We start from the raw sequence: 57,164 nt of genomic DNA on the forward strand, positions 1-57,164 counted from the left end.
GGCCGGAACCAGTCGGTTCCGGCCACCCCGGCGGCATGTGCGGATCTCCTTCTGCACTCCGGTGCGGGCAGCTTCGCAGGGACGCGGGGCGGAGTCGGCATGCGGCTTTGCCGCGTGGGCGCGAGCACCCACGGACCAGCCGCACGTCACCCGAATGCCGCAGCCCCCACGGCGCAGGCACCCCGAGAAAGGCTAAGCCCGCCGCAGCGAGGGCTTCAGCTCCTTCAACCGGCCCAGCAGTCCATTGACGAACGACGGCGACTCGTCCGTCGAGAACTCCTTCGCCAGCTGCACCGCCTCGTCGAGCACGACCGCGTCCGGCGTCTCGTCGACCCAGATCAGCTCGTACGCCCCGAGGCGCAGGATGTTGCGGTCGACGACCGGCATGCGGTCGAGCGTCCAGCCCACCGCGTACTGGGCGATCAGCTCGTCGATCCGCGTCGCGTGCTCCGCGTACCCCTCGACCAGCGTCATCGTGTACTCGCTCACCGGCGGCTGCCGGGTGTCGGACCGGGAGAGCCGTACCCAGTCCGCGAGGACGGTCAGGACGTCGGCGCCGCGCTGGTCGCCCTCGAAGAGGATCTGGAAGGCGCGCTTGCGGGCCGTGTTGCGGGCAGCCACGGTTAGCTGTTCACCCGGCCGAGGTAGTCGCTGGAGCGGGTGTCGACCTTGATCTTCTCACCGGTGGTGATGAAGAGCGGGACCTGGATCTGGTAGTCCGTCTCCAGGATGGCCGGCTTGGTGCCGCCGGTGGAGCGGTCGCCCTGGACGCCCGGCTCGGTCTCCTTGACGACCAGCTCGACGGCGGCGGGCAGCTCGACGAAGAGCACCTCGCCCTCGTGCTGGGCGACGGTGGCGGTGAAGCCCTCGATCAGGAAGTTGGCGGCGTCGCCGACGGCCTTGCGGTCGACGTGCAGCTGGTCGTAGGTCTCCATGTCCATGAAGACGAAGTACTCGCCGTCCATGTACGAGAACTGCATGTCGCGCTTGTCGACAGTGGCCGTCTCGACCTTGACACCGGCGTTGAAGGTCTTGTCGACGACCTTGCCGGAGAGCACGTTCTTGAGCTTGGTGCGCACGAAGGCGGGGCCCTTGCCGGGCTTGACGTGCTGGAACTCGACGACGGACCAGAGCTGGCCGCCTTCGAGCTTGAGCACCAGGCCGTTCTTGAGGTCGTTCGTGGAAGCCACGGTTGCGGAATCTCCTGGACTGGACTGTGACGTGGACGACCCCGGCGCCTGCGCCCCAGCGTGCAGCTAGAGCGCGAGCAGCTCCTTGGTCGTGATGGTGAGTAGCTCGGGTCCGCCGTCCGCCTCGGGGCGTACGACGAGCGTGTCATCGATCCGGACACCGCCCCGGCCCGGGAGGTGGACCCCCGGTTCGACGGTGACCGGCACACAAGCGTCCAGTTTACCCATGGCCGCCGGGGTCAATTGAGGGTCCTCGTCGATTTCGAGTCCGACGCCGTGCCCGCTGCGCGCGGTGAGGTTCTCGGCGTACCCGGCACAGTCCAGCACCTGGCGGGCGGCGCGGTCCACGTCGCGGTGCGCGGCGCCGGGCACCAGGGCCTCCCGGCCGGCCCGTTGCGCGGCGAAGACCAGGTCGTAGAGCTCGATCTGCCAGTCGGCCGGCGAGGTGCCGATCACGAAGGTACGGCCGATCTCGCAGCGGTAACCGCGGTAGGTGGCGCCGAGGCAGACGGAGAGGAAGTCGCCCTCCTCCACCCGGCGGTCGGTGGGCCGGTGCCCGGGACGGCCGGAGTTCGGGCCGGTGCCGACCGAGGTGGGGAAGGCGGGGCCGTCGGCGCCGTGGTCGACCAGGCGGCGTTCCAGCTCCAGGGCGAGATGGCGCTCGGTGCGGCCGACCAGGATGGATTCGAGCAGTTCGCCCAGGGCCTGGTCGGCGATCTCCGCGCCGATCCGCAGGCAGGAGATCTCCTCCTCGTCCTTGACCACCCGCAGCTGTTCGACGGCCTGGCCCAGGTCGGCCAGCCGGAGCCCGGGTGCGACGGAGCCCATCGCCCGGTGCCGGGCCACGGTGAGGTGGTGTTCCTCGACGGCGAGGGAGTCGGCGCCCTGGGTGACGGCGAGGCCACCGGCCGCGACGGCGGGGTCGGAGCCGGGACCGGGCAGGATCCGCAGGCGGAGGCTTTCGTCGGGCCGCCCGTCGGTGGGGCGGTCGCCCGGGGGCTCGCCGCACAGCAGCAGGTCCTCGGTGGCGCCCAGCAGCAGGACGGCGCCGGGCGGGGCGGCACCGGCGAGATAGCGCACGTTGGCGGGCCGGGAGACCAGCGCCGCCGCGCTGCCGCCCGCATTGCAGCGTTCACGTAGGCGCGTCCGGCGGGCCGCGTACACCTCTGACATGAGCCGAGCGTATGAGCTTCGCTGCTTTGACGCCGCTTGGGAGAGGCCGAGTGGGCGGTGCGGCGGGCGGCGGGCGGCGGCCGTGGGGTGGGCGGTTGCCTGTCGGCTGCGGGCCGGTGAGGGCTGGGGGCGCAGTTCCCCGCGCCCCTGTAGCCGGGACAGTGCCCCGCGTCACCGGATCCGGGCGTCCCTCGCGCCACTCCAGTCCCCCGCGTCACCAGTTCGGCGGGCTCGCCATTGATCTGGCCAGTACGTCGTCCAGGATGCGGGCCGTCTCGGGGACATCGATCTGGGAGTTGTCGATGATCGGCAGGCCGGAGCCGTACCAGCCGGCCATCCGGCCGTGGATGCGGGCCACCTCCTCGTCGGTGAGACGGCGGTTGCCCGCCCGCTCGGCGTTGCGCTCCAGGACGACGTCCAGTCCGGGCAGCAGGACGACGGGGAGCAGGCCGGGCCCCACGTGCCGTTTCCAGCCGCCGAGGCCGACCACCGGGCGGTCCGGGAAGACGGCGTCGTCGAGGATGCAGGAGATGCCGTTGGCGAGGAAGTTGCGCGCGGCGAAGCCGCAGGTGCGGCGGGCCAGGCGGTACTGCGCCTCGGAGTGGTCGTTCCACCCGGACTGCGGGTCGGCGAAGCCCGAGCGGACCCACTCGCGCACGTCGTCGAGGCTGATGTGGGCGGTGGGGACGCGGCGGTGGTCCGCCCAGTACTTGGCGACGCTGGTCTTGCCGGCCCCGGCCGGGCCGATCAGCAGCACGGCGAGGACGGTGCCGGCCGGGTCGGCCGTACCGGCCGGGGCGGGCGGCACGCTGGGCGCGGCGACGGACCGGCCGGGCGGCAGCGGGACGTGCCCGGTGGTGTCCGGCGCGGGCGGCGGGGCGTGCTGCGGCGGCGGGGCGTGCGACGGCACCGGCGGGGCCGCCGGGGGTGGGCCCGGGTAGCCGGGGGCCGGCGGCGGAGGTACGGGAGCGGACCGCGCCCCCGGGGGCGGGTCCGGGTGATGTGCGGCCGGGGACCAGCCGGTGGCCGGTCCGTGCCCCGGCTGGTGGGGCGGCGGCAGCGGAGAACCCACTGCGTGCTGCATCCGGTGCCACTCCGTCTCGTTCTTCGGGCTCGGTCCGCCGCCGGGCGCTGCCGCCGGGGCCCAGGGTCGGCACCGGCGCGCACCGTCGGCTCACTCACCGCAGGCGATGGGCGCTGACAGCGGGGCCGGCCCCGCCTCTGTCGCAGAACGGTACCGCCCCCGGCCGTCGTTTGGTGAACGGCCGGGGGCGGTGCCAAGTGCCCGATGGGCAGGGCGAATCGGGCGGATGGTGCTTCGCGGGACCTACTGCCCCACTTCGCCGTAGGCGGCGAGGAGGACCGCCGGGTCGGGGCCCTCCAGGACGGTGGGCTTGGCCAGGCCGTCCAGGACGATGAAGCGCAGCAGGTCGCCGCGGGACTTCTTGTCGACCTTCATGTTCTCCACCAGCTTGGGCCACTGGTCGTGCCGGTAGTGCAGCGGCAGCCCGACCGCTTCCAGGATGCTGCGGTGGCGGTCGGCGGTGGCGTCGTCCAGGCGGCCGGCCAGGCGGCCCAGTTCGGCGGCGAAGTGCATGCCGACCGCGACGGCGGCGCCGTGCCGCCACTTGTAGCGCTCGTTCTTCTCGATGGCGTGGCCGAGGGTGTGGCCGTAGTTGAGGATCTCGCGCAGACCGGCTTCCTTGAGGTCCGCGGAGACGACCTCGGCCTTGACCCGGATGGCCCGCTCGATCAGCTCGGCGGTGTGCGGTCCGGCCGGGGTGCGGGCGGCCTCGGGGTCGGACTCGATCAGCTCCAGGATCGCCGGGTCGGCGATGAAGCCGGCCTTGATCACCTCGGCGAGACCGGAGACGTAGTCGTGGACCGGGAGGGAGTCCAGCGCGGCGAGGTCGCAGAGCACACCGGCCGGCGGGTGGAAGGCGCCGACGAGGTTCTTGCCCTCGGCGGTGTTGATGCCGGTCTTGCCGCCGACGGCCGCGTCGACCATGGCCAGCACAGTGGTGGGGACGGCGATCCAGCGCACCCCGCGCAGCCAGGTCGCGGCGACGAACCCGGCGACGTCCGTGGTGGCGCCGCCGCCGACGCCCACGATGACGTCGGTGCGGGTGAACCCGGACTGGCCGAGCGCCTTCCAGCAGTAGGCGGCGACCTCGGCGGTCTTGGCCTCCTCGGCGTTGGGCACCTGGATGGCGACCGCGTCGTAGCCCTGCCCGGCGAGGTCGGCGCGGAGCGCGTCGCCGGTCTCGGCGAGCGCCTCGGGGTGGATGACGGCGACCCGCTTGGCCTTGGGCCCGACGAGTCCGGGCAGTTCGCCGAGGAGCTGCCGGCCGACCAGCACCTCGTAGGCCTCGCTGCCCGCGGTGGCGCCGACCTGGATGCGGGTGACTGCCTCGCTGCTCATGCTTCCTTCAACTCCAGTGCGTCCAGGGCGGCTTGGGTGACCTCTTCCGGGGTGCGGCCGTCGGTCGGCACGACGGCCGCGGCGACCCCCTCGTACAGGTGCCGTCTGGCCTCCATCAGCTCGCGCCACTGCTTGCGCGGGTTGACCGCGAGCAGTGGCCGGGCCGCGTTGAGCCCGGTGCGCCGGGCCGCCTCCTCGACGTCCATCGAGAGGTAGACGACGCGGTGCGCGGTGAGCAGGGCGCGGGTGTCCTCGTCCAGGATCGCGCCGCCGCCCAGGGAGAGCACGCCGTCGTGCTCGGTGAGCGCCCGGTGCACGGCCTGCTTCTCCAGGGCGCGGAAGGCGGCCTCGCCGTCCTCGACGAAGATCTCGGCGATGGTGCGGCCCTGTTCGGCGACGATGTCCTCGTCGGTGTCCCGGTACCCGGCGCCGAGCCGCTCGGCGAGCAGCGCGCCGACCGTGGACTTGCCGACCCCCATCGGGCCGACCAGGACGAGCAGCGGACGGCTCATCGGATGGCCAGCGCGTCGAGGTAGGAGGTGACGTTGCGCCGGGTCTCGGGCACGCTGTCGCCGCCGAACTTCTCGGCCACCGCGTCCGCCAGGACCAGCGCGACCATCGCCTCGGCGACGATGCCGGCCGCCGGGACGGCGCACACGTCGGAGCGCTGGTGGTGGGCGGCGGCCTCCTCGCCGGTGACGACGTCGACCGTCTTCAGGGCGCGCGGCACGGTCGCGATCGGCTTCATCGCCGCCCGCACCCGCAGCAGCTCACCGGTGGTCAGCCCGCCCTCGGTGCCGCCGGAGCGGCCGGAGGCACGCTTGATGCCCTCGGGTGTGGCCAGGATCTCGTCGTGCGCCTGCGAACCGGGCACCCGGGCCAGGTCGAAGCCGTCCCCGACCTCGACGCCCTTGATCGCCTGGATGCCCATGAGGGCGGCGGCCAGCCGGGCGTCCAGCCGCCGGTCCCAGTGCACGTGCGAGCCGAGGCCGACCGGGACGCCGTACGCCAGTACCTCGACCACACCGCCGAGGGTGTCGCCGTCCTTGTGCGCCTGGTCGATCTCCTCGACCATCGCCTTGGAGGCGTCCGCGTCCAGGCAGCGCACCGGGTCGGCGTCCAGCTGCTCGACGTCGGCCGGGGTCGGCAGCACCCCGTAGGGCGCCTTGGCGGCGGCCAGCTCGACGACATGGCTGACGACCTCGATACCGGCCGTCTCCTTCAGGTACGACCGCGCCACCGCGCCGAGCGCCACCCGGGCCGCGGTCTCCCGCGCGGAGGCGCGCTCCAGGATCGGCCGGGCCTCGTCGAAGCCGTACTTCTGCATGCCCGCGAGGTCGGCGTGGCCGGGCCGGGGCCGGGTCAGCGGGGCGTTGCGGGCGAGCCCGGCGAGGATCTCCGGGTCGACCGGGTCACCGGCCATGACCTGCTCCCACTTGGGCCACTCGGTGTTGCCCACCATGATCGCGACCGGTGAGCCGAGGGTCAGGCCGTGCCGGACACCGCCGAGGAAGGTGACCTCGTCCCGCTCGAATTTCATCCGAGCGCCGCGCCCGTAGCCGAGCCGCCGCCGCGCCAGATGGTCCGCCACCATCTCGGTGGTGATCGGCACGCCGGCCGGAAGGCCCTCCAGCGTCGCGACGAGTGCGGGGCCGTGCGACTCCCCCGCGGTCAGCCAGCGCAACCTGCTCAACGGTGCTCCTCGGTGTTCGCGCCCTGTCCGTCACGGCGCGACCGGGTGCGCGGCCCTGATCCGCCGGTCCCAATCCTCCCATGTCCCCCGGTGCGGTCCGGGCGCCGGTCCACCAACCGGACAGCGGACCGCCCTAGGCGCCGGCCAGCGCCCGCTCGCCGGCCGCCCGCATGGCGGCCAGCGGGGCCGGGCCGCGCCCGGTCATCTGCTCCACCTGGAGCACCGCCTGATGAAGCAGCAGGTCGAGGCCGCCGACCACGGCTCCGCCGTGCGCCGACCAGCGGGCGGCCAGGGCGGTGGGCCAGGGCTCGTAGAGCACGTCGAAGAGGGTCGCGGGCAGCTCCGGCACGGCGGCGGTGAGGGCGTCGGTGGTACCGGCCGGGGTGGTGGCCACGACCAGCGGGGCGCGCAGCGCCTCCGCGGCCCGCGCCCAGTCCACGATCCGGACGTCGACGCCCAGCCGCTCGGCCCAGCCCCGCATCTCCTCGCCCCGGGCCTCGCTGCGCACGTACACGGCGACCTCGCCGGCGCAGATCCGGGCCAGCGCGGCCAGCGCGGAGGAGGCGGTGGCGCCGGCGCCGAGGATCGCGGCGCGCTCCACCTTCTCGACGCCGTGCTCGCGCAGGGCGGCGACCATGCCCGGGATGTCGGTGTTGTCGCCGGTGCGGCGGCCGTCCTCGGTGAAGACCACCGTGTTGACCGCGTCCACCGAGGCGGCCGTGTCGCTGATCTCGTCCAGCAGCGGGATGACGGCCCGCTTGAGCGGCATCGTCAGCGACAGCCCGGCCCACTCGGGGCCGAGATTGCCGACGAAGCCCTCCAGCGCCGCCTCGTCCACGTCGAAGAGGTCGTACGTCCAGCCGGTCAGGCCCAGCTCGGCGTAGGCGGCGCGGTGCAGCACCGGGGAGAGGGAGTGGGCGATCGGGGAGCCGAGGACGGCGGCGCGCCGACCGTCAGTCGCCGGTACTGGCATTGAACTTGTCCTTCAGCTTCTCGAACTCGGCGTTGGTCTTGGCGAACTCGGTGTTGCTCACACCGTCGGTGGCCACGAAGTAGATCCAGCCGTCGTCCGTGGGTTTCAGCGCGGCCGCCAGGGCCTCGGCACCGGGGTTGCCGATGGGACCGGGGGGCAGGCCCTTGTGGTAGTACGTGTTGTACGGGTCCGAGTTGCTGTTGATCTCGGACTCGCTGATGTGGATCTCGCTCTGACCCATCAGATAGTTGAAGGTCGAGTCGAACTGCAGCTTCTGGTTGGTCTCGTAGTTGTCGGGCTTGAGGCGGTTGTAGATCACCTCGGCCATCTTGCGGAAGTCCTCGTGGGTCTTGCCCTCGGCCTGCACCAGGCTGGCGACCGTCACCAGCTGCCAGGGTCCGTCGAGCCCCAGTTCCTTGGACTTCTTCTCGAAGCCCAGCTCCTCGTACTGGTCGGCGGCCCGCGCCACCATCTCCTTGAGGATCTCCTTCGGCTTCTGTCCCTTGGCCGCGGAGTAGCTGGACGGGTAGAGGAAGCCCTCCAGCGGGTCCTTGACGTCCTCGTGGTTCATCGCCCAGTCGGGCAGGCCGAGGTCCTTCCAGTCGCTCTCGGCGACCTTGGCGGTGGTGCCGGCCGCGACGTCCAGACGTTTGTCGATGAGCTTGTAGACGGCGGCGGCGCGCGTGCCCTCGGGGATGACCAGGGTGTTGCGACTCTTGGGACTGAGCATCAGCTTCACGGCGCTCTCGGCGGACATCTCCTTCTCGAGCGTGTAGACGCCGTCCTGGATGCCCTTGGCGTTCGGGTTGCCCTGCAGCGCGGCGATGAAGGCGTCGACGCTCTTGACCACGCCCTTGCGTTTCAGTTCCTGTCCGATGACTGAGCCGCCCGCGCCCTTGGGCACGGTGACGCTCACCTGCGTCCCGTTGCCCTCCCCCGCGAAGTCCGGGGCCGCGCCGAAACGATCCTGGTAGAACTGGTAGCCGAAATAGCCGAATCCGGCCACGCCGCCGCCCAGTACCAGGCAGACCACGAGGCACGCACAACCGTTCCGCCGCTTCTTCGGCTTGCCGCCACGACCGCGCCGGTCGCCGCGTCCGGGGCTGTCGTCATCGCCTTCGTCGGCGCCGTCGTCGCCCGCGAAGAAGGCGTGTTCTCCCTGGTCGGGGCCCGGGTCCCAGTCGGTGCGCTCGGGCTCCGGCTCGGCGCGCCGACGGCTCGGCGGCTCCGGGGGCGGGTACGCGTCCGGGGTGCCGTAGTAGTCGGGCTGCTCGGTGCCGTAGGAGGCGGCGGTCCCCGGTCCGTACGGGTCCGAGGGATCGGCGGGGTACGGAGGCTGCTGACCGTAGCCGGCCCGGCCGCCGGTGTCGTACTGCTGCGGGTCCTGCGGCTGGCCCTGCTGCTGCGCCGCGTACTGCTGCTGGCCGTACGCCGGGTCGTACTGCTGCTGGCCGTACTGTCCGTCGTACTGCTGAGCGTCGTACTGCTGTCCGCCGTACTGTTGTCCGTCGTACGACTGACCGTCGTGCGGGTACTGCTGCTGGGCCTGGCCGCCGTATGCGGCCTGGCCTGCGTCGCCCCAGTCACCGTGCTGCTGCGGATGGTGCTGCGGCTGGCCGCCGTCGGAGGGCTGCTGTCCCGCGGGGGCCTGCTGCCCTCCCCACCCACCGTCCCCGTACAACGGGTCCTGAGGGTGCCACGGTTCGGAGCCCTGGCCCCGGCCATACTCAGTCATGGATCCCCTAGAGCCGCGAGGCGGCGGTCACGCGGCTTTCACGGACCGCTTACCGTTCCGCCTCTCTCCGTGCGGTGGCTGTTCGAACACCGCCGCATCGCGCGGAACGTTACCGTACAGCGATCAGATGACCACTTCGACGCCCTCGCCAGGAGGATTACCTGACACCCGTTCGGATTCAAGTGCCTGCTGAAGGATGATCACAGCGGCGGCCTGATCGATGACCTTGCGGCCCTTCTTGGAATTCACCCCGGAGGCGCGCAGGCCCTGGCTCGCCGTGACGGTCGTCATCCGCTCGTCGACGAGCCGGACGGAGACCGGGGCGATGCCCTTGGCCAGCTCCTGCGCGAACCGGCGGACCTTGGCCGCGGCCGGGCCCTCGCCCCCCTTGAGGGAGCGCGGCAGCCCGACGACGACCTCGATCGGCTCGTACTCCTCGACGATCGCGCGCAGCCGCCGGTGGGCGGCCGGGATGTCCCGGCCCGGCACCGTCTCCACGGGGGTGGCGAGGATGCCGTCGGGGTCGCACGAGGCGACCCCGATCCGGGCGTCCCCGACGTCGATGGAGAGCCGACGTCCTCGGCGCATTACTTCGCCGTCTCCGCGACCAGCCGCTCGACGGCGGCCACGGCGTCGCCGATGGCGGCCGGGTGCTGGCCGCCGCCCTGGGCCACGTCCGGCTTGCCGCCACCGCCGCCGCCGAGCGTCTTGGCGGCGGTGCGGACCAGGTCACCGGCCTTGAGGCCGCGGTCGCGGGCGGCGTCGTTGGTGGCGATGACGGTGAGCGGCTTGCCGTTCACCGTGGTGAACAGGGCCACGACCGCGGCCCGGCCGCCCTGGATGCGGCCGCGCACGTCGAGGACCAGCTTGCGCAGGTCGTCGGCGGTGGTGCCGTCCGGGACCTGGCCGGTGACCAGGGCCACACCCTGCACGTCCTTGGCCGACTCGGCGAGCCCGCCGGCCGCCTGGAGGACCTTCTCGGCGCGGAACTTCTCGATCTCCTTCTCGGCGTCCTTCAGCTTGCCGAGCATGGCCGAGACCTTCTCCGGCAGCTCCTCCGGACGGCCCTTGATCAGCTCCTGCAGCTGGGCGACGACCGTGTGCTCGCGGGCCAGGAAGTTGTAGGCGTCCACGCCGACCAGGGCCTCGATGCGCCGCACGCCGGAGCCGATGGACGACTCGCCGAGCAGCTTGACCAGGCCGAGCTGGGCGGTGTTGTGCACGTGGGTGCCGCCGCACAGCTCCTTGGAGAAGTCGCCGATGGTGACGACCCGGACCCGCTCGCCGTACTTCTCTCCGAACTCGGCGATGGCGCCCTGCTTCTTGGCCTCGTCGATGCCCATGACGTCGGCACGCACGTCGAGGTCGCGAGCGAGCACCTCGTTGATCTTCTGCTCGACGTCGGTCATCACGGCGGTGGGCACGGCGGCGGGCGAACCGAAGTCGAAGCGGAACCGGCCGGGCTGGTTCTCGGAACCGGCCTGGGCGGCCGTCGGGCCCAGGGCGTCGCGCAGCGCCTGGTGGGTGAGGTGGGTGGCGGAGTGGGCGCGGGCGATGGCCGTGCGGCGCCGGCCGTCGATGGCGGCGTGCGCCTTGGCGCCCACGGTGACCTCGCCGACCTGGACGACGCCCTTGTGGACGTAGACGCCCGGGACCGGCTTCTGGCAGTCACGGATCTCGATGACGGCACCGGAGTCGGCCCTGATCCGGCCGGTGTCGCCGATCTGGCCGCCGCCCTCGGCGTAGAACGGCGTGCGGTCCAGGACGATCTCGACCTCGTCGCCCTCGGTTGCGGCCGGCGAGGAGACGCCGTCGACCAGGATGCCGACGATCGTCGACTCGCCCTCGGTGTCGGTGTAGCCGATGAAGTCGGTGGCTCCGGCGCGGTCGGCGATCTCGCGGTAGGCGCCGAGGTCGGCGTGGCCGGTCTTCTTGGCCTGGGCGTCGGCCTTGGCCCGCTCGCGCTGCTCCTTCATCAGCCGCCGGAAGCCGTCCTCGTCCACGGACAGGCCCTGCTCGGCGGCCATCTCCAGGGTGAGGTCGATCGGGAAGCCCCAGGTGTCGTGGAGCAGGAACGCCTTGTCGCCGGCGAGGACCGAGCCGCCGGCGGCCTTGGTGTCGGAGACGGCGGTGTCCAGGATGTTGGTGCCGGCCTTGAGCGTCTTGAGGAAGGCGTTCTCCTCGGCGACGGCGACCTTCTCGATCCGCTCGCGGTCGGTGATCAGCTCGGGGTACTGCTGCCCCATCATCCCGATCACGACGTCGATCAGGTCCTTGACGACCGGACCGGTGGCGCCGAGCAGCCGCATGTTGCGGATGGCGCGGCGCATGATGCGGCGCAGTACGTAACCGCGGCCCTCGTTGCCGGGGGTGACGCCGTCGCCGATGAGCATCACGGCGGTGCGGATGTGGTCGGTGACCACGCGCAGGGAGACGTCCGACTCATGGGCGTCGCCGTAGGCCACGCCGGTCAGCTCGGTGGCCTTGTCGATGACGGCCATGGAGGTGTCGATCTCGTACATGTTCTGCACGCCCTGCAGAATCATGGCGAGCCGCTCCAGGCCGAGCCCGGTGTCGATGTTCTTGCTCGGCAGGTCCCCGAGGATCTCGAAGTCCTCCTTGCCGATGCCCTGGCCGCGCTCGTACTGCATGAAGACCAGGTTCCAGATCTCCACGTACCGCTCGTCGTTGACGGCCGGGCCGCCCTCGACGCCGAACTCGGGGCCGCGGTCGTAGTTGATCTCGGAGCAGGGGCCGCAGGGGCCGGGCACGCCCATGGACCAGAAGTTGTCCTTCTTGCCCAGCCGCTGAATGCGCTCGGCGGGGACACCGACGACCTCGCGCCAGAGCTGCTCGGCCTCGTCGTCGTCCTGGTAGACGGTGATCCACAGGCGCTCGGGGTCGAGGCCGTAACCGCCCTTGTCCTGGGGGCTGGTGAGCAGCTCCCAGGCGAGCTTGACGGCGCCTTCCTTGAAGTAGTCGCCGAAGGAGAAGTTTCCGCACATCTGGAAGAACGTGCCGTGCCGGGTGGTCTTGCCGACCTCTTCGATGTCCGGGGTACGCACACACTTCTGCACGCTGGTGGCGCGGTCGAAGGACGGCTTGACCTCACCGAGGAAGTACGGCTTGAACGGCACCATCCCGGCGTTGACCAGCAGCAGAGTCGGGTCGTCCGCGATGAGCGACGCCGACGGGACGACGGTGTGCCCGCGCTCCTCGAAGAAGCTCAGCCAGCGGCGGCGGATCTCGGCCGACTCCATCAGTGGTCCTCATTCCGGTTGTACGAGTACGTCGTCCTGTCGATGTACTTCGAAGTGGTCGGGTCGTTGCGGTTCTCGATGGCGGCGTACCGCCGGGGCGCGGGGAGTTCCTGGTCGACGGGGGCGTCCAGACCGAGCGCGTCGCCCAGTTCGGCCTCCCGCTGGGCCATGTTGTCGCGGACGTCGAGCGCGAAGTCCACCGCGCGGTCCCTCAGCCGGCCGCCCGCCTCGATCGCCTTGTTCGCCGCGGCGACGGCGAGGTTCTCGGGGGTGAGCTGCCTCAGCTTCCGGTTGACCTTGGTGGTGGCCCACACACCGGCGGCGACGCCGGTGCCGAACCAGAACGTACGGCGGAACATTGCTGGGTCAGTCCTTCTTCCGCTTCGCCCGCCGGGTCGCCGGGACGGTACGGCCCACCACGACGGTGCGCCTGGGGGTCTTGGCCGGCGCGTCGTCCTTGCGGCCGCCCATCGCCCGGCGCACGCCGTAGCCGAAGGCCGCGACCTTGACCAGGGGGCCGCCGAAGGTGGAGGCGACGGTGGTGGACAGCGCCGAGGCGTTGGAGGTGACCTCCTGGACGTCGGAGGCGATCGCGTCGACCCGTTCGATCTGGGTCTGCGCGGAGCGCACCGCCGTGGACGCGTCGGCCAGCAGCGGGACGGCCTGGTCGGTCACGTCCGCCACCAGCTTGGTGGTCGCCTTGAGCGTCTGGGCCAGCCTCACCAGTGCGACGGCGAGGAAGGAGACCAGGATCGCCCAGAAGACGGCCACCAGGATCCCGGCCACCTCGCCACCGGACACTGTGTGCACCCGCTCCCTGAAACGTGCCTGAACATCAAGAACATCGGAAAACTCGTGCACCGAGCCTATCGCGCCGGGGCTGGGGGTCCGTACCGGATTACCGCCCGGACGCACAAGAGTGAACCGGAGTCGCACGAAGCGATTGTACGCAGCGCTTACGCTTCAGTACGCTGCGTCGCCTATGCGTGATCCTCAACCTGCCGGACCGGTCCGACCGGCCGGGAATCTGCCGCTGGAGCTGGACGCCTTCGTGGGGCGCACGGCGGAACTGGCCGCACTGGACGGCGCGCTGCGCGGCGCGCGGCTGGTGACGGTCACCGGGACCGGCGGGGCCGGCAAGTCGCGGCTGGCGGAGCGGGTCGCCGCGCGGTCGGCGCCGCGGGACGGGGTGTGGCGGGTGGAGCTGGCGCCGGTGCGCGACGCGGAGTTCGTGGACTACGCGGTGGTGGAGGCGCTCGGCCTGACCGACCACACCACCCGGACGCCCCGCGAGGCCCTGCTCGCCCATCTCGCCGAGCGGGAGGTCCTGCTGCTGCTCGACGGAATCGAACATCTTGTGGACGCGTGTGCCGAGCTGGTGACGGAGCTGCTGGGCCGGTCCCCCGGGCTGCGCGTGCTGGCGGTGGGTCGCCGCCCGCTGGCCGTCCCCGGCGAGCGGCGGTTCCCGCTGGCGCCGCTGGCCGAGGAGGAGGCGGTGGCCCTGCTCACGGTCCGCGCGGCCCAGCAGGGCGTGGCGGTCGGCGATGGGGACGGCGCCGAGGTGCGGGAGCTGTGCCGACGGCTGGACGGCATCCCGCTGGCGATCGAACTGGCGGCGGGCCGGCTGGGCGCGCTGACGCCGCGGCAGGTGCTGGACCGGCTGGACGACCGGTTCCGGCTGCTGGCCGGCGAGCACCGGACGGTGCTCCCCCGGCACCGGGCGCTGCGCACCACGATCGGCTGGAGCCACGAACTGTGCACGCCCGGGGAGCGGCTGCTGTGGGCGCGTCTCTCGGTGTTCGCGGGCCGGTTCGACCTGGAGGCGGCGGAGTACGTGTGCAGCGGCGGCGGGCTGCCCGCCGAGGAGGTGCTGGACGTGCTCTCCGCGCTGCTCGCCCAGTCGGTGCTGACCCGCGAGGAGACCCCGGCCGGGGCCCGCTACCGGATGCTGGGCACGGTGCGGGCGTACGGCGCCGAGTGGCTGGAGGCGACGGGCGACGCGGCCCGGCTGCGGCGCCGGCACCGGGACTGGTACGTGGGCCTGGCGACCTGGTGCGAGCTGGACTGGTTCTCGCCGCGCCAGCCGGAGGTCGCCGCGCGGATCGAGGCCGAGCTGCCGAATCTGCGGCTCGCCCTGGACCACTGCCTCTCCGATCCGGACGGGGCGCATCTGGGCCAGTACCTGGCGGGCTCCCTCTGGTTCCACTGGGTGGGCTGCGGGCGGCTGGCGGAGGGGCGGCACTGGCTGGACCAGGCGGTCCGCCTGGACGCGGAGCGCACCGCGCGGGAGCAGTCCCGGCTGAAGGCGCTGTGGGTACTGGCCTATGTGGCGATCCTCCAGGGCGACACGGTGCCCGCGCTGGCGGCGCTCCAGGAGTGCCGCCAGGAGGCGGAGCGGGCCCGCAACCCCACGGCGGTGGCGTACGCCGTGCACCGCACCGGCTGTCTGGCGCTGGTCACCGACGACGTGGCGGGCGCCGAGACGCTGCTGCGCGCGGCGCTGGAGCGGTACCGGGAGATCGGCGAGCTGAACAGCAATGTGCTGATGGGCCAGGTGGAGCTGGCGATGGCGCGGGCCTTCCAGGGCGATCTGGCGGACGCGGTGCGGCTGTGCGAGGACGTCCGCCAGGTGTGCGACGACCACGGCGAGCGCTGGGCCCGTACCTACGCGCTGTACGTGCTGGCGTACGCGGCCTGGAGCGACGGCGATCCGGGCGGCGCCCGGCGGCTGCTGACTGTCTGTCTGGTCGACGCGCACGGCTTCCGTGACCTGCTGGGTTCGGTGCTGGCACTGGAACTGCTGGCGCTGGTCACGGTGACGGAGGGGGACGCGGCGGAGGCGGCGGTGCTCCAGGGGGCGGCCGGCCGGATGTGGCCCGCGGTGGGGCTGCCGCTGTTCGGTTCGGCGCACTACAACGCGCCGCACGAGCTGTGCGCGGCGGCGGCCCGGGAGCGGCTGGGCGACGAGGGGTACGAGGAGTGCCTGCGGCGGGGGCCCGGCTGGGCCGGGAGGAGGCGGTGGCCCGGGCGCTGCGGCGGGCCGACGAGGCACCGGCGGGCGTGCTCACGCACCCGCACCCTGCGCCGGGGGCATGAAGAAGCCCGCTGGGCATGAAGAAACCCGCTGTCCCCGCCCGGCGAGGGCGGACAGACAGCGGGCCCGGGTACCGCGGCCGGCTGGGATCAGCGGGCGTAGTACTCGACGACGAGCTGCTCGTCGCAGATCACCGGGATCTCCTTGCGGTTCGGCTCACGGTCCAGGCGGAACGCCAGGGCCTTGAGGTTCACCTGGAGGTAACGCGGGGTCTCGCCGTCGGGGGCGAAGCCACCCTCACGCGCGACCTGGAACAGCGTCTTCTCCTTGGAGCGGTCGCGGACCTGCACGACGTCGTCGGGACGGACGCGGAAGGACGGCTTGTCGACCTTCTGGCCGTTGACCGCGATGTGGCCGTGGACGACCATCTGGCGGGCCTGGTAGATCGTGCGGGCGATGCCCGAGCGCAGGACCAGCGCGTCGAGGCGGCGCTCCAGCTCGATGATCAGGGCCTCACCGGTCTTGCCCTGGACCTTGGAGGCACGGTCGTAGGCGCGGACGAGCTGACGCTCGGAGACATCGTACTGGGCACGCAGACGCTGCTTCTCCAGCAGACGGACCTTGTAGTCCGAGTTCTGCTTGCGGCCGCGGCCGTGCTCACCCGGCGGGTAGGGGCGGGCCTCGAAGTACTTGACGGCCTTCGGCGTCAGCGCGATGCCGAGGGCACGCGACTTCTTGACCTTGGGGCGGGACTGGTTCGCCACTGTCTCTCATTCCGTAGTGTCGGCTTGTCAGGGTTGAGGGAGGTCGCATCCGCAGCCGGGGAAACCCTCCTGGTCCGCGAACGGACTTCGGTGGGCAGCCGCTCCCCTGTACTGGGCACATACGTGCAGCACACGAGTGGCCCACCGACCGGTCCCGTCGTACGCGTGTACGTGGGTGGTGGTGGGCTGCCCGCGACACCGATGGACGGTGCGCGACGCTCCTGGAGCCCCCGAGGGGGTTCCGGCCGGGTGTCCCGCTCTGACGGCACGGGACTCGGCACTCCGGCTGAGTTTACAGGGTGTTCAGGGCCACTTTCGACCGAGGTGCTTCCTGGTCCATTCCACCGCGTCCGCGTACCGCGCCTCGGCTCCGTGCCGGGTCGGGGTGTAGTACTCGCGGTCCTTCAGGGCGTCCGGGGCGTACTGCTGGGGCGCGATGCCCTCGGGCAGGTCGTGCGGGTAGACGTACCCCTGTCCGTGGCCGAGCTTGCCCGCGCCCTGGTAGTGGCTGTCGCGCAGATGGGCGGGGACGGTCCCGGCGTGCCCCTTGCGTACGTCGTCCAGGGCGGCGCCGATCGCGGTGGTCGCGGCGTTGGACTTGGGGGCCAGGGCGAGGGCGATGGTGGCGTGGCTGAGGGTGAGCGCGGCCTCGGGGAAGCCGATCATGGCGACCGCCTGGGCGGCGGCGACCGCGATCGGCAGGGCGCCGGGATCGGCCAGGCCGATGTCCTCGCTGGCGGAGATCATCAGGCGGCGGGCGATGAACCGGGGGTCCTCGCCGGCGTCGATCATCCGGGCCAGGTAGTGCAGCGCGGCGTCCACGTCGGAGCCGCGGATCGACTTGATCAGGGCGCTGGCGACGTCGTAGTGCTGGTCGCCGTCGCGGTCGTATGTGACCGCCGCCCGGTCGACCGTCTCCTCCAGCGTGGCCAGCGCGATCTCGCTCTCGCCCTGGTCGAGGGCGGCGCCGGCGGCGGCCTCCAGGGCGGTCAGCGCGCGGCGGGCGTCGCCGCCGGCGATCCGCAGCAGGTGGTCCTCGGTGTCCGCGGGGAGGGCGACGGCGCTCTTCAGGCCCCGGTCGGCGGCGACCGCGCGGCGCAGCAGGCCGCGGACGTCGTCGTCGGTGAGCGGTTCGAGGGTGAGCAGCAGGGAGCGGGACAGGAGCGGGGAGATCACCGAGAAGTACGGGTTCTCGGTGGTCGCGGCGATCAGGGTCACCCAGCGGTTCTCGACCGCCGGGAGCAGGGAGTCCTGCTGGGCCTTGCTGAAGCGGTGGATCTCGTCGAGGAAGAGCACGGTCTCCTTGCCGTACCCGCCGACCGCGCGGCGGGCGCCGTCGATGACCGCGCGGACCTCCTTGACGCCAGCGGTGATCGCCGACAGTTCCACGAACCGCTTGTTGGTGGCCTTGGAGACGACGTACGCCAGGGTCGTCTTGCCGGTGCCGGGCGGGCCCCAGAGGATCACCGAGGAGGGGCCGGCCGGTCCGGCCGCGGCCTCGCCGACCAGGCGGCGCAGCGGGGAGCCCGGCTTCAGCAGGTGCTGTTGGCCCACCACCTCGTCGAGGGTGCGCGGGCGCATCCGGACGGCCAGGGGGCTGCCGGAGGGGTCCTTCTCCTGGCGTTCTTCGGCGGCGGCGGTGAACAGATCGGGCTCCACCCTGGAAACCCTAAATCACCGCACTGACAACGCGGCGGGCGCCGTCAGCTGGTCCAGAAGTCCCACCAGCGGGTCAGGATCAGCATGCCGATGATGCCGATGTGCAGCACCGGCAGCACCCAGGTGAACTCGCCGAAGAAGCCGCGCAGCCAGTTCGGCGCGGGCAGGAAGCCCTTGCGCACGGTGAAGCTGGTCACGTACCAGAACATGACGATCGTGGCGACCCAGGCCAGCGAGCACCACAGGCACAGGGCGTTGATCCGGTACAGGGACTGGAACTGGAGCCAGGTGCAGAAGCCCACGCCGAACAGGGTGCCCGCGTTGAAGGTGAGCCAGTACCAGCGCGGGAAGCGGGCCCGCGCCAGCAGGCTCATGCCGACGCAGATCACGATGCCGTAGCAGACCAGGCCGAGCATCGGGTTCGGGAAGCCGAAGGCGGCCGCCTGGTCGCTCTCCATGACGCTGCCGCAGGAGACGACGGGGTTCAGGCTGCACCCGGGGGTGTAGGTGGTGCCGGCGACCTTGGCCTCGAGCAGCTTGAACTTGTCGATCGTGATGACCCACGCGGCGAGCAGTCCGGCGGCGCCGGTGATCACCAGCAGCACGGCGAAGGCGCGGCTGCCGCCCTCGCGGTGCGGGGAGCCGACGGGTTCCGCCGAGGGCTCGGGCTCCGTGGAGACGTCCTTCACTGTCGTCCTACTCATCACGCGATTCCGTCACTGGAGGCTGGACCTGCTTCGGGCAGGGCCATTGTGCCGTATACGCGCGTGTGTCCACCGTTCGCTGGGGATAAGGACGTGCCCACGGACGTCTTTCGGGGCGGGTTCCGGCCGATGTCCGTTCCCCTGCGGCACAGGTGAACGAACGCCGGCCGGGGCGCGGCCTCAGCCGAGCCGGGACTCCAGTTCCGCCACGATCTCGTTGACGCCGATCGCGCTCTGCTCGCCGGACTCCATGTCCTTGAGCTGGACGACGCCCTCGGCCAGGTCGCGTTCGCCGGCCACGATGGTGTAGCGGGCGCCGCTGCGGTTGGCGTTCTTCATGGCGCCCTTGAGGCCCTTGCCGCCGTAGGCGAAGTCGGCGGCGACGCCGTTCTTGCGCAGTTCGGTGACCTTGGCGAACAGGACGCGGCGGGCCTCCTCGCCGAGCGGTACGGCGAAGACGGAGGTGGCGGCCGGCAGGTCGAGTTCGACGCCCTCGGCCTCCAGGGCGAGGACCGTGCGGTCGACGCCGAGGGCCCAGCCGACGGACGGCAGCGCGGGGCCGCCGATCATCTCGGAGAGGCCGTCGTAGCGGCCGCCGCCGCCCACCGCGGACTGCGAGCCCAGCCCGTCGTGGACGAACTCGAAGGTGGTGCGCGTGTAGTAGTCCAGGCCGCGCACCAGCTTCGGGTCGTCCTCGAAGAGCACGCCCGCCGCGGTGACCAGTTCGCGGACCTCCTCGTGGTACGCCTTGCAGCCGTCGCACAGGTAGTCGCGCAGCAGGGGGGCGTCGGTGAGCTGCTTCTGCACCTCGGGGCGCTTGTCGTCCAGGACCCGCAGCGGGTTGATGTCGGCCCGGCGCAGGGTGTCCGCGTCCAGGTCGAGGCCGCGCAGGAACTCCTGGAGGGCGGCCCGGTAGACCGGGCGGCACTCCTTGTCGCCCAGGGAGTTGAGCAGGATGCGGAAGTCGCGCAGGCCCAGCGAGCGGTACGCCTGGTCGGCCAGGATGATCAGCTCGGCGTCGAGCGCCGGGTCCTCCGCGCCGATCGCCTCGGCGCCGACCTGCGAGAAGTGGCGGTAACGGCCCTTCTGCGGGCGCTCGTAGCGGTAGTAGGAGCCCGAGTACCAGAGCTTGACCGGGAGGTTGCCCGCCTTGTGCAGGTTGGCCTCCAGGGCGGCGCGCAGTACGGAGGCGGTGCCCTCGGGGCGCAGGGCGAGCTTGTCGCCGCCCTTGGTCTCGAAGGCGTACATCTCCTTGGTGACGATGTCGGTGGACTCGCCGACGCCGCGGGCGAACAGCTCGACGTTCTCGAAGCCGGGGGTCTCGATGTAGCCGTAGCCGGAGTCGCGCAGCGGGGCCGCGATCGCCTCGCGGACCGCCAGGTACGTGGCGGAGTCCGGCGGGGTCAGGTCGTAGGTGCCCTTGGGGGCCTTGAAGGTGCTCACGGGAGGTCTCTCGTCACATTCCTCGTCGGGGAGCCGACTGCCGCGCTCCCTGGCCGGGAGCCGCCTGCCGCAGATACGGGTTGGCGGCGCGCTCCTGGCCGATGGTCGTCTGGGGGCCGTGTCCGGACAGCACCACGGTCGCGTCGTCGAGCGGCAGGACCACGCGGGTCAGGGACTCGAGCAGGTCGGTCATGGAGCCACCGGGCAGGTCGGTGCGTCCGATGGAGCCGGCGAACAGCAGGTCGCCCGAGAACAGCACGGGCGGGATGTCCGCCGCCTCGGGCAGGCCGAAGGTCACCGACCCCTTGGTATGGCCCGGCGCGTGCGCGACGGTCAGCTCCAGGCCCGCCAGCTCCAGCCGCGCGCCGTCGGCCAGTTCCCGGACGTCGTCCGGCTCCCCCACGCTCAGCTCGCCCATCAGCGGCATCCCGATGGACCGGCCGAGCCCCTTCTCGGGGTCGCTCATCATGTAGCGGTCGGCCGGATGGATCCAGGCGGGCACGCCGCTCGCGCCGCACACCGGGACGACCGAGGCCACGTGGTCGATGTGGCCGTGGGTGAGGACGACGGCGACCGGCTTGAGCCGGTGCTTCTTCAGCGCTTCCTCGACGCCCTGGGCGGCCTGGTGGCCGGGGTCGATGATCACGCACTCCTCCCCGGCGGCCGGGGCGACGAGGTAGCAGTTCGTCCCCCAGGCTCCGGCGGGGAACCCGGCAATGAGCACGATCGTCCTTCGTTGTGTCGATACGGGTGGCTTGTGAGCGCGCTGCGCCCGTGGTCAGAGCCTACCGGCGGTGCCGATTCCTCAGCGAACCCATATACGGTACGGGGCTAACGCAGGCGGTCGGCCCACGAGCACGCACGCGTACCGGTCGGCACACGAAGACGCATAGGAGACAACCCGGTGGTCAGCCAGGAACAGCGGCGGCGTCAGCTCGCCCGGGAGAAGTTCTTGCGGCAGCAGCAGCGGCGTACGTCCGCGCGACGCAAGGCGCGGGTGCGGAACTCGGTGATCGCGTCGGTGCTCGGAGTGGTGCTGGTGGGCAGCCTCGCGCTGTACACGACCGGCACGCTCAAGGGCGACGACGACAAGGAGAACGCGAGCGCGGAGGCGTCGCCCAGCGCGTCGGCGTCCAAGGCCGCCGATCCGTGCGACAAGGCCGCGGCGGGCAAGGTCGCGACCAAGACGTGGAAGAAGGAGCCGGCGATGTCCATCGACAAGTCGGCGGACTACACCATGACGCTGGACACGACGTGCGGCGCGATAGACATCGCCCTGAAGACGTCGGCGGCGCCGCACACGGTGAACTCGTTCAACTTCCTGGCGGCCAAGGGCTTCTTCGACCACTCCACCTGCCACCGGCTCACCACCAGCGGCATCTACGTGCTCCAGTGCGGCGACCCGACCGGACAGGGCACCGGCGGTCCCGGCTACACGATCCCGGACGAGAACCTGAAGGACAAAAGCCTGAAGGACAACATCTACCCGGCGGGCACCGTCGCGATGGCCAACACCGGTCAGGCCGACACCGGCGGCAGCCAGTTCTTCCTGGTGTACCAGGACAGTGAGCTGCCGCCCAGCTACACCCCGTTCGGCACCATCTCGGACGCCGGCATGAAGGTGCTCAAGAAGATCGCCGCCGCAGGTGAGAGCACCGGAGCCGGGGACGGGGCGCCGAACGCGACGGTCGTGATCGACAAGGCCACCGTCGCGAAATCCTGACCGCCGGCCGCCGAATTTCGGTCGTGCGGGATGCGGACAGGTCACCTGCCGTTCGCCTATGTTGGCGGTGACGAAACTGTGGACGATGCCCGGGGGTGGGAAAGCCCTCCGCAGGCATCATGTGGAGGAGGCGCTGTGAGCAGCGACCCGTGGGGCCGCGTCGACGAGACGGGGACCGTGTACGTGCGTACGGCCGACGGCGAGCAGGTCGTCGGTTCCTGGCAGGCCGGCTCCCCCGAGGAGGCGCTGGCCTACTTCGAGCGCAAGTACGAGGGTCTGGTGGTCGAGATCGGCCTCCTCGAGAAGCGGGTGCGGACCACCGACCTGTCGGCGAAGGACGCCCAGGCCGCGATCCAGCATCTGCGCGAGCAGGTCGACGCGCACCACGCGGTCGGCGACCTGAACGCGCTCAGGGAGCGGCTGGACAAGCTCGTGGAGCTGGTGGAGACCCGCCGCGAGGAGCGCAAGGCGCAGCGGGCCAAGCAGTCCGACGAGGCCCGCCACGCCAAGGAGGCCCTGGTCATCGAGGCCGAGGAGCTGGCCGCGTCCGACCAGTGGCGGGCGGCCGGCGAGCGGCTGCGGGCGCTGGTGGACACCTGGAAGGGGCTGCCGCGCCTTGACCGCAAGTCCGACGACGAGCTGTGGCACCGCTTCTCGCACGCGCGCTCGGCGTTCTCCAAGCGGCGCAAGCAGCACTTCGCGCAGCTCGACGCGCAGCGCGAGGAGGCCCGCCGCACCAAGGAGCGGCTGGTCGGCGAGGCCGAGGCGCTGTCCGGTTCGACGGACTGGGGTCCGACGGCCGCGCGGTACCGCGACCTGATGACCGAGTGGAAGGCGGCGGGCCGCGCCCAGCGCGAGCACGAGGACGATCTGTGGAACCGCTTCCGCGGAGCCCAGGACGTCTTCTTCGCCGCGCGCAGCTCGGTCTTCGCCGAGCGGGACGCCGAGCAGACCGAGAACCTCAAGCTCAAGGAGGAGCTGGCCGAGGAGGCCGAGAAGCTCCTGCCGATCACGGACCTGAAGGCGGCCCGCGCCGCGTTCCGTGCGGTCAACGAGCGCTGGGAGGCCATCGGGCACGTGCCCCGGGACGCCCGGCCGAAGGTCGAGGGCCGGATGCACGCGGTCGAGCGGGCGCTCCAGGACGCCGAGGAGGCCGAGTGGCGCCGGACCAACCCGGAGGCACGCGCGCGTGCCGAGGGTCTGACCGGTCAGCTCCAGGCCGCCGTGGACAAGCTGCGCGGCCAGATCGAGACGGCCCGCGCGCAGGGCAACAACGCCCGCGCGGACAAGCTCCAGCGCGAGCTGGACGGCCGCCAGGCGCTCCTTGACCAGGCGCTGAAGGGGCTCCAGGAGTTCGGCGGCTGACGCCACACATGACGAGAAGGGGCCCCGCTCAGGGGCCCCTTCTTCATGTGCGCCCGTCGGTACTACGAGGGCCTGCGCGCCGACGTCACCCGGTACACGTCGTAGACGCCCTCGACGCCGCGTACGGCCTTCAGAACATGGCCGAGATGTTTCGGGTCGCCCATCTCGAAGGTGAAGCGGGAGGTGGCGACCCGGTCGCGGGAGGTCTGGACGGCCGCGGAGAGGATGTTGACGTGCTGGTCGGACAGCACCCGCGTGACGTCCGACAGCAGCCGGGAGCGGTCCAGGGCCTCGACCTGGATGGCGACCAGGAAGACCGAGGACTGGGTGGGCGCCCACTCGACCTCCAGGATGCGCTCGGGCTCGCGGGAGAGCGAGTCCACGTTGACGCAGTCGCTGCGGTGCACGGATACGCCGCTGCCCCGGGTGACGAAGCCGATGATCGGGTCGCCGGGGACGGGCGTGCAACATCGGGCGAGCTTGACCCAGACGTCGTCGACGCCCTTGACCACCACGCCCGGATCGGCGTTGCTGCGCCGCTTGCGGCCGCGGCCCCGGGACGGCGGTACCGCCTCGTCGATCTCCTCGGTGGCCGCCTCCTCGCCGCCGAGCGCCTGGACCAGCTTCTGCACGATGTTCTGCGCGGAGACATGGCCCTCGCCGATCGCCGCGTACAGCGCGGAGATGTCGGAGTAGCGCATCTCGTGGGCGAGGGTGACCAGGGAGTCGCCGGTCAGGATGCGCTGGATGGGGAGGTTCTGCTTGCGCATGGCGCGGACGATGGCGTCCTTGCCCTGCTCGATGGCCTCGTCGCGGCGCTCCTTGGAGAACCAGGCGCGGATCTTGTTGCGGGCGCGCGGTGACTTGACGAAGCCGAGCCAGTCGCGGGACGGGCCGGCGCCGGGGGCCTTGGAGGTGAAGACCTCCACCAGGTCGCCGTTGTCCAGGGTGGACTCCAGCGGCACCAGGCGGCCGTTGACCCGGGCTCCTATGGTGCGGTGGCCGACCTCGGTGTGGACCGCGTAGGAGAAGTCGACGGGGGTGGCGCCCGCCGGGAGCGCTATGACGTCGCCCTTGGGGGTGAAGACGAAGACCTCGTTGCGGGACAGGTCGAACCGCAGCGACTCCAGGAACTCGCCGGGGTCCTCGGTCTCCTTCTGCCAGTCAAGGAGCTGGCGCAGCCACGCCATGTCGTTGAGGTGGTCGTCCTTGCCGGTGGTGCGGGGCGCGTCGGAGCGCACCTTGGAGGCTCCGGCCACGGCCTCCTGCTTGTACTTCCAGTGCGCGGCGATGCCGTACTCGGCGCGGCGGTGCATGTCGAAGGTGCGGATCTGGAGCTCGACCGGCTTGCCGCTGGGCCCGATGACCGTGGTGTGCAGCGACTGGTACATGTTGAACTTGGGCATCGCGATGTAGTCCTTGAACCGCCCCGGAACCGGGTTCCAGCGGGCGTGCACCGTGCCGAGCGCCGCGTAGCAGTCGCGGACGGTGTCCACCAGGACGCGGATGCCCACCAGGTCGTAGATCTCCGCGAAGTCCCGGCCGCGGACGATCATCTTCTGGTAGACGCTGTAGTAGTGCTTGGGGCGGCCGGTGACGGTCGCCTTGATGCGGGCGGCGCGCAGGTCCTGCTGGACCTCGTCGGTGACGACCGCCAGGTACTCGTCGCGCTTGGGGGCGCGCTCGGCGACCAGGCGGACGATCTCGTCGTACATCTTGGGGTAGAGGATCGCGAAGGCGAGGTCCTCCAGCTCCCATTTGATGGTGTTCATGCCCAGGCGGTGGGCGAGCGGCGCGTAGATCTCCAGGGTCTCGCGCGCCTTCTTCTCCTGCTTCTCGCGCTTGAGGTAGCGCATGGTGCGCATGTTGTGCAGCCGGTCGGCGAGCTTGATGACCAGGACGCGGGGGTCCTTGGCCATGGCAACGACCATCTTGCGCACCGTCTCGGCCTGCGCGGCCTCGCCGAACTTGACCTTGTCCAGCTTGGTGACGCCGTCCACGAGCAGCGCGACCACGTCGCCGAAGTCGCGGCGCAGGTCGTCCAGGCCGTACTCGGTGTCCTCGACGGTGTCGTGCAGCAGCCCGGCCATCAGGGTGGCCGGGTCCATGCCCAGCTCGGCGAGGATGGTGGTGACGGCGAGCGGGTGGGTGATGTACGGGTCGCCGCTCTTGCGCTTCTGACCGCGGTGCCAGCGCTCGGCGACCTGGTAGGCGCGCTCGATCTGGCGCAAAGTCGCCGTTTCGATCTTGGGGTCGTTGCCGCGGACTATGCGCAGCAGCGGCTCCAGCACCGGGTTGTAGGGGTTGGCGCGCTGGACGCCGAGGCGGGCGAGGCGGGCCCGGACCCGGTTGGAGGAGCCGGTGCGGGCGGACTGGCCGGCGGGCGCGCGGACCACCGGCGCGTTCCGCGTGTGCTCCGGGGGCGCGGGCTTGGGGTGCGCCTGCTGCTCGGCCGGCTTGTCGACGGGCGCGGACTGGGTGTGCTGGAGCGTCCCGCGGGTGTCGTTGGTCGCGTGCGGCGCGGTGGGCGCGGGCTTGGCCGCGGGCGCCGAGGCGGACTCGGGCTTGGCGGCGGTCAGTGGCTGGGCCTCGTCTGGCAAGAGGACTCCTCGTGCGCGATCCGGGTCCCCCGGTCAGGCTCCGGAAACCCCATGGTAGCCATCCTGGGTCGCAGGATCGCCTTCAGGCCGTTGTGAGACCCGTCTACGGGAGAAACGCCTGGGGCGGGCGCCGGATTCCTCCGAGCCCGCCCCTTGTGTGTCGTGCCGGTGTCCGGCCGGCCGCGCCGTGGTTATCCGACGGTGAGCAGCGCGTGCAGCGGGGCGCCGTCCAGGGCCGGTGCCAGGCGGGCGCGTCCGTTCAGGAAGGCCAGCTCCATCAGGACCGCGACGCCCGCGGTGCGCGCCCCGGCCCGGCGGATCAGCTGGAGCGACGCCTCGGCCGTGCCGCCGGTGGCCAGCACGTCGTCGACGACCAGGACCCGGTCGTCGGGGTCGAGGTCCTCGGCGTGGATCTCGATCTCGGCCGAGCCGTACTCCAGGTCGTACGTCTGGCCGAGAGTGGCTCCGGGCAGCTTGCCCGCCTTGCGTACGGGGATGAAGCCGAGGCCGGCCCGGACGGCGACCGGGGCGCCCAGGATGAAGCCCCGGGCCTCCAGGCCGACGACCTTGGTGGCGCCGGTGTCCTTGGCGATGCCGGCCAGGGCGTCGGTCAGGGCGCCGAACGCCTCCGGGTCGGCGAGCAGCGGGGTGATGTCCTTGAACATCACGCCCGGCTCCGGGTAGTCCGCCACGTCCCGGATGCGGCTGAGCAGCAGCTCGGTCAGGGTGGTCATCGGCGCTTCCCCGAGGGTCGGCCGCGGCCGCGGCCCCGGGACGCGGGCTGGTTGCGGGGCCCGACGACCGCGGGCGCGGCGTCCTCGGGCCCGTCGCCGTCCTCGTCGGCGTACCGCTCGTCACCGACCTCGTGCTCCGGCGGCTCGCCCTTGGAGGCGGCCTGGGCCCGCTTGGCCAGGACGCGTTTCCTGAGCGCCTTCATCTTCGGCTCGCGCTCCTTGAGGTCGGCGACGAGCGGCGTGGCGATGAAGATCGAGGAGTACGCGCCGGCCGCGAGACCGACGAACAGCGACAGCGAGATGTCGTTGAGCATGCCGGCGCCGAGCACGCCGCCACCGATGAAGAGCAGGCCCGCCACCGGCAGCAGCGCGACCACCGTGGTGTTGATGGAGCGGACCAGGGTGCTGTTGATCGACCGGTTGGCGATCTCGGCGTAGGTCCAGCGGGTCTGCTTGGTGATGTCCTTGGTCTGTTCCTTGAGGCTGTCGAAGACGACCACCGTGTCGTACAGCGAGTAGCCGAGGATGGTCAGCAGACCGATCACCGTGCCCGGGGTGACCTCGAAGCCGACCAGGGCGTAGATGCCGACCGTGATGGTGATGTCGTGGATCAGCGCGACGAAGGCGGCCAGTGCCATCCGCCACTCGAAGGCGATCGCCAGGTAGATCACCACCAGGACCAGGAAGATGCCCAGGCCCTGCCACGCCTTGTTGGCGATCTGGTCGCCCCAGCTGGGGCCGACCAGCTCGGCGTTGATCTGCTCGGCGTCGACCTTCAGGTCCTTGGCCAGCTCTTTCTTGATCTGGTCCGACTTGTCGGTGTCGATGCCGGCGATCTGGATGCGCATGCTGCCGTCACCGAGCTGCTGCACGATCGCGTCGTGGCCGGAGGCCGTCTCCGCGTGCTCCTCGGCCTGCGAGACCGAGGCGCTGACGTTCTTCGGGGTGGTGAAGACGGCACCGCCCTGGAACTCGATGCCCATGTGCAGGCCGCGCACCGACAGGCCGACGATGGCCGTGATGGTGATCAGGATCGAGATGCCGTACCAGATCTTGCGGTTCTTGACGAAGTCGTAGCCGACCTCGCCGTGGTGCAGTCGGGCGCCGAGCTCGCCGAGTTTCGACATCTCTCACGCCTCCTTCGGGTCGACAGGGCCGGCGGGACGGGCGGGGCGGCGCGTGCTGCGCAGCGGCGGCTTGGCCCCGAGGCTCTTCGGGTCGAGCCCGGACCACTTGTGGCCGCTCGCGAAGAACTTGCGGCGGGCCATCAGCGTCAGCAGCGGCTTGGTGAAGAGGAACACGACCACCACGTCGAGCAGGGTGGTCAGGCCGAGCGTGAACGCGAAGCCCTGGACCTTGCCGACGGAGACGATGAAGAGCACCGCGGCGGCGAGGAACGACACGAAGTCGGAGACCAGGATGGTGCGCCGGGCGCGCGGCCAGCCCCGCTCGACGGCCGGGCGCAGTGAGCGGCCCTCGCGGATCTCGTCCCGGACCCGTTCGAAGTAGACGATGAACGAGTCCGCCGTGATGCCGATGGCGACGATGGCCCCGCAGACGGCCGGCAGGTTCAGCGCGAAGCCGATGGTCGGGCCGAGCAGCGCCATGATCACGTAGGTGAGGATGCCGGAGATCAGCAGCGAGGCGAGCGCGATGAACGACAGGCCCCGGTAGTAGAACAGCAGGTAGAGCACGACCAGCACGAGTCCGATGCCACCGGCGATCAGACCGGCCTCCAGCTGGTCACCGCCGAGCGCGGCGGTGACGGTGGTGACGCTGTCCTCCTTGAAGCTCAGAGGGAGGGCGCCGTAGGAGAGCATGTTGGCGAGGCTCTGGGCCTCCTCCTGCGTGAAGCTGCCGGAGATCTCCGCGCTGCCGCCGGTCAGCGCCTGGCTGACGTACGGGTCGGAGACGACCTCGTTGTCCAGGACGATCGCGAACTGGTTCTGCGGGGACTGGTTCTGCGCCAGCTTGCCGGTGATGTCGGCGAACTTCTTGGTGCCGGCCTTGGTGAAGTCCATCGTGACGGTCCAGCCGGCGGCGGTCTGCGTGTTGAAGACCGCGGAGGCGTCGTCGACGTCGGTGCCGTCGACCTCGGCGGGGCCGAGCACGTACTTCTGCCACTGGCCCTGCGAGTTCTGGCCGCAGGCGACCATGGAGTCGTCGTCCTTGGCGCCGTCACCAGCCTTGGCGCGCTGCGCCGCGTCGGTGCAGTCGAGCTTGGTGTACGCCGTCTGGAGGGCGGTGTCCTCGGCGGAGGCGGAGGCGGAGGCCGATGCGCTGGCACTGGCGCTCGGGGACGCGGAGTCGGAGGCGGTCGCCGAGGGGGTGTCGTCGGCCTTCAGGGCGTCGGTGACCGCGCGGCCCTGCGAGGTGGCGGACGCCGAGGCGCTGTCGGAGGGCGAGGCGCTCTCGTCCCCGTCGGTGGCCTTCTCGGAGGCGCTGTCGGACGGGCTGGCCGACGCGGAGGCGCTGTCGGAGGCGCTCGCCGAAGGGCTGGCCGTGGCGGCTGCGCCGGAGACCTCGGTGGCGAGCACCGGACGGAAGTAGAGCTTGGCGGTGGTGCCGACCTGCTCCCGGGCTTCCTCCGAGTTCGTCCCCTTGGGGATGTTGACGATGATGTTCCGGTCGCCCTGGGTCTGTACCTCGGCCTCGGAGACACCCAGACCATTGACACGGCGTTCCATGATCTCGACCGCGGTGTCCATGTTGGTCTTGTTGATCGCGGATTCCTGGCCGGGCTCCGATTCGGCCCGGAGCGTGATGCTCGTGCCGCCGGCCAGGTCGATACCGAGACGCGGAGTGGTGTGCCCGGAGGCGAACATCCCTCCGGTGAGCGCCACGATGGCGATCAGGATCAGGGCCAGCGAGCGCCCCGGCTTGCTCTGGGCGCTCGCGTTCCGGCCCTTTTTAGGTGCTGCCACCTTCTCGTACTCCCTCTCGGGCCGCCTCGCGCACCGGTGCGCCGACGGCCATGACATGGTGTCGGGATCCCGTGGGAACCGCGCATGTCCGAGGGCGCGCGGGCCCGGCCCACGCGCCCCGGGGCACGGTTACTTCGCCTCGGAGTCGTCCTCGGACTTCTTCGGCTGCTCGGCCGGCTTCGCCTCGGCGGGCGTGGTGTCCTTCGCGGGCGCGGCGTCCTCGGCGGGCGCGTCGGCCGCGTCCTTCTTGCCGAGCTCGATCTTGCTGTCGGAGGCGTCGGGGGCGACGGCCGCGGCGGAGTCGTCGGACTCCGTGAGGGAGGAGGCGTCGTCCGGGACGAGGTCCTCGTCGGACTTCAGGTCGTGCTCGATGCCGTGGACGATGCGGTTGTACTCGTCGTCGGTCAGGACGGCACCGATCGAGTTCTTGGCGAAGAGCAGCTCGACGCCCGGACCGGCGTCGATGAGGACCGTGTCGTCGGTGACCTCCTTGACCGTGCCGTACATGCCCCCGATGGTGCGGACACCGGAACCGGGCTGCATCTCGTTGCGCATGTTGGCGGCCTGCTGCTGCTTCTTCTTCGCCGACCGGGTCATCAGGAACATGGCCCCGATGAGCACGATGAACGGGAGGAGGGTCACGAGACTCACGGGCGGGTACTTCCTTCACACGACCGCGCTGTGAGCGGCCTGATGGTTGGGGGTGTGACACGCCGCCGACAAGGGCGGCATCGGCGGAGTCTAAGCGAGTCCGCGCGCAGGGAACAACGCACAGGATGGCACCCAGGTTCCCTGTCCGGCCAATGCCCTGGCCGTCACGGATGGGTCACGCCCCGAACAAGTCGCCTTGTCCGTTTCCCGAGGTGGCCTGGCGGGGCGGGGTGAGACCGAGGTGCGCCCAGGCGGCCGGGGTGCCGATCCGGCCGCGCGGGGTGCGGGCCAGCAGGCCCTCCCTGACCAGGAACGGCTCGGCGACCTCCTCGACGGTCTCGCGCTCCTCCCCCACCGCGACGGCCAGCGTCGACAGCCCGACCGGGCCGCCGCCGAACAGCTTCAGCAGGGCCTGAAGGACGGCCCGGTCCAGGCGGTCCAGGCCGCGGGCGTCGACCTCGTAGACGGCCAGGGCGGCCGCGGCGATGTCGCGGGTGATCACGCCGTCGGCCTTGACCTGGGCGTAGTCGCGGACCCGGCGCAGCAGGCGGTTGGCGATGCGGGGGGTGCCGCGGGAGCGGCCGGCGATCTCGGCGGCGCCGTCGGGGTCGATCTCGACGTCGAGCAGGCCGGCCGAGCGGTGGATCACGCGCTGGAGCTCGGCCGGCTCGTAGAACTCCATGTGAGCGGTGAAGCCGAAGCGGTCGCGCAGCGGGGGCGGCAGCAGGCCGGCCCGGGTGGTGGCGCCGACCAGGGTGAACGGGGGCAGCTCCAGCGGGATGGCGGTGGCGCCGGGGCCCTTGCCGACGATGACGTCGACGCGGAAGTCCTCCATCGCCATGTAGAGCATCTCCTCGGCGGGCCGGGACATGCGGTGGATCTCGTCGAGGAAGAGCACCTCGCCCTCCTGGAGGGAGGAGAGGACCGCGGCGAGGTCGCCGGCGTGCTGGATGGCGGGGCCCGAGGTGATCCGGATCGGGGCCTCCATCTCGGCCGCGATGATCATCGACAGGGTGGTCTTGCCGAGCCCGGGGGCGCCGGAGAGCAGCACGTGGTCGGCGGTGGCGCCGCGGGCGCGGGCGGCCCGCAGCACGAGGTCGAGCTGCTCGCGGACCTTCTCCTGGCCGATGAACTCGTCCAGGTCCTTGGGGCGCAGGGCGGCTTCGACGGCCTGGTCCTCGCCGTCGGCGGACGCGGCGACGAGCCGTTCGGCGGCGGTGTCGTCGGTCGTCTCGTCCCAGTTCATGTGGTGTGCCTCGGGGTTCGGTGGGGGCGGTTCAGCGGGCGCGGTTCAGGGTCTGGAGAGCCGCCTTGAGGAGCTGTCCGACCTGGGGGGTGCCGGCCGCGGCCGCCGCCTGCGGGGCGACGGCGGTCACCGCCTCGTCGGCCTCGCGGGTGGCGTAGCCGAGGCCGATCAGGGCGGCGTGCAGCTGGTCGCGCCAGCCGGTGGAGACCGGGGCGCCGACGGCGGGGGCGCCGATCGGCTCGCCGAGCCGGTCCTTCAGCTCGAGGAGCAGCTTCTGGGCGCCCTTCTTGCCGATGCCGGGCACCGCGGTCAGCGCCTTCTCGTCGCCGGTGGAGACCGCCCTGCGCAGGGCGTCCGGGCTGTGCACGGCCAGCATGGCCTGGGCGAGGCGGGGGCCGACGCCGCTGGCGGTCTGGAGCAGTTGGAACACCTGGCGCTCGTCGTCGGCGGCGAAGCCGTACAGGGTGAGCGAGTCCTCGCGGACCACCAGGGAGGTGGCGAGCTTGGCGGGCTTGCCGAGGCGGAGCGTGGACAGGGTGTTCGGCGTGCACTGGACGGCCATGCCGACGCCGCCGACCTCGACCACCGCGGCGTCGGGGGCGAGGGCGGCGACCGTGCCGCTGACGAAGGCGATCATGCGGGGTGGCCTTTCGGTACGGGGCGTGCCGCGCGGGCCTGCTGGGCCACGGCCTGCTGGAGCCGGTGCTGTGCGGGGGCGCGCCAGATGTGGCAGATGGCGAGGGCGAGGGCGTCGGCGGCGTCGGCGGGCTTCGGCGGGGCGGCGAGCCGCAGCAGCCGGGTGACCATCGCGCCGACCTGCGCCTTGTCGGCGCGTCCGGAGCCGGTGACGGCGGCCTTGACCTCGCTGGGGGTGTGCAGGGCGACCGGGATGCCGCGCCGGGAGGCGCACAGGATGGCGACGGCGCTGGCCTGGGCGGTGCCCATCACCGTGCGTACGTTGTGCTGGCTGAAGACGCGTTCCACCGCGACGTACTCCGGGCGGTGCTCGTCGAGCCACTGCTCGATGCCCTGCTCCACGGCGACCAGGCGGTGGCCGAGGTCCACGTCGGCCGGGGTGCGCACGACGCCGACGCCGATCATGGTCAGCGGGCGGCCGGCGACGCCCTCGACGACTCCGATCCCGCAGCGGGTCAGGCCCGGGTCGACCCCCAGTACGCGCACACTGCCCCCTCCCGTAGATCACCTGTTCACGCAGGCTATCGGGTGCCACTGACAAAAGAACGGCGGGCCGACGAGGACGTGTCCCCCGTCGGCCCGCTCCAGCCCGTGCGCGCGTTACGCGTCGACCTTCTCCATGACCTCGTCGCTGACGTCGAAGTTGGCGAAGACGTTCTGCACGTCGTCGCTGTCCTCGAGGGCGTCGATCAGCCGGAAGATCTTGCGCGCGCCCTCCTCGTCCAGCTCGATCTGCATGGTCGGGACGAAGTTGGCGTCCGCCGACTCGTAGTCGATGCCGGCGTCCTGGAGCGCGGTGCGGACCGCGACCAGGTCGGTGGCCTCGCTGAGCACCTCGTATGTCTCGCCGAGGTCGTTGACCTCCTCGGCGCCCGCGTCCAGGACGGCGGCCAGGACATCGTCCTCGCCCAGCTCGCCCTTGGGAACGATCACCACGCCCTTGCGGTTGAACAGGTACGACACCGAGCCGGGGTCGGCCATGGAGCCGCCGTTGCGGGTCATGGCGACGCGCACGTCGGAGGCGGCTCGGTTGCGGTTGTCGGTGAGGCACTCGATGAGCACCGCGACGCCGTTCGGACCGTAGCCCTCGTACATGATCGTCTCGTAGTCGGCGCCGCCGGCCTCCAGGCCGCCGCCGCGCTTGACCGCGGAGTCGATGTTCTTGTTCGGCACCGACTGCTTCTTGGCCTTCTGGATGGCGTCGTACAGTGTCGGGTTGCCCTCGATGTCGACGCCGCCCATCCGGGCCGCGACCTCGATGTTCTTGATCAGCTTCGCGAAGAGCTTGCCGCGCTTGGCATCGATCACGGCCTTCTTGTGCTTCGTCGTAGCCCATTTAGAGTGGCCGGACATCTGCCTGTCTCCTTCGCGTAACCCATCTACTGAACGAACCCCAGAGATCCTACAAGGCATCCACCGCGCCCCGGGCGCGCACCATGTCGGTGAACAGGCGGTGCACGCGGTGGTCGCCGGTCAGTTCCGGGTGGAACGACGTGGCGAGCGCGTTGCCCTGGCGGACCGCGACGATGTGGCCCTCGTGCTCGGCCAGCACCTCGGCCGCCGCGCCGACGGATTCCACCCAGGGGGCGCGGATGAAGACGCCCTCCACAGGATCGCCGTCGACGCCCTGGATGTCGACCGCCGCTTCGAAGGACTCGTTCTGCCGGCCGAAGGCGTTGCGGCGCACGATCATGTCGATGCCGCCGATGGTCTCCTGGCCGGAGCGCGGGTCGAGGATCTTGTCGGCGAGCAGGATCATGCCCGCGCAGGTGCCGTAGACGGGCAGTCCGTCCCGCACGCGCGCGCGAAGGGGCTCCAGCACTCCGAAGAGGACGGCCAGCTTGGAGATGGTGGTGGACTCGCCGCCGGGCAGGACCAGGCCGTCGACCGCCGCGAGTTCGTCGGGGCGCCGCACCGGCCGGGCCACGGCGCCGGCCGCGGTCAGGGCGGTGAGGTGCTCGCGTACGTCGCCCTGGAGGGCCAGCACCCCCACCACGGGTGCGGTCATCACCAGCCCCGGTTCGCGTAGCGCTCGGTCTCGGGCAGGACGTCGACGTTGATGCCGACCATGGCCTCACCGAGGTCGCGGGAGGCGTCCGCGATGACCTTCGGGTCGTCGTAGAAGGTGGTCGCCTTGACGATGGCGGCGGCCCGCTTGGCCGGGTCGCCGGACTTGAAGATGCCGGAGCCGACGAAGACGCCCTCGGCGCCGAGCTGGCGCATCAGCGCGGCGTCGGCCGGGGTGGCCACGCCGCCGGCGGAGAACAGGACGACCGGGAGCTTGCCCAGTTCGGCGACCTCCTTGACCAGCTCGTAGGGGGCGCGCAGCTCCTTGGCGGCGGCGTACAGCTCGTGGTTGTCGAAGCCGCGCAGCCGGGCGATCTCGTTCTTGATCTGGCGCAGGTGGCGGACGGCCTCGACGACGTTGCCGGTGCCGGCCTCGCCCTTGGAGCGGATCATCGCGGCGCCCTCGGCGATGCGGCGCAGGGCCTCGCCCAGGTTGGTGGCGCCGCACACGAACGGGGTGGTGAAGGACCACTTGTCGGAGTGGTTGACCTCGTCGGCCGGGGTGAGCACCTCGGACTCGTCGATGTAGTCGACGCCGAGGGACTGGAGCACCTGGGCCTCGACGAAGTGGCCGATGCGGGACTTGGCCATCACGGGGATGGACACCGCGCCGATGATGCCCTCGATCATGTCCGGGTCGGACATCCGGGCCACGCCGCCGTCCTTGCGGATGTCGGCCGGGACCCGCTCCAGGGCCATCACCGCGACGGCACCCGCGTCCTCGGCGATCTTCGCCTGCTCCGGGGTGACGACGTCCATGATGACGCCGCCCTTGAGCTGCTCGGCCATGCCGCGCTTCACGCGGGCGGTGCCGGTCGCGGAAGCCTGGTTCTCGGAGTGGGTGCTGGACACGGAAGACCTCGCTGAAGAAAGGAGAAGGTTTCGGCAGCACTGAGGAAACGTGAACTGAGCAGGCCACAGCAAGGGCCAATGGGAAGGCGGTGGATCCTTTTCGCGCGCGGGGCTCAGGCGGCCCGGTCGACCAGGGCGGTCGGCGGCTCGTCGTCCATCTCGAAGGCCAGCGGGAACGGGGCGTGGCCGGCCAGCCGGAACCAACGGACCTTGCGGTGCTCGCGCAGCCGGCGGGCGGCACCCACGGCGTCGTTGTGGAAGCGGCGGGCCATCGGTACCCGGCGGACCGCCTCGGTGAGTTCCCCGGCCGCCTCCTCGCCGCCGGGGGCCTCCTTGAGCGCTTCCACCTGGTGCCGGTCGCCGAACACCGCCCGCAGCGCCTGGCTCAGCTCGCTCTCGGCGACCTCCCGCTGCTCCTCCTCGGCCTGCCGGGCGGCGTGCGCGGCCTCGTACAGGACGATCGAGGCGGCCGGGTCCAGGACGCCGGAGGTGGCCAGTTCCTGGGCGACGGAGGCGCGGCGCAGCAACTGGGCGTCCAGCGCGGCGCGGGCGGCGTCGATCCGGGCGTGCAGGCGGTCCAGGCGGCCCGCCGTCCAGCTCAGGTAGAGGCCGATCGCTACGAGGGCTACGGCGATCCAGATCAGGGTTGCGGTCACGCTGCGCCAACTTACCGGGCCGGGTTCCTCCCGTGCGCGGTGCTCATCGCGGCCGTCAGTCCCGGGCCAGTCCGAACCGTGCCCGCAGCCCCGTGGCCCGCTCGTCCGCGGCCACCGCCGCCGCGCCCGCCGTCACCGTCTCGTAGACCGACAGGATGTCCGCGCCGACCGTCGACCAGTCGAACCGCCGCACGTGCGCGCTGCCCCGCTCGCGCAGTTCGGTCCGCCGCGCCGGGTCCGCCAGCAGCCGCAGCGCCGCCGCGGCCAGCGCGTCGGCGTCCTCGTTGGGGAACAGCTCGCCGGCCGCGCCCCGGTCCAGCACCTGGGCGAAGGCGTCCAGGTCGGAGGCGAGCACCGGGGCGCCCGCCGACAGGGCCTCGACCAGGATGATCCCGAAGCTCTCGCCGCCGGTGTTGGGCGCCACGTACAGGTCGACGCTGCGCAGGAAGCGGGCCTTGTCCTGGTCGCTGACCATGCCGAGGAACTCCACCCGGGAGCGCAGCTCCTTCGGCAGCGACTCGACCGCCTCCTCCTCGTCCCCGCGCCCGGCGACCAGCAGCCGGGACCGCGGGCGGGCGGCGAGGATCTTCGGCAGGGCCTTCATCAGCACCGGCAGGCCCTTGCGGGGTTCGTCGATGCGCCCTATGAAGCCGATGGTGTCGCCCTGCCACTCGGGGTTGGGCACGGCCTTGGCGAAGAAGTCGACGTCGACGCCGTTGGGGATGACGACCGCGTCGCCGCCCAGGTGCTCGACGAGGGTGCGGCGGGCGTACTCGCTCACCGCGATCCGGGCGCTGATCTTCTCCAGGGCCGCCTGGAGGATGGAGTACGCGGCGATCATCGCGCGGGAGCGCGGGTTGGACGTGTGGAACGTGGCGACGATCGGGCCCTGCGCCGCCCAGCAGGCCAGCAGGCCCAGTGACGGCGAGGTCGGCTCGTGGATGTGGATGACGTCGAACGCGCCGTCGTGCAGCCAGCGCCGCACCCGCGCGGCGCTCAGGAAGCCGAAGTTCAGCCGGGCCACCGAGCCGTTGTAGGGCACCGGCACCGCGCGGCCGGCCGAGACGACGTACGGCGGCAGCGGGGTCTCGTCGTCGGCCGGGGCCAGGACGGACACCTCGTGGCCGAGGCGGATGAAGTACTCGGCGAGGTCCCGGATGTGGAACTGGACGCCGCCCGGCACGTCCCAGGAGTACGGGCAGACGATGCCGATTCTCATGCGGGCCCCTTCGTGGGGTCGAGGTCGGCGAGCCACAGGCGCTGGAGCATGTGCCAGTCCTGCGGGTGCTCGGCGATTCCGGTGGCGAAGGCGTCGGCCAGCGCCTGTGTCATGACGGACGTCTTCGCCCGCCGGTCGCCTGACTCGGGCACCTCGACCGGCGGATGGACCCGGCCCCGCATGACCGGCGAGTCGTCGTACCAGAGGGTGACCGGCAGCAGGGCCGCCCCGGTCTGCTGGGCGAGCAGCGCGGGTCCGGCCGGCATCCGGGCCGGTTCGCCGAAGAAGCCGACCTCCACGCCGGAGGCGGACAGGTCCCGGTCGGCGACCAGGCAGACCAGTTGGCCGGCCCGCAGTCGCCGGGCCAGCGTGCCGAACGCGGCGCCGCCGCTGTGCGGCAGGACCTCCATGCCGAGGCCCTCGCGGTAGGCGACGAAGCGGTCGTACAGGGTCTCCGGCTTGAGGCGCTCGGCGACCGTGGTGAAGGGGATGCCGAGGTGGGTGGTGACCCAGGCGCCGGCCAGGTCCCAGTTGGCCAGGTGCGGCAGGGCGAGGATCGCGCCCTGGCCGGCGGCCATGGCGTCGGTGAGGTGGTGGAGGTCCTTGACGTCGAGGGACGCCGCGATCCGCGCCCGGCTCCAGGCGGGCAGCCGGAAGGACTCCATCCAGTAGCGCAGGTAGGACCGCATGCCCGCGCGGGAGAGCGCCGCGAGCCGCGCGGGGCTCGCGTCGGGCAGTACGCGCGCGTAGTTGCTCTCCAGCCGCAGCACGCCCTTGCCGCGCCGCTTCCAGGCGAGGTCCGCGACACTCCGGCCGAGCCGCACCGCGACCGGCTCCGGGAGCTTCTTGATGGTGCTCCAGCCGGCGCCGTACAGGGCGTCGGCCAGCCGCTCCTGGGCGCTCACTTGGCCGCCTCGCTCCCCCGGGCCTCCCGCTCGGCCGCGGCCTCCGCCTCGGCGGACTCCCGGCGCACCGTGACGACCCGCTGGACCAGCGTGACCAGGCTGCCGACGGCGACGATCCACAGCGCGACCGGCAGCAGGTACTGGATGCCGGGCACGCCGAACTTGTGCAGCCCCGCGAAACCGGCCGCGACCAGCGAGATGACCAGCCGCTCGGCCCGCTCGATCAGTCCGTTGACGGCGACCGGCAGGCCGATCGACTCGCCGCGCGCCTTGGTGTACGACACCACCTGGCCGCTGGCCAGGCAGAAGATGGAGACGGCGCAGAGCACGTTGTCGTCGCCGGCGCCCGCGTACCAGAGGGCGAAGCCGCCGAAGACCGCGCCGTCCGCGACCCGGTCCAGGGTCGAGTCCAGGAAGGCGCCCCAGCGGCTGGAGCGGCCGAGCTGGCGGGCCATGTTCCCGTCGACCAGGTCGGAGAACACGAACAGCGTGATCACCACCGTGCCCCAGAAGAACTCCCCCATGGGGTAGAAGACCAGCGCCCCCGCGACCACACCCGCGGTCCCGAGGAGCGTGACCGTGTCCGGGCTGACCCCCCGGCGGATGAGAAACGCGGCGAACGGTGTGAGGACACGCGTGAAGAATGCACGCGCGTACTTGTTCAGCATGGCCTTCCCGACGGTCGGTGGCGCCGCGCGGCCCCTGCTGGCCGCCGGCTGGCCCATCGTAGCCACGCGCGCGCGTGCCCGACGGCCGGGCACCCGGACCGTCGCTCGGTGACCGGTGCGCCCAGGGTTCGGGTCCTTCGTATGGACGCGGCGTGACGGGAGTGGAAAGCTCGAAGCACCGCGGGCGTCGCCGGAGCCGCTCGCACGTCGGCCGACGCGGGTCCGCGCCCACAGTGACCTCACCGTGCACGGGAGGCAAGGTTATGGGCGACAAGGCGCACACACACCCCGGAGCCGCCGGCAGGGCACAGGCGGCCGACCAACCCGCGTCCGTACGGAATGTGGTGCTGGTCGGCCACTCCGGATCGGGCAAGACCACGCTGGTGGAGGCCCTCGCGCTGACCGCGGGGGCGCTGAACCGGGCGGGCCGCGTCGAGGACGGCGGCTGCGTCTCCGACTACGACGACATCGAGCACCGCCAGCAGCGCTCCGTACAGCTCTCGCTGGTGCCGGTGGAATGGGACGGTGTCAAGATCAATGTCCTCGACACCCCCGGGTACGCCGACTTCGTCGGGGAGCTGAGGGCCGGTCTGCGGGCGGCGGACGCGGCCCTCTTCGTCGTCTCGGCCGCGGACGGGGTGGACGGCTCGACCCGCGTGGTGTGGGAGGAGTGCGCGGCCGTCGGCATGCCGCGCGCCCTCGTGATCACGCACCTGGAGGCCGCTCGGGCCGACTTCGAGGAGATGACCCGGATCTGCGCCGAGGCGTTCGGCGCCGACGACCCGGACGCCGTGCTGCCGCTCTATCTGCCGCTGCACGGCCCGCCGCACCCGGACGGCCACGCGCCCGTGACGGGTCTGATCGGCTTGCTGACGCAGCAGCTGTTCGACTACTCGACCGGCGAGCGCAAGGAGTCCGAGCCGGGCGCGGACCAGCTCCCGCTGATCGAACGGGCCCGCGACCGGCTGATCGAGGGGATCATCGCGGAGAGCGAGGACGAGACCCTCATGGACCGCTATGTGGGCGGCGAACCGGTCGATGTCAAGACCCTGATCCAGGACCTGGAACGGGCCGTGGTGCGCGGCGCCTTCTTCCCGGTGCTCGCCGCCGCCCCCGCCGCCGAGGGCGCCCGCCAGGGACTGGGCACCGTCGAACTCCTGGAGCTGATCGTCCGCGGTTTCCCGACCCCGCTGGAGCGCGCGGCGCCCCGGGTGACCACACCCGACGGCCGCACCCGGACGCTGAAGCCGTGCGATCCCGGCGAGTCGCTGGCCGCGGAGGTCGTCAAGACCTCCTCCGACCCGTACGTCGGCCGGATCTCCCTGGTGCGGGTGTTCTCCGGCACGCTGTACGCCGACCAGACCGTGCACGTCTGCGGACACGGTCTGGCCGACCGGGGCCACGAGGATCACGACGTCGACGAGCGGGTCGGCGCCCTGTCGACCCCTTTCGGCAAGCAGCAGCGCCCGGTCGGCCATGTCATCGCGGGCGATCTGGCCTGCGTGGCGAAGCTGGCCCGCGCGGAGACCGGCGACACGCTGTCCGCCAAGGACGACCCGCTGCTGATGGAGCCGTGGGAGATGCCCGACCCGCTGCTGCCGCTGGCCATCCAGGCGCACAGCAAACCCGACGAGGACAAGCTCTCCCAGGGCCTTGCCCGGCTGGTCGCCGAGGATCCGACGATGCGCCTGGAGCAGAACCAGGACACCCACCAGGTGGTCCTGTGGTGCCTGGGCGAGGCGCACGCCGCCGTCGCCCTGGAACGACTGCGCAGCCGCTACGGCGTCCAGGTCGACGTCGTACCGCACCGGGTGCCGCTGCGGGAGACGTTCGGCGCGAAGGCGGCCGGGCGCGGGCGGCACGTCAAGCAGTCCGGCGGGCACGGGCAGTACGCCGTCTGCGAGATCGAGGTGGAGCCGCTGCCGGGCGGCGCCGGCATCGAGTTCGTCGACAAGGTGGTCGGCGGCGCGGTGCCCCGGCAGTTCATCCCGTCGGTCGAGAAGGGCGTACGGGCGCAGGCCGCCAAGGGCGTCGCGGCCGGGCATCCGCTGATCGACGTGCGGATCACGCTGCTGGACGGCAAGGCGCACTCGGTGGACTCCTCCGACGCCGCCTTCCAGACGGCCGGCGCGCTGGCGCTGCGGGAGGCCGCCGCCGCCGCCAGGATTCATCTGCTGGAACCGGTGGCCGAGGTCAGCGTGCTGGTCGGCGACGACTACGTGGGCGCGGTGATGAGCGACCTGTCCGGGCGGCGCGGCCGGGTGCTGGGCACCGAGCAGACGGCGGGCGGGCGCACCCTGGTACGGGCCGAGGTGCCGGAGATCGAGATCGGCCGGTACGCGGTGGACCTGCGCTCCCTGTCGCACGGCACGGCCCGGTTCGGCCGCCGCTACGCACGGCACGAGCCGATGCCGCCGCAGGTCGCCGAGCGGGTCCGCGAGGCAGCGCGCGACGGCGCGTGACAGGCGCGTGACCGGCGCCGGGCGCACTCCGGCGGCCCGCGCGCCGCCGGTCTCACTCCAGGCCGGCGGGCGGCTCACACCGTCCGCCGACAGCCACTCGCACCTGGAGTTACGCTGACGACCTGATCAACAGGTGTGCGAAGCACGGAAGTCGGGAAAGCCGCTTGAGCGAGAGCGGTTTCGATCTGGGGGCGGGAATGGCTGACGGCGGGTACGCGGACTTCTTCGGGCCGCAGGTGCCCAGGGCGGGAGACGCGAGCCAGACGGCCACCTTCGCGCTGGCGTCTGCGGCCTACCGGGACAACCCGGTGGAGGAGATCAAGAAGGCCGACAACGACTGGCACCAGACGACCGTCAACCCGGGCCGCTGGGGCCGGGTCTTCCGGCCCAACCTCGGTGAGGCGTTCGCCCAGGCCGTGGTGGGCCGGATGCTGGGCGGTGGCCGCAAGCCGCTGATCCAGTCCTTCGGCACCGAGCCGCAGGTCGTGGTCGAGCACTGCCTGGCGGCCAACCGCATCCGCAAGGAGCGGGACCGGAAACTGACCGTGGTGATGGCGGTGTGCGGGCTGCTGTTCCTGCCCGGCATGCTGGTCTGGCTGCTCGGCTTCCTGATCCGCGGCACGGTCGGCAAGTCGGAGAACAAGCAGGCCGGCGCCCTCGGCACGGCGGTGCTGGTCGCGGTGGGCGCGCTGGCGGTGCTCTTCGTGCTCAAGATGCCGTTCGGCGGGTTCTGGGGCTGGTACGGCCGGCTGGCGGCCGTGCTGCCGGTCGTCGGCTGGTTCTGGGCCAAGCGGATCTGCGAGAGCACCGCGAAGGACCTCAGGGAGCGCTGGAGCAGCCTTCTGAAGGGCGCCAGCGTCGGCGCCAAGGTCCCCGAGGCGGTGCCCAGCAACCCCAACGAGACCGCCGCCGAGCAGCTCCGCCAGAACCTGGCCAAGCTGGGCGCGGAGCAGCAGTCCAACTCGGTCTTCTACGCCGGTCCCAAGGGCATACTCGGCATGGGCACCCGCTGGGGCAGCTGGCAGCTGGCCGAGGAGCTGCTGCCGGCCGACCCCGCCCGGGAGATCCACCCGTTCCGCAGCTGGGACGTCATACGGTCCATCCACGACCAGCTCAGCCTGCTGGAGCGCGGCCCGCTGAACACCAACGGCTTCACCAAGCCGTCGATACGGCACTGGATCGTCACGCCGATCGCGGAGGGCGCCGGCGCGGTCTCCCGCCCGGAGGGCACCGACGTCGAGGCGTACCAGGTCAAGCCGCACGCCATCCAGGAGATCTGCAACAACCAGCAGTTCGGCGCCGGCGACCGGCACTACCTGGGTGTGCAGTGGGTGCTGTGGGACGGGCAGCTGGTGATCACCATGCTGATCACGGTGACGGTGCTGCACTCGACGCTGCGCATCGAGGTCACCGGGCATGCGCTGGGCCCGGTGAACGGCCTGTTCATGGGCGGACCCTCGGCGCCGTCCAAGACGGTCACCAAGTCGTTCAAGCCGTGGGAGACCCGCAAGGTGATGCTCCCGCTGGTCAACACCCAGGAAGTGGTCCGGCTCGCCGTGCGCGCCCCGTTCACCTGGTACACGCCGGCGCTGAACTGGCTGGGCGGCACGATCTCGCTGCCCGAGCCGTTCGGCCTGCGGCACGCCTGGGCCGACCAGCCCTGGCGGCACCGCTTCATGGCCGACGACGCGCTGCGGGCGGCGACGCCCGTGCTGCGCACGGTGCACCGGGCGGCGATCAAGGTGCTGGAGGAGAACGGCGTGAACACCGAGAAGTTCGGCGCCCGGTCGGCGTTCCTCAGCGGGGCGGTGCAGGATCCGACGCCGGGGAAGGCCGACACGTACAACGCGTAGGCGGGGCCGTCAGGGCGTCGGCCACGCCTCCGCGAGCATCTTGCGGGTGTCGCCCAGCAGCTGGGGCAGCACCTTGGTGTGGCCGACCACCGGCATGAAGTTGGTGTCGCCGCCCCAGCGGGGCACGACGTGCTGGTGCAGGTGGGCGGCGATGCCCGCGCCCGCCACCGAGCCCTGGTTCATGCCGATGTTGAAGCCGTGCGCGCCGGAGGCGGTGCGCAGGGCCGTCATCGCCTGCTTGGTCAGCTCGGCCAGCTCGGCGGTCTCCGGGGCGGTCAGCTCGGTGTAGTCGGCGATGTGCCGGTAGGGCACGGCCATCAGGTGGCCGCCGGTGTACGGGTAGAGGTTGAGGACCGCGTAGACCAGCTCACCGCGCCGGACGATCAGGCCGTCCTCGTCCGATTTCGCCGGGATCGAGCAGAAGGGACAGCCGTCGTCGGCGCCCGGGCCGCTCGGCTTGTTCTCGCCCTGGATGTACGCCATCCGGTGGGGCGTCCACAGGCGCTGGAACGCGTCCTGCGTCCCCACTCCCCACTGCTGCTCCGGCTCACTCGTCATGCGTGCAGCATATGGCGTCCGCCTGGGGGAACGGGAAAGGCCCCCGGGTCTCCCGGGGGCCTCGCCGTCGGTCCGATCCGGTCAGGTCCGGTCAGGGCGGGTCAGGTCAGGGCGGGTCAGACCTGTGCCCGGTCCTCGACGACCTTCGCGATCTTCGCGATGGCGTCCTCGACGGGGATGCCGTTCTCCTGGGAGCCGTCGCGGTAACGGAACGAGACGGCACCGGCCGCCATGTCCTCGTCACCGGCGATCACCATGAACGGCACCTTCTGCTTCTGGGCGTTGCGGATCTTCTTCTGCATCCGGTCGGAGGAGGCGTCCACCTCCACCCGCAGCCCCGCCGCCCGCGCCTTCTCGGCGAACTCCTGGAGGTAGGGCACGTGCGCGTCGCCGATCGGGATGCCGAGCGCCTGGACGGGCGCCAGCCAGGCCGGGAAGGCACCCGCGTAGTGCTCAAGGAGGACGCCGAAGAACCGCTCGATGGAGCCGAACAGCGCGCGGTGCAGCATGACCGGCTGCTGCCGGGAGCCGTCGGCGGCGGTGTACTCCAGGCCGAACCGCTTGGGCTGGTTGAAGTCCACCTGGAGGGTCGACATCTGCCAGGACCGGCCGATCGCGTCCTTGGCCTGCACGGAGATCTTCGGGCCGTAGTAGGCGGCGCCGCCCGGGTCGGGAACGAGCGGGAGGTTCTGCTTCTCGGCGGCCTGACGGAGCGCCTCGGTGGCCTCCGCCCAGTCCTCGTCGGTGCCGATGAACTTGTCCGAGTCGTCGCGGGTGGACAGCTCCAGCTCGAACTCGGTCAGGCCGTAGTCGCGCAGCAGGTCAAGGACGAAGGTGAGGAGGGTGTCCAGCTCCTCGGGCATCTGCTCCTTGGTGCAGTAGATGTGCGAGTCGTCCTGGGTGAAGCCGCGCGAGCGGGTCAGGCCGTGCACGACGCCCGACTTCTCGTACCGGTACACGGTCCCGAACTCGAAGAGCCGCAGCGGCAGCTCGCGGTAGGAGCGGCCCCGGGACTTGAAGATCAGGTTGTGCATCGGGCAGTTCATCGCCTTGAGGCGGTAGTTCTGCTCGTCGAACTGGATGGGCGGGAACATGCCCTCCGCGTAGTGCGGCAGGTGCCCGGAGATCTCGAAGAGGTGCTCCTTCGAGATGTGCGGGGTGTTCACGAACTCGTACCCGGACACCTCGTGCCGGCGGCGCGAGTAGTCCTCCATGACCTTGCGGATCACGCCGCCCTTGGGGTGGAAGACCGCGAGGCCGGGGCCCAGCTCGTCGGGGAAGGAGAACAGGTCCAGCTCGGCGCCGAGCTTGCGGTGGTCGCGCTTCTCGGCCTCGGCGAGGAAGTCCAGGTGCGCCTTCAGCTCGTCCTTGGACGGCCAGGCGGTGCCGTAGATCCGCTGGAGCTGGGGGTTCTTCTCGCTGCCGCGCCAGTAGGCGGCGGCCGAGCGCATCAGCTTGAACGCCGGGATGTTCCGGGTGGTCGGCAGGTGCGGGCCGCGGCAGAGGTCCTTCCAGCACAGCTCGCCGGTCTTGGCGTCGAGGTTGTCGTAGATGGTCAGCTCGCCGCCGCCGACCTCGGCGTCGGCGCCGTCGGCGGCCTGCGCGGCGTTGCCCTTGAGGCCGATCAGCTCCAGCTTGTACGGCTCGTCGGCCAGCTCCTCGCGGGCGGCGTCGTCGGTGGTGACCCGGCGGGCGAAGCGCTGGCCCCGCTTCTGGATCTCCTGCATCTTCTTCTCGACGCGCTTGAGGTCGTCGGGGGTGAAGGGCTCCTTGACGTCGAAGTCGTAGTAGAAGCCGTCCCGGATCGGCGGGCCGATGCCCAGCTTGGCCTCGGGGAACAGTTCCTGCACGGCCTGCGCCATGACGTGCGCGGTGGAGTGCCGCAGGATGTTCAGACCGTCCTCGGAGGAGATCTCGACGCCCTCGACGGTCTCGCCGTCCCGCACCACGTACGCGAGGTCCTTCAGCTCGCCGCCGACGCGGGCGGCGACGATCGAGCGCTCGCCGGGGAAGAGCTCGGCGGCCGTGGTGCCCGTCGTCACCACGCGTTCTTCCCGCTCGGAATCGCGTTGGATGATCACACGGACGTCTGACACCGGTCTCTCCTGACTGAAGTGGGCCGCGGCGCCATACCGGAGCGCACGCATGAGGGCGATCGTACCGACCCGGGCCCTCCGCAGGCGAAACAGATACGGCGCGACGGCGATCCGGGCACCCCCGGTGCCCTGCGCGAGGGTGACGAGCGCCACGGTCGGCGGGTGCGCGGCCGGGCCGGGGAAGACGCAGCCGACGGGCACCGGCCGGCCGGCGCGGGCGGTGGTCGCGAGGGGCCTGCGGGCGGACGGCGGCGTACGGCGCGAACAGCCCGGGTATCACCCGAGCGGGCAGCGGACGGAATGTCAACTGCCGTGGGTGATCGAGGGGTTGTGATGACATGGCGTGCTGGTACGAAGGGCCCCTGGCCGCGTTCGACACGGAGTCCACGGGTGTCGACGTCGAGACCGACCGGATCGTGTCGGCCGCCGTCGTCGTCCAGGACGCTCCGGGCATCCGGCCGCGGGTCAGCCGCTGGCTGGTGAACCCGGGCGTGCCGGTGCCCGGGGCGGCGACCGCGGTGCACGGGCTGACGGAGGAGCATCTGCGGCTCAACGGCCGCTGGCCGGCGCCGGTGATGTACGAGATGGCTCAGACGCTGGTGGAGCAGGCGCGGGCGGGACGTCCGCTGGTGGTGCTGAACGCGCCGTTCGACCTGACGCTGCTGGACCGCGAGTTGCGGCGGCACCGCGCCTCGTCGCTGGGCCGCTGGCTGGAGCGGACGCCGCTGCACGTCCTCGATCCGCGGGTGCTCGACAAGCACCTGGACCGCTACCGCAACGGCCGCCGCACCCTCACCGACCTGTGCGCGCACTACGACGTACCACTGGAGAGGGCGCACGACCCGGCGGCCGACGCGCTGGCGGCGCTGGAGGTGGCGCGGGCGGTGGGGCGGCGGTACGCGGCCCGCCTCGAGCGCCTGTCCCCCGCCGAGCTGCACCCGCTCCAGGCGGTGTGGCACGCGGCGCAGGCCCGGGGCCTGCAGGCGTGGTTCGCGCTCAGCGGCACGGAGGAGCCGGTGGACCCGGCCTGGCCGCTGCGGCCGGACCTGCCCGCGGCGGCGTAACCGACAACGGAAAACCGGCCCGTCGGATGACGGACCGGTTCTTTCCGGGTGGGCGATACTGGGTTCGAACCAGTGACCTCTTCGGTGTGAACGAAGCGCTCTCCCACTGAGCTAATCGCCCGGGAACGCACTGAACAATACAGGTCCCGGCACGCTTCCTTCAAACCGCTGCCAGGCGGGCGGCCAGTCCGCGCCGCCCGGCCCGCATCATCAGCGTGTGGTTGGCGCGGAAGAGGGCCCGTCCGGGCACCGCGAGCCGGCGCAGCAGCGGCTTGCGGACGTCGACCTCCTGGTCGTAGCGGGCGACGGCGCCGGCGCCGTCCGGGGTGACCGTCCAGCGCGCCCAGCCCTCGATGTCGCCGGACAGCCGCACCTCCAGTACCCCGGCTTCCGGGTCGCGCCGCCCCTCCCGCATGACCTGGGTGAGGTCGTACGGGAGGAGCGAGCGGATCCGGATGGTGCCGCTGGTGTCGTCGAGGCGGGTGACCTCGCGGACCTGCGGCCACCAGCGGGGGTAGTCCTCGATCCGTTCCAGGGCCCGGTACACGTCGGTGACGGGCGCGGGCAGTGCCCACCGGCTGCGGAAGCGGTAATGGTTCCAGTCCACCTCCGCAGCCTGCCCACGCGGGCGCCGGTTACGGCATCCGGTCGCCGAGCAGGGCGAGGTTCTCGATGGCGGCCAGGCCGTACAGGGCGGTGTCGTTGGTGGCGATCCAGGTGGCCTCGCTGCCCGGCACGAGTGCCGTCGGCCCGCTGATCTTCTCGGTGGTCCAGGGCGCGGACTCCTTGTAGCCGTCGGAGTCGTAGAACTTCTGCCACGCGCGCGCGGCGAGCGCCTCGTCGCCGGTCTGTACGGCGGCGTAGGCGTCGAGGCGGGAGTGGCCCTGGAAGAGGATCAGGGAGCCGAAGTTGCTGCCGTAGCGGGCGGCCTGTTCGGTCTTGGAGGCGTTGAAGTAGCGGCAGTAGTCGTAGTACGCCTCGTTGAAGGCGGGGATGTCGACCAGGTCGATGAGTTCGGCGCACAGTTCGCCCAGGCCGAAGACGGCGGACAGGTGGGAGACGCCGACCACTGGCTCGGCCGCCACGGCGAACTCGCCGGTGTCCAGGTCGTACAGGCCGCTGCCCTGGACGAAGCCGTTGGGCTGGGCGGCGATGCCCTTCATGGTGGACAGCACCCGGGCCTTGGCCTTCTCCCACTTGGGGCCCTTGCGTTCCCACTCGGTGAGCCAGGCCGACACCAGGCCGCTCCAGTCGGTGCCGAAGCCGATCGACAGGGCGTGCCGGTCGGGGGTGTAGGCGTCGGTGCGGACCTTGCGGTTGGGGTCGAGGACGAGGAACGTCTCGTCGGAGTCGACGTTGGCGTGCATGAGGTCGCCGACGCGTTCGTCGGCGGTGAGGTAGTAGTAGAAGCGGCGGTACGTGGTGTTGGCGATGCGCTGCTGCTTGGCGCTGTCGGCGTAGTGCTGGACGCCGTGCCGGGTGCCGAGGCCGGCCCATTTGCCCAGGTGGTAGACGTCGACCTCGCCGGTGTGCCGGGTCATCGCCTCGGCGAAGCGGAAGATGTCGGCGCGGCCGGAGCGCAGGTAGGCGTACCAGAGCCACAGGTCGGGCGAGAGTTCGGAGTTGTCCCAGGCGTAGCCGCCGACGTCGTAGCGCCACTGGTGCCGCACCGTGTCGTAGGTGTGCATGATGTCGCCGTAGTCCCAGAAGCCGTACCAGCGGCGCTGCTCCACCTGGTCCTTGTAGTAGGTGAAGAGGAAGTCGAGGTGGTCCTCGATCTTGGCCTTGGCCGGGGTGGAGCGGTCGGGTTCGGCGTACAGGCCCTTGCCGAAGACGCCGGCTTTGATGAGCTGCGCGGGCGGCGCGGCGAGCTGCGGCAGCACGCGGACCGCCTCGACCTGCTGGGCGAGGGTCTCGGGGGCGGGGGTGGCGGCGTTGGCCCAGAAGAGGAGTTCGGAGGTGCGGGCGATGCCGTAGGGGGTGCCGAACTCGGGCTCGTAGTCCTCGTAGGTGATGTTGAGGCCCTCGAGCTGTTCGGCGTAGGTGTCCTGCTCCATGCCGTCGTGGTAGAAGCGCAGGTCCATCGGCTGCGCCTCGGGCGACCAGAGCCAGAGGGTGACCTCGGCCTCGTCGGTCTGGGCGTCGCGGATGTCGAGCTGGGCGGGGTACTTCTCCCAGAAGTCGCGCAGGCCGAAGGAGAGGCCGCCGCTCACCCCGCCGACGTAGCCGAATCCGGAGGCGCGGCGTCCGCCGCCGGCGCCGATCCAGCCGTGGCCCTGCTTGGTGCGCTTGCGCAGGGTGAAGCCGTCGGCGGAGAGCTGGGAGAGGGTGTAGTCGCCCCACTCGGGGATGTACTGGAGGCGGGTGGTGACCCGCTGGTCCCAGGTGGCCGGGTCGGGCAGCTTCTCCCCCGCGTACTGCGCCGCCTGGACGGCCGCTCCCGGGTCGCGGCGCAGTCCGGTGATGCCCTTGACGGCCTCGCGGAGCAGGCCGGTGCCCTCGCCGCCGATGCGGATGTGGCGGTCGTAGGAGGCGTCGCGCATCGGCACGGTGAAGCGGACGCCGAGGCCGCGGATGAAGTCGCCGGACGCCTTGCCGGGTTCCTGGGTGCCGTCGAAGGTGATGGTGTGCACCATGCGGAAGGAGTCGGCGCCCGCGTAGAAGTACAGGCGGATGGAGAACGGCAGCCAGCCGCGGTTGCCCTTGCGGTGCTTGCCGTCGATGCGGACGACCGCGCGGACCGGGCCGTCCTGCTCGACCTCGACCTCGGAGATCGCGCCGTCGAACCGCTCGTACTTGACGGTGCCCTGGTCGCCGTCCTCGATCTCGGGCTGGCGCAGCAGCACCAGGCGGCCGTTCTTGGCGATCTCGGTGCCGTCCCGGGTGACCGACTTGACGAGGGTGGCGCCGTTGGTGCCGATGCGCGCGGTGATGACGCCGGTCGATATGTCGATGGTGCCGCCGCGCTTGGCGACGGTGACCTTCTTCTCGGGGGCGGCCGGGGTGCCGGTGGTCAGGGTGAGCTTGCCGGCGCCCGTGCCGACGGCGTGCGCGGTCCACTTCAGGGAGCCGTCCGGCCAGTAGGCGAGCGGCCAGGACTGGGCGGGTACGGCCGTGCCGTCGGCGTCGGTGACGGCGAAGGTCTGCTCGGCCGGGTGGGTGCCCTTGGGCCAGGGGACGCCGACGGTGGTGCCGGGGGCGGCGCCGAGGCCGCCGTCCTCCAGCCAGTCCAGGGTGACCGGGGCGTCGTCGGCGGTGGCGGCGGCGGGCGCGGCCTGCGCGTTCCTGGCGCCCAGGGCCCAGCTGAACTGGGCGGCGGCGCCGGCCACGGCGGCGGCCTTGAGAAGGGATCTGCGGGGGATGGGAGACATGACCTTTCCTTCCTTGCGGGTGCGAGGGAGCCTTGCGGGTGAAAGGGGGTGCCCTTGCGGGTGCGCGGGAGCGTCCTCCGAAATGTCAAGGGCATGACAGAGGAAGGCGCGGCGCGCGGGGCGCCGCTCCCTGGGGAGGGTTCAGGAACGGCCGTACCGCCGATCCACGGCGACGGCCGCCGCCGCGACGGCCCCGAGCACCGGGACCGCCAGCGGCGCCACGAACAGCGCGGAGCCGGCGACGACCGCCAGTCCGCAGACCAGCAGCAGGGAGCCCGCCGGGTCACGCAGGGTCCGCCGGCCGGCCGCGGCGAGCAGCGCGCGCCAGGAGGCGCCGGGCGCCCACACCGCCGCCGCGCGCAGCCCGGCCACCGTGAGGACGAGCAGCGCGAACAGGCCGACCGCCCCGGCGAGCGGTCCGCCGGGCAGCCCGGCCCGCGCGGCCTGGACGTCCACCCAGACCGCGCCCGCCGCCGCCCACCAGGCGAGCCCGGCGGCCCAGCCGCGGCGCACCGCCGACCGGAAGTCGGCGGTGAACTCCCGTGCCCCGCCGCGCTGGTGGCCGGTCCGGCGGCGCAGGTGCCGGGCGCCGGCCGCGAAGGCGGCCGGCCAGGTGACGACGCCCAGGCAGGCCACGCCGATCCACACGCCGGTGAGCATGGACTCGGCGAACACGGCGAAGCGTTCGCCGCCGAACACGGGCTCCTTGCGCGCCTTCACACGTGCCTCAGCCATGCTGACCGCCTCACTTCAGTCCGGACGTCGCCATGCCGTCGATGAGATAGCGCTGGAAGGCCATGAAGAAGGCGACCACCGGGACCAGCGCCACCAGCGACATCGCGATCATGCTGCCGTAGTTGGAGATGCCCTCCTGGTCGCGGAACATCATCAGGCCGAGCGAGACGGTGTACTTGGAGGGCGTGTTGAGGTAGATCAACGGCCCCATGAAGTCGTTCCAGGCGTTGATGAAGGTGAAGATGGCGCTGGTGATCAGGGCGGGGCGGCACAGCGGCAGCACGATGGACCAGTAGGTCCGCAGATGTCCACAGCCGTCCAGCTTGGCGGCCTCGTCCAGCTCGCGCGGCAGTCCGCGCATGAACTGCACCATAAGGAAGACGAAGAACGCCTCCGTGGCCAGGAACTTGCCCGCCACCAGCGGCACCAGGGTGTCGACCAGCTCCAGCTTGCGGAACATCACGTACTGCGGGATGAGCAGCACGTGGTACGGCAGCAGCAGGGTGCCGATCATCAGGGTGAACAGCAGGTTCCGCCCGGCGAACCGGATCTTGGCGAAGGCGTACGCGGTCAGCGAGGCGGACAGCACCACACCGACCACGGCGAGCACCGCGTACATCAGCGAGTTCACGAAGAAGCTGCTGATGGAGATGCCAGAGATGCCGTCGGCGAGTCCCGAGAAGTTGGCCCAGACGGGCTTGGTCGGCAGCAGGTCCAGGCTGGCGATGATGTCCTTGCTCGGCTTGAACGAGGCGCCGACCACCCAGATCACGGGGTAGAGGACGACCGCCAGGACGAGGAGCGCGCCCACGTGCCAGGCGATCGATCCGGTGCGCCGCCGCTCACTGGCGGTGCGCACGGCGGGGCTGGTGGCGGTGGTCACTTGGCGGCCTCCTCGTAGTGCACCCACTTCTTCTGCGACCAGAACAGCACCGCCGTCACCAGCGCCACCGCGACCACCAGCGTCCAGGCCATCGCGGAGGCGAAGCCCATCTGCGCCTCCTTGAAGCCCTTCTGGTAGAGGTAGCAGGTGTAGACGAGGGTGGCGTCGGCCGGCCCGCACCGGGTGTCGGAGACGACATAGGCGGAGCCGAACACCTGGAACGCGTGGATGGACTCCAGCAGCACGTTGAAGAACAGCACCGGGGAGATCATCGGCAGCGTGATGTTCCAGAACCGGCGCAGCGGACCGGCCCCGTCCACCTCGGCCGCCTCGTACAGCTCCCGGGGGACCTGCTTGAGGCCGGCCAGGAAGATGACCATCGGCGCGCCGAACTGCCAGATGCTCAGCGCCACCAGGGCGTAGATGACGTAGTCCGGGTTGCCGATCCAGCCGCCCACGTCGAGGCCGAAGATCTTCTGGCCGCGGTCCACGACCGCGTCGTCGGAGAACAGCGCCCGCCACACGAAGCCGACCGAGACGCTGGCCCCGATCAGCGAGGGCAGGTAGAACGCGGCCCGGTACAGCCCCTGGCCGCGCCGTTTCTGCGCCAGCAGCATGGCGACGCCGAGCGCCAGCAGCAGTTTCAGCGGGGTGGCCACGACGACGTACTTCAGGGTGACCTCGACCGACTTCTGCCAGCGCGGGTCCTGGAACATGGTGGTGAAGTTGTCCAGGCCCACCCACTGCGGCGGCGTGAACAGGTTGTAGCTGGTGAACGCGTAGTAGAGCGACGCGATCATCGGCCCGGCCGTGAGCAGCACGAATCCGGCGATCCACGGCGACATGAAGAGGTAGCCGGCCAGGTTCTCCCGGCGCCGCCCGCGCCGCCCGGCGGCGGGAGCGGCGGACCGCTTCCCGGCCGGGCGCGCGGGCGCTTCCTTGACGAGCGTCATGGTGGTACGTCCCCTCAGCCCGCGAACGCGGCCTTGGCCTCGCTGAACAGCGCCTTGGCGGCGTCGGCCGGCTTGGTCTTGCCCTGGGCCACCTCGCCGCCGATGCGCAGGAAGGCCGCCTCGATGACGTCGGAACCGGACGGGTGCGGGGTGATCTTCCCCAGCAGACCGGCGCCGGCGACCTCCTCCTCGTACGCCTTGACGCCCTTGTTGTTGTCGTCGGTGGGCGTGAACGCCTCGTACTGCTCGCTGGTGGCGAGGATGCCGCGGTCGTAGCCCATGATCTTGCCGACCTCGGGGTCGTGCACCATGAAGTCGATGAACTGGGCGGCTTCCTTGGGGTGCTTGGTGCCGGTGAAGGCGCTGAGCATCAGCGAACCGAGGTACTGGCCGGTGTCCTTGCCGTCCGTGGTCGGGATCGGCGCGAGCCCGTAGTCCGACTCGCCCTCGCCCTCGTAGCGGATGGAGAAGTTGTCCCAGGTGAACTCGCCCGCGGCGAGCCCCGCCGACAGCCCCGACTTCGGCTTGGCCTGCTCGATCTTCTTCGGGTCGGCGACCAGCCCGGACCGGACGCGCTTGTAGCCGTCCTCCCACCACTGGGTCAGATCGTCCTCGGTGAAGCCGAGGTCGGTGTCGGTGTAGAAGGCCTTGCCGTTCTGCCGCAGGTACAGGTCGTACAGGTACATGATGCTGAAGTAACCGGTGTCACCGGCGATCTTCAGCTTGTCCTGGATGGTCTGGAGGGCGTCGAAGTACTCGTCCCAGGTCCAGCCCAGCTTCGGTTCCAGGCCCGCCTTCTTGAACGCCTTGAGGTCGATGACGAGTGCCATGGTGTTGGCGCCGACCGGTATGCCGACCTGCTTCTCGTCGACCTGACCGACCGTCAGGACATTGTTGCGGAAGTTCTCCAGGCTGAGATTTCCCGCGTCCGCCTGCGTCTTGAGGTCCATCAGAACACCGCGCTTGTCGTACTTGCGCAGGAAGGTGACCGAATTCTGGAAAACGTCCGGCGGATTTCCGCCGGAGGCCTGCGTCTGGAACTTCTCCCAGAACGCTTCGTAGTCCGTGAATTCCGGCTTGACCTTGATCTTCGGGTACTTCTTCTCGAAGAGGGCGATCGTCTTCTTGATGGCGATGGCCCGCGGCTCGCCACCCCACCAGGCGTAACGGATCGTCACCGTACCGTCCGACGAGCCGCTGTCACCACCGCACGCGGTGGCCGTCGCGCCTAGTCCCGCGACGGCGAGCGAGGCCCCCGCCACCTTGAGGACGGTCCGCCTCTCCACGTTTCTGTCCTGCTGCATAAGAGCCTCCCCGCGACGTTGCGATCGCCCCATGAATCGTTTCAAGTAAGCGCTTGCTGGCACAAGGTACGGAGGGCCCGGAGGCGCGTCAATGATTCGGACAGGAATTCATATGCGGGAGGAGCGGGCCGCGGCACGGCCGTCCGTCACCTGTTTGCCGCCCGGCGCCCCACGCGTGGCGAGAAGTGCCAGGTCCGCGCCGTGCGACCGAGGGACCGAACAGCGCCGGACCGGTTCGGCCGCCCGCGCCGGAAGGTCACGGTTGGGTGAAGCCCGGCCAAAGCCGTTGCATGGCTCGCACAACGACAGGACGGCCCGGCTCACGATCGTGAGCCGAGCCGTCCTGGATTTCCGGTGGGCGATACTGGGTTCGAACCAGTGACCTCTTCGGTGTGAACGAAGCGCTCTCCCACTGAGCTAATCGCCCGGGTGCGGGAAGAACATTACCGCATGTCAGGGGGTGCCCGTGACCAGCGGGCCGGTGATCGGGCCGGCCGTCGGCCGAGTCACTGGTCCTCGATCTGCCACGGCATCACGAGGCCGAACTTCCACAGGTAGAAGCCGCCGATCGCGGCGATGACCACCAGGCCGATCACCGTCAGAACGATGTTGCGCCGCCGCACCTTGGGGTCGAGTGCCCGCTGTGCCGCCTCGGTCACCTTCCGCTTGGTCCAGCGCAGCACCAGCTGGGCCCAGACGAACTCGGTGGCCCAGATCGCCATGCCGCCGAAGATCACCACCCAGCCGGGTCCGGGCAGCGGCAGCATGATGATGCCGGCCACCACGACCGCGAGGCCGACGACGAAGACCCCGACCTGCCAGCTCAGGTGCAGGGCGCGGCGCGCCTTGACGAATTCGGGCGCCCGCGACCCGAGGCCCCGCTCGCTCTCCGCCCCGTCCGCCTTCGTCCCGTCCGCCACCAAGGTCACCTCGACCGGCTCGCTACTCCCCGTGTTCATACGGCCAAACCCTACCGGAGCGAATCCGGTCACCGGAATGGACGCTCCGGGCCCGCCATTCCTCGGCCGGACGGGGTACCGAAAGCCACGCAAAACACTCAGAGGGGTTTACAACGGCACCGTAGGTGGCATGTCGATTTGGCCGACGTGCGAATCCCCGAGCGCACACTGAGCGAAAGGCCCTGGCGCTTATGAACACCACGGTCAGCTGCGAGCTGCACCTGCGCCTCGTTGTGTCGAGCGAGTCCTCCCTGCCTGTCCCCGCAGGCCTGCGGTACGACACGGCCGACCCCTACGCCGTGCACGCCACCTTCCACACCGGAGCCGAGGAGACCGTCGAGTGGGTGTTCGCCCGCGACCTTCTCGCCGAGGGGCTGCACCGCCCCACGGGCACCGGCGACGTCCGTGTCTGGCCGTCGCGCAGTCACGGTCAGGGCGTCGTGTGCATCGCCCTGAGCTCTCCGGAGGGCGAGGCACTGCTCGAGGCCCCGGCGCGGGCTCTGGAGTCCTTCCTGAAGCGCACAGACGCCGCCGTGCCCCCTGGCACGGAACACCGGCACTTCGACCTCGATCAGGAGCTCTCGCACATCCTGGCGGAAAGCTAGCGCGAGGCCCCACGAACCGCCCGGCGCCGTCGACTCGGGGTGACGGACCGGGCCGGGACAACCGCATAGGGCACACACATCGGCGTCGCCACCGCGGACCACCGCGGGGCGGCGCCGGTGCGCGTTCCGCGCCCCCGGGGGAACCACGGCCGGGCGCAGCCGTGCGCCCCTCGGGGAACCACGGCCGATGCACGGCCGTTGTGCGGGTGTACGGGCATGGGAGGGGGCCGCCCTGGTGCCGTCCTGGTGATTGCGGAGGGTGACCGTCGCGCGGACGGGTGCGGCCGCATCGGCGGCGGACGCCGGGTGCGGATGCCACTACCATCGGCCAGCAATCGGCGGGCGTCCGCCCGTCCTCAGGCCAGGGAGCGAAACGTGCTGATCACCCACGACACCCGGTGTGCGCTCGACACCGTGGTGGATCTGGTGAACACCGCACCGGAGGACGAGTCGTCGCCGGACGGACTGCCGGACGTCGCCGCCCTCAAGGATTTCGTGCGGAACCACGAGATCAGCGACGTCGGCGTGCTCTCCGATTTCGATCTCTCGGCGGTCCGCAGGGTGCGCGGCCGGTTCGCCTCCGTCTTCGCGGCCTCCGACGCCCGCGCCACCGCGAGCCTGATCAACGAGCTGGTCGCCGCCGCGGGTACCACCCCCCGGCTCACCGACCACGACAGCTACGACTGGCACGTCCACTACTTCGCCCCCGGTGCCTCCGTCGCCGACCACCTGGCGGCCGACTGCGGGATGGCGCTGGCCTTCTTCGTGGTCGCCGGGGAGCGGGAGCGGCTGCGGCGCTGCGAGGCGCCCGACTGCCGGCGCGCCTTCGTCGACCTGTCGCGCAACCGTTCACGGCGCTACTGCTCCAGCCGGACCTGCGGAAACCGACTGCATGTGGCGGCCTACCGGGCGCGCCGCAAGGAAGCGGCGGGCTGAGGCGGCCCGAGGGACACGGCCCCGACGCGTCCCCGGCGGGTGGCGCCGGGGAACGCGGGTACGGCTCACAGCAACAGCAGGTCGTGCAGCGAAGCCATGAGCAGCAGGAACCCGATCACCGCAAGGAAGATCATCAGCGGTGGCTGGGAAAGGGCGAAGAGGCATCCGCGTGGCTCTGGCGGCCGGGAAGCGGCATCGCTCTCTGTGGTGTCCAGCTGTGTCGTGTCCAGCATCTCGCGGGTGATGATGGCGCAGTTCACGCCCCGGCGCGATCAACACGCCCGCGAGGCACTTGTGTTCGCCGCAATCCATGATCTTCGGATCGGGTTGTGATCGTTTCCGGACGTTTCGCCAGCTCACTGTGTCGTTTCAACGAGGCGGCGGTAAGCCGAGTCGTGGCTCAGCGGGCCGGGCCGGGCGGTGTCATATGCCGTGCTTCTTCAGGATGGCCTCGATGTCGCTGAAGTCGTCCTCCGAGCGGGGCTTGCCCGCCGGCCGGGCCGCCGCCGGACGCGGGGCGGAACCGGCGCCCAGCGAGGGCGCCGAGGCGCCCGGGGCCACGGCGTCCTGCCCCGCGGCCGCGCGGGCGGCCTCCTTGCGCTCCTTGCGCGTGGCCCGGGTGCCGCCGCGGCGGCGCTCCACGGCGCGGGTGAGCAGGAACAGCAGCCAGGCCACGCCCAGCACCGCGAAGCCCGCCCAGGCCATCGGGCTGAAGGCGGTGTCGGCGATCCACTCGACGACGCCGGTCATCACCAGGCCGACCGGGATCAGCGAGTAGGCGGCGACGCGGACCGCGGCCAGGAAGCGCCTGCGGTACGCGGTGACCGCCGCGATGCCCAGGCCGGCCGCGGACACGGCGGAACAGACGGTCTCGGCAATCATCCGGTCCTCCAGGGGCGTGAGCACGGTCGGGCGGCAGGCACTTTCGTCCCTTCCATCCTGCACCGTCCCCACCCGGCGAGGCCATGCTCCGGCCCGACATCAGGGACATCTCCGGGTCACCTCGGGGTCGTCTCCTCCTCGGGGCCC

The 57,164-nt window shown here is 71.3% G+C and carries 51 protein-coding genes, 2 tRNA genes and 1 pseudogene; 8 read left to right on the forward strand and 46 right to left on the reverse strand.

Annotation, left to right across the window (positions count from 1 at the left end; all coding sequences use genetic code 11):
* Positions 1-192: 192 nt before the first annotated feature.
* The 13 genes from nusB to ACTT8P_RS03630 form a co-directional block, all read right to left on the reverse strand.
* On the reverse strand, positions 193-621 hold the full coding sequence (nusB, locus tag ACTT8P_RS03570) for a transcription antitermination factor NusB (RefSeq protein ID WP_442830035.1): 429 nt from the start codon (positions 619-621) through the stop codon (positions 193-195).
* A gap of 2 nt (positions 622-623) precedes the next feature.
* The gene (efp, locus tag ACTT8P_RS03575; RefSeq protein WP_442830036.1) at positions 624-1,190 is read right to left on the reverse strand and encodes an elongation factor P; all 567 of its coding nucleotides are present in this window, start codon (positions 1,188-1,190) and stop codon (positions 624-626) included.
* 66 nt (positions 1,191-1,256) lie between these two features.
* Positions 1,257-2,363: an aminopeptidase P family protein gene (locus tag ACTT8P_RS03580; protein WP_442830037.1), complete on the reverse strand. Its 1,107-nt coding sequence runs from the start codon at positions 2,361-2,363 to the stop codon at positions 1,257-1,259.
* Positions 2,364-2,577: 214 nt separating this feature from the next.
* Complete coding sequence (locus tag ACTT8P_RS03585) at positions 2,578-3,447, reverse strand: Pro-rich N-terminal domain-containing protein (RefSeq protein WP_442830038.1); 870 nt, start codon at positions 3,445-3,447, stop codon at positions 2,578-2,580.
* Positions 3,448-3,690: 243 nt separating this feature from the next.
* The gene (gene aroB / locus ACTT8P_RS03590) at positions 3,691-4,785 is read right to left on the reverse strand and encodes a 3-dehydroquinate synthase (protein ID WP_442830039.1); all 1,095 of its coding nucleotides are present in this window, start codon (positions 4,783-4,785) and stop codon (positions 3,691-3,693) included.
* Positions 4,782-5,297 carry a shikimate kinase gene (locus tag ACTT8P_RS03595; RefSeq protein ID WP_442830040.1) on the reverse strand — a complete coding sequence of 172 codons (516 nt, stop codon included), beginning with the start codon at positions 5,295-5,297 and terminating at the stop codon, positions 4,782-4,784. The genes aroB and ACTT8P_RS03595 overlap by 4 nt, the downstream gene beginning before the upstream one ends.
* Complete coding sequence (gene aroC / locus ACTT8P_RS03600; RefSeq protein ID WP_442830041.1) at positions 5,294-6,478, reverse strand: chorismate synthase; 1,185 nt, start codon at positions 6,476-6,478, stop codon at positions 5,294-5,296. The genes ACTT8P_RS03595 and aroC overlap by 4 nt, the downstream gene beginning before the upstream one ends.
* A gap of 133 nt (positions 6,479-6,611) precedes the next feature.
* Positions 6,612-7,451 (reverse strand): shikimate dehydrogenase, encoded by an 840-nt coding sequence (locus tag ACTT8P_RS03605; RefSeq protein ID WP_442830042.1) that lies wholly within the window; start codon positions 7,449-7,451, stop codon positions 6,612-6,614.
* Positions 7,432-9,186 carry an endolytic transglycosylase MltG gene (gene mltG, locus ACTT8P_RS03610; protein WP_442830043.1) on the reverse strand — a complete coding sequence of 585 codons (1,755 nt, stop codon included), beginning with the start codon at positions 9,184-9,186 and terminating at the stop codon, positions 7,432-7,434. The genes ACTT8P_RS03605 and mltG overlap by 20 nt, the downstream gene beginning before the upstream one ends.
* Positions 9,187-9,309: 123 nt before the next feature.
* Positions 9,310-9,774, reverse strand: coding sequence for a Holliday junction resolvase RuvX (gene ruvX, locus ACTT8P_RS03615; protein WP_442830044.1), 465 nt, complete (start codon positions 9,772-9,774; stop codon positions 9,310-9,312).
* Positions 9,774-12,446 carry an alanine--tRNA ligase gene (gene alaS / locus ACTT8P_RS03620; protein ID WP_442830045.1) on the reverse strand — a complete coding sequence of 891 codons (2,673 nt, stop codon included), beginning with the start codon at positions 12,444-12,446 and terminating at the stop codon, positions 9,774-9,776. The genes ruvX and alaS overlap by 1 nt, the downstream gene beginning before the upstream one ends.
* The gene (locus ACTT8P_RS03625; protein ID WP_442830046.1) at positions 12,446-12,805 is read right to left on the reverse strand and encodes a hypothetical protein; all 360 of its coding nucleotides are present in this window, start codon (positions 12,803-12,805) and stop codon (positions 12,446-12,448) included. The genes alaS and ACTT8P_RS03625 overlap by 1 nt, the downstream gene beginning before the upstream one ends.
* A 7-nt stretch (positions 12,806-12,812) precedes the next feature.
* Positions 12,813-13,256 carry a DUF948 domain-containing protein gene (locus ACTT8P_RS03630; protein WP_361164902.1) on the reverse strand — a complete coding sequence of 148 codons (444 nt, stop codon included), beginning with the start codon at positions 13,254-13,256 and terminating at the stop codon, positions 12,813-12,815.
* 172 nt (positions 13,257-13,428) lie between these two features.
* On the opposite strand from ACTT8P_RS03630, the pseudogene ACTT8P_RS03635 reads away from it, so the two are divergent.
* A pseudogene (locus ACTT8P_RS03635) lies at positions 13,429-15,642 on the forward strand (ATP-binding protein).
* Here ACTT8P_RS03635 and rpsD read toward each other — a convergent pair.
* From rpsD to ACTT8P_RS03660, 5 genes are all read right to left on the reverse strand, one after another.
* On the reverse strand, positions 15,630-16,244 hold the full coding sequence (gene rpsD, locus ACTT8P_RS03640; protein ID WP_442830047.1) for a 30S ribosomal protein S4: 615 nt from the start codon (positions 16,242-16,244) through the stop codon (positions 15,630-15,632). The pseudogene ACTT8P_RS03635 and the gene rpsD overlap by 13 nt on opposite strands.
* A 303-nt stretch (positions 16,245-16,547) precedes the next feature.
* Positions 16,548-17,903 (reverse strand): replication-associated recombination protein A, encoded by a 1,356-nt coding sequence (locus ACTT8P_RS03645; protein WP_442830048.1) that lies wholly within the window; start codon positions 17,901-17,903, stop codon positions 16,548-16,550.
* 44 nt (positions 17,904-17,947) lie between these two features.
* Entirely contained in the window at positions 17,948-18,607 is a 660-nt protein-coding gene (locus ACTT8P_RS03650) for a vitamin K epoxide reductase family protein (RefSeq protein WP_442830049.1), read from the reverse strand.
* Between the two features lie 180 nt (positions 18,608-18,787).
* Entirely contained in the window at positions 18,788-20,050 is a 1,263-nt protein-coding gene (gene hisS, locus ACTT8P_RS03655) for a histidine--tRNA ligase (protein WP_442830050.1), read from the reverse strand.
* 13 nt (positions 20,051-20,063) lie between these two features.
* Positions 20,064-20,774, reverse strand: a complete 711-nt coding sequence (locus ACTT8P_RS03660) for an MBL fold metallo-hydrolase (protein ID WP_442830051.1) — start codon at positions 20,772-20,774, stop codon at positions 20,064-20,066.
* 180 nt (positions 20,775-20,954) lie between these two features.
* Here ACTT8P_RS03660 and ACTT8P_RS03665 point away from each other — a divergent pair, with 180 nt between their 5' ends.
* Together ACTT8P_RS03665 and ACTT8P_RS03670 are read left to right on the forward strand one after the other, a co-directional pair.
* A complete protein-coding gene (locus ACTT8P_RS03665) occupies positions 20,955-21,773 on the forward strand; it encodes a peptidylprolyl isomerase (protein WP_442830052.1) in 819 nt (272 codons plus the stop codon).
* Between the two features lie 135 nt (positions 21,774-21,908).
* Positions 21,909-23,138 carry a DUF349 domain-containing protein gene (locus ACTT8P_RS03670; protein ID WP_442830053.1) on the forward strand — a complete coding sequence of 410 codons (1,230 nt, stop codon included), beginning with the start codon at positions 21,909-21,911 and terminating at the stop codon, positions 23,136-23,138.
* 62 nt (positions 23,139-23,200) lie between these two features.
* On the opposite strand, the gene relA is transcribed toward ACTT8P_RS03670, so the two are convergent.
* The 15 genes from relA to pgsA all read right to left on the reverse strand — a co-directional run bounded on the left by relA (position 23,201) and on the right by pgsA (position 38,413).
* Positions 23,201-25,738, reverse strand: coding sequence for a GTP pyrophosphokinase (relA, locus tag ACTT8P_RS03675; RefSeq protein WP_442830054.1), 2,538 nt, complete (start codon positions 25,736-25,738; stop codon positions 23,201-23,203).
* 191 nt (positions 25,739-25,929) lie between these two features.
* On the reverse strand, positions 25,930-26,472 hold the full coding sequence (locus ACTT8P_RS03680; protein ID WP_442830055.1) for an adenine phosphoribosyltransferase: 543 nt from the start codon (positions 26,470-26,472) through the stop codon (positions 25,930-25,932).
* A complete protein-coding gene (gene secF / locus ACTT8P_RS03685; RefSeq protein ID WP_442830056.1) occupies positions 26,469-27,599 on the reverse strand; it encodes a protein translocase subunit SecF in 1,131 nt (376 codons plus the stop codon). Before secF ends, ACTT8P_RS03680 begins: the two co-directional genes overlap by 4 nt.
* 3 nt (positions 27,600-27,602) lie before the next feature.
* On the reverse strand, positions 27,603-29,396 hold the full coding sequence (gene secD, locus ACTT8P_RS03690) for a protein translocase subunit SecD (protein ID WP_442830057.1): 1,794 nt from the start codon (positions 29,394-29,396) through the stop codon (positions 27,603-27,605).
* 129 nt (positions 29,397-29,525) lie between these two features.
* Positions 29,526-30,047: a preprotein translocase subunit YajC gene (gene yajC / locus ACTT8P_RS03695; RefSeq protein WP_442830058.1), complete on the reverse strand. Its 522-nt coding sequence runs from the start codon at positions 30,045-30,047 to the stop codon at positions 29,526-29,528.
* A gap of 175 nt (positions 30,048-30,222) precedes the next feature.
* Positions 30,223-31,293: a Holliday junction branch migration DNA helicase RuvB gene (gene ruvB / locus ACTT8P_RS03700; protein WP_442830059.1), complete on the reverse strand. Its 1,071-nt coding sequence runs from the start codon at positions 31,291-31,293 to the stop codon at positions 30,223-30,225.
* 31 nt (positions 31,294-31,324) lie between these two features.
* On the reverse strand, positions 31,325-31,930 hold the full coding sequence (ruvA, locus tag ACTT8P_RS03705; RefSeq protein WP_442830060.1) for a Holliday junction branch migration protein RuvA: 606 nt from the start codon (positions 31,928-31,930) through the stop codon (positions 31,325-31,327).
* Positions 31,927-32,475 carry a crossover junction endodeoxyribonuclease RuvC gene (gene ruvC / locus ACTT8P_RS03710; RefSeq protein ID WP_442830061.1) on the reverse strand — a complete coding sequence of 183 codons (549 nt, stop codon included), beginning with the start codon at positions 32,473-32,475 and terminating at the stop codon, positions 31,927-31,929. The genes ruvA and ruvC overlap by 4 nt, the downstream gene beginning before the upstream one ends.
* Before the next feature lie 114 nt (positions 32,476-32,589).
* A complete protein-coding gene (locus ACTT8P_RS03715; RefSeq protein WP_442830062.1) occupies positions 32,590-33,342 on the reverse strand; it encodes a YebC/PmpR family DNA-binding transcriptional regulator in 753 nt (250 codons plus the stop codon).
* Positions 33,343-33,391: 49 nt separating this feature from the next.
* Positions 33,392-33,997 carry a pyridoxal 5'-phosphate synthase glutaminase subunit PdxT gene (pdxT, locus tag ACTT8P_RS03720; RefSeq protein ID WP_442830063.1) on the reverse strand — a complete coding sequence of 202 codons (606 nt, stop codon included), beginning with the start codon at positions 33,995-33,997 and terminating at the stop codon, positions 33,392-33,394.
* Positions 33,997-34,908, reverse strand: a complete 912-nt coding sequence (pdxS, locus tag ACTT8P_RS03725) for a pyridoxal 5'-phosphate synthase lyase subunit PdxS (protein WP_442830064.1) — start codon at positions 34,906-34,908, stop codon at positions 33,997-33,999. The genes pdxT and pdxS overlap by 1 nt, the downstream gene beginning before the upstream one ends.
* Before the next feature lie 113 nt (positions 34,909-35,021).
* Positions 35,022-35,564 (reverse strand): hypothetical protein, encoded by a 543-nt coding sequence (locus tag ACTT8P_RS03730; RefSeq protein ID WP_442830065.1) that lies wholly within the window; start codon positions 35,562-35,564, stop codon positions 35,022-35,024.
* A gap of 55 nt (positions 35,565-35,619) precedes the next feature.
* Complete coding sequence (locus ACTT8P_RS03735) at positions 35,620-36,783, reverse strand: glycosyltransferase family 4 protein (protein ID WP_442830066.1); 1,164 nt, start codon at positions 36,781-36,783, stop codon at positions 35,620-35,622.
* Positions 36,780-37,688, reverse strand: coding sequence for a phosphatidylinositol mannoside acyltransferase (locus tag ACTT8P_RS03740; protein WP_442830067.1), 909 nt, complete (start codon positions 37,686-37,688; stop codon positions 36,780-36,782). The genes ACTT8P_RS03735 and ACTT8P_RS03740 overlap by 4 nt, the downstream gene beginning before the upstream one ends.
* Positions 37,685-38,413 (reverse strand): phosphatidylinositol phosphate synthase, encoded by a 729-nt coding sequence (gene pgsA / locus ACTT8P_RS03745; RefSeq protein ID WP_442830068.1) that lies wholly within the window; start codon positions 38,411-38,413, stop codon positions 37,685-37,687. The genes ACTT8P_RS03740 and pgsA overlap by 4 nt, the downstream gene beginning before the upstream one ends.
* A 206-nt stretch (positions 38,414-38,619) precedes the next feature.
* Here pgsA and ACTT8P_RS03750 point away from each other — a divergent pair, with 206 nt between their 5' ends.
* Both ACTT8P_RS03750 and ACTT8P_RS03755 read left to right on the forward strand, forming a co-directional pair.
* Positions 38,620-40,818: an elongation factor G-like protein EF-G2 gene (locus ACTT8P_RS03750; protein ID WP_442830069.1), complete on the forward strand. Its 2,199-nt coding sequence runs from the start codon at positions 38,620-38,622 to the stop codon at positions 40,816-40,818.
* 197 nt (positions 40,819-41,015) lie between these two features.
* Positions 41,016-42,671, forward strand: a complete 1,656-nt coding sequence (locus tag ACTT8P_RS03755; protein WP_442830145.1) for a hypothetical protein — start codon at positions 41,016-41,018, stop codon at positions 42,669-42,671.
* Positions 42,672-42,680: 9 nt separating this feature from the next.
* On the opposite strand, the gene ACTT8P_RS03760 is transcribed toward ACTT8P_RS03755, so the two are convergent.
* Both ACTT8P_RS03760 and thrS read right to left on the reverse strand, forming a co-directional pair.
* Entirely contained in the window at positions 42,681-43,229 is a 549-nt protein-coding gene (locus ACTT8P_RS03760) for an HIT family protein (protein ID WP_361164828.1), read from the reverse strand.
* Between the two features lie 116 nt (positions 43,230-43,345).
* Positions 43,346-45,325: a threonine--tRNA ligase gene (thrS, locus tag ACTT8P_RS03765; protein ID WP_442830070.1), complete on the reverse strand. Its 1,980-nt coding sequence runs from the start codon at positions 45,323-45,325 to the stop codon at positions 43,346-43,348.
* A 338-nt stretch (positions 45,326-45,663) separates the two neighbouring features.
* Between thrS and ACTT8P_RS03770 the strand changes: the two genes are divergently transcribed.
* Positions 45,664-46,389, forward strand: a complete 726-nt coding sequence (locus ACTT8P_RS03770) for an exonuclease domain-containing protein (RefSeq protein ID WP_442830071.1) — start codon at positions 45,664-45,666, stop codon at positions 46,387-46,389.
* Between the two features lie 49 nt (positions 46,390-46,438).
* On the opposite strand, the gene ACTT8P_RS03775 is transcribed toward ACTT8P_RS03770, so the two are convergent.
* From ACTT8P_RS03775 to ACTT8P_RS03815, 9 genes are all read right to left on the reverse strand, one after another.
* Positions 46,439-46,510: transfer RNA gene (locus ACTT8P_RS03775), tRNA-Val, on the reverse strand.
* Positions 46,511-46,549: 39 nt separating this feature from the next.
* Positions 46,550-46,996, reverse strand: coding sequence for an SRPBCC family protein (locus tag ACTT8P_RS03780; protein ID WP_442830072.1), 447 nt, complete (start codon positions 46,994-46,996; stop codon positions 46,550-46,552).
* Between the two features lie 28 nt (positions 46,997-47,024).
* On the reverse strand, positions 47,025-49,760 hold the full coding sequence (locus ACTT8P_RS03785; RefSeq protein WP_442830073.1) for an exo-rhamnogalacturonan lyase family protein: 2,736 nt from the start codon (positions 49,758-49,760) through the stop codon (positions 47,025-47,027).
* Between the two features lie 141 nt (positions 49,761-49,901).
* Positions 49,902-50,495, reverse strand: coding sequence for a hypothetical protein (locus tag ACTT8P_RS03790; RefSeq protein WP_442830074.1), 594 nt, complete (start codon positions 50,493-50,495; stop codon positions 49,902-49,904).
* A 10-nt stretch (positions 50,496-50,505) separates the two neighbouring features.
* Entirely contained in the window at positions 50,506-51,378 is an 873-nt protein-coding gene (locus ACTT8P_RS03795; protein WP_442830075.1) for a carbohydrate ABC transporter permease, read from the reverse strand.
* A complete protein-coding gene (locus tag ACTT8P_RS03800) occupies positions 51,375-52,331 on the reverse strand; it encodes a carbohydrate ABC transporter permease (RefSeq protein ID WP_442830076.1) in 957 nt (318 codons plus the stop codon). The genes ACTT8P_RS03795 and ACTT8P_RS03800 overlap by 4 nt, the downstream gene beginning before the upstream one ends.
* 14 nt (positions 52,332-52,345) lie before the next feature.
* Entirely contained in the window at positions 52,346-53,635 is a 1,290-nt protein-coding gene (locus ACTT8P_RS03805; protein WP_442830077.1) for an ABC transporter substrate-binding protein, read from the reverse strand.
* 355 nt (positions 53,636-53,990) lie between these two features.
* Positions 53,991-54,062 (reverse strand) — tRNA-Val (locus tag ACTT8P_RS03810).
* Positions 54,063-54,141: 79 nt separating this feature from the next.
* Entirely contained in the window at positions 54,142-54,594 is a 453-nt protein-coding gene (locus tag ACTT8P_RS03815; RefSeq protein ID WP_442830078.1) for a TIGR02611 family protein, read from the reverse strand.
* 191 nt (positions 54,595-54,785) lie between these two features.
* On the opposite strand from ACTT8P_RS03815, the gene ACTT8P_RS03820 reads away from it, so the two are divergent.
* Both ACTT8P_RS03820 and ACTT8P_RS03825 read left to right on the forward strand, forming a co-directional pair.
* Positions 54,786-55,199, forward strand: a complete 414-nt coding sequence (locus ACTT8P_RS03820; RefSeq protein WP_004002642.1) for an SsgA family sporulation/cell division regulator — start codon at positions 54,786-54,788, stop codon at positions 55,197-55,199.
* Between the two features lie 375 nt (positions 55,200-55,574).
* A complete protein-coding gene (locus tag ACTT8P_RS03825; protein WP_442830079.1) occupies positions 55,575-56,135 on the forward strand; it encodes a CGNR zinc finger domain-containing protein in 561 nt (186 codons plus the stop codon).
* Positions 56,136-56,200: 65 nt separating this feature from the next.
* Here ACTT8P_RS03825 and ACTT8P_RS03830 read toward each other — a convergent pair whose 3' ends face one another.
* A complete protein-coding gene (locus ACTT8P_RS03830) occupies positions 56,201-56,395 on the reverse strand; it encodes a hypothetical protein (protein WP_442830148.1) in 195 nt (64 codons plus the stop codon).
* 163 nt (positions 56,396-56,558) lie between these two features.
* Positions 56,559-57,017: a hypothetical protein gene (locus ACTT8P_RS03835; RefSeq protein ID WP_442830080.1), complete on the reverse strand. Its 459-nt coding sequence runs from the start codon at positions 57,015-57,017 to the stop codon at positions 56,559-56,561.
* Between the last annotated feature and the right edge of the window lie 147 nt (positions 57,018-57,164).

Source organism: Streptomyces sp. JW3, from assembly GCF_052216785.1.
Classification (GTDB): Bacteria; Actinomycetota; Actinomycetes; order Streptomycetales; family Streptomycetaceae; genus Streptomyces.

Bases quoted from the DNA above. Each gene is read 5' to 3' on its own strand.
- ACTT8P_RS03580 (WP_442830037.1), bottom strand. From the start codon at position 2,363: ATGTCAGAGGTGTACGCGGCCCGCCGGACGCGCCTACGTGAACGCTGC.
- ACTT8P_RS03585 (WP_442830038.1), bottom strand. From the start codon at position 3,447: ATGCAGCACGCAGTGGGTTCTCCGCTGCCGCCGCCCCACCAGCCGGGG.
- aroB (WP_442830039.1), bottom strand. From the start codon at position 4,785: ATGAGCAGCGAGGCAGTCACCCGCATCCAGGTCGGCGCCACCGCGGGC.
- ACTT8P_RS03595 (WP_442830040.1), bottom strand. From the start codon at position 5,297: ATGAGCCGTCCGCTGCTCGTCCTGGTCGGCCCGATGGGGGTCGGCAAG.
- ACTT8P_RS03605 (WP_442830042.1), bottom strand. From the start codon at position 7,451: ATGCCAGTACCGGCGACTGACGGTCGGCGCGCCGCCGTCCTCGGCTCC.
- mltG (WP_442830043.1), bottom strand. From the start codon at position 9,186: ATGACTGAGTATGGCCGGGGCCAGGGCTCCGAACCGTGGCACCCTCAG.
- ruvX (WP_442830044.1), bottom strand. From the start codon at position 9,774: ATGCGCCGAGGACGTCGGCTCTCCATCGACGTCGGGGACGCCCGGATC.
- alaS (WP_442830045.1), bottom strand. From the start codon at position 12,446: ATGGAGTCGGCCGAGATCCGCCGCCGCTGGCTGAGCTTCTTCGAGGAG.
- ACTT8P_RS03625 (WP_442830046.1), bottom strand. From the start codon at position 12,805: ATGTTCCGCCGTACGTTCTGGTTCGGCACCGGCGTCGCCGCCGGTGTG.
- ACTT8P_RS03650 (WP_442830049.1), bottom strand. From the start codon at position 18,607: ATGAGTAGGACGACAGTGAAGGACGTCTCCACGGAGCCCGAGCCCTCG.
- ACTT8P_RS03680 (WP_442830055.1), bottom strand. From the start codon at position 26,472: ATGACCACCCTGACCGAGCTGCTGCTCAGCCGCATCCGGGACGTGGCG.
- secF (WP_442830056.1), bottom strand. From the start codon at position 27,599: ATGTCGAAACTCGGCGAGCTCGGCGCCCGACTGCACCACGGCGAGGTC.
- ruvB (WP_442830059.1), bottom strand. From the start codon at position 31,293: ATGAACTGGGACGAGACGACCGACGACACCGCCGCCGAACGGCTCGTC.
- ruvA (WP_442830060.1), bottom strand. From the start codon at position 31,930: ATGATCGCCTTCGTCAGCGGCACGGTCGCCGCCCTCGCCCCCGACGCC.
- ACTT8P_RS03715 (WP_442830062.1), bottom strand. From the start codon at position 33,342: ATGTCCGGCCACTCTAAATGGGCTACGACGAAGCACAAGAAGGCCGTG.
- pdxT (WP_442830063.1), bottom strand. From the start codon at position 33,997: ATGACCGCACCCGTGGTGGGGGTGCTGGCCCTCCAGGGCGACGTACGC.
- ACTT8P_RS03735 (WP_442830066.1), bottom strand. From the start codon at position 36,783: ATGAGAATCGGCATCGTCTGCCCGTACTCCTGGGACGTGCCGGGCGGC.
- pgsA (WP_442830068.1), bottom strand. From the start codon at position 38,413: ATGGGCCAGCCGGCGGCCAGCAGGGGCCGCGCGGCGCCACCGACCGTC.
- ACTT8P_RS03750 (WP_442830069.1), top strand. From the start codon at position 38,620: ATGGGCGACAAGGCGCACACACACCCCGGAGCCGCCGGCAGGGCACAG.
- ACTT8P_RS03755 (WP_442830145.1), top strand. From the start codon at position 41,016: ATGGCTGACGGCGGGTACGCGGACTTCTTCGGGCCGCAGGTGCCCAGG.
- ACTT8P_RS03760 (WP_361164828.1), bottom strand. From the start codon at position 43,229: ATGACGAGTGAGCCGGAGCAGCAGTGGGGAGTGGGGACGCAGGACGCG.
- ACTT8P_RS03770 (WP_442830071.1), top strand. From the start codon at position 45,664: ATGGCGTGCTGGTACGAAGGGCCCCTGGCCGCGTTCGACACGGAGTCC.
- ACTT8P_RS03785 (WP_442830073.1), bottom strand. From the start codon at position 49,760: ATGTCTCCCATCCCCCGCAGATCCCTTCTCAAGGCCGCCGCCGTGGCC.
- ACTT8P_RS03790 (WP_442830074.1), bottom strand. From the start codon at position 50,495: ATGGCTGAGGCACGTGTGAAGGCGCGCAAGGAGCCCGTGTTCGGCGGC.
- ACTT8P_RS03800 (WP_442830076.1), bottom strand. From the start codon at position 52,331: ATGACGCTCGTCAAGGAAGCGCCCGCGCGCCCGGCCGGGAAGCGGTCC.
- ACTT8P_RS03805 (WP_442830077.1), bottom strand. From the start codon at position 53,635: ATGCAGCAGGACAGAAACGTGGAGAGGCGGACCGTCCTCAAGGTGGCG.
- ACTT8P_RS03815 (WP_442830078.1), bottom strand. From the start codon at position 54,594: ATGAACACGGGGAGTAGCGAGCCGGTCGAGGTGACCTTGGTGGCGGAC.
- ACTT8P_RS03820 (WP_004002642.1), top strand. From the start codon at position 54,786: ATGAACACCACGGTCAGCTGCGAGCTGCACCTGCGCCTCGTTGTGTCG.
- ACTT8P_RS03835 (WP_442830080.1), bottom strand. From the start codon at position 57,017: ATGATTGCCGAGACCGTCTGTTCCGCCGTGTCCGCGGCCGGCCTGGGC.